This window comes from Runella sp. SP2 (genome assembly GCF_003711225.1).
Taxonomy (GTDB): Bacteria; Bacteroidota; Bacteroidia; order Cytophagales; family Spirosomataceae; genus Runella.
Genome location: NZ_CP031030.1, coordinates 4,147,970 through 4,205,640 on the forward strand (window position 1 = coordinate 4,147,970; position 57,671 = coordinate 4,205,640).

Annotated in this window: 58 protein-coding genes (2 of these 58 running past the window's edge); 31 read left to right on the plus strand and 27 right to left on the minus strand. The window is 44.9% G+C overall.

Annotated features, from left to right (window positions below):
- Positions 1-1,493: the 5' portion of a glutamine--tRNA ligase/YqeY domain fusion protein gene (locus tag DTQ70_RS16480; RefSeq protein WP_122931823.1), read on the minus strand. It extends 190 nt beyond the left edge of the window; only the first 1,493 of its 1,683 coding nucleotides appear in the window; it begins with the start codon at positions 1,491-1,493; its stop codon lies off the left edge, out of view.
- Between the two features lie 401 nt (positions 1,494-1,894).
- Between DTQ70_RS16480 and DTQ70_RS16485 the strand changes: the two genes are divergently transcribed.
- Positions 1,895-2,311: a 6-carboxytetrahydropterin synthase gene (locus DTQ70_RS16485; protein WP_122931824.1), complete on the plus strand. Its 417-nt coding sequence runs from the start codon at positions 1,895-1,897 to the stop codon at positions 2,309-2,311.
- On the plus strand, positions 2,274-2,972 hold the full coding sequence (gene folE, locus DTQ70_RS16490) for a GTP cyclohydrolase I FolE (RefSeq protein ID WP_122931825.1): 699 nt from the start codon (positions 2,274-2,276) through the stop codon (positions 2,970-2,972). The genes DTQ70_RS16485 and folE overlap by 38 nt, the downstream gene beginning before the upstream one ends.
- Before the next feature lie 42 nt (positions 2,973-3,014).
- Here folE and DTQ70_RS16495 read toward each other — a convergent pair whose 3' ends face one another.
- The 4 genes from DTQ70_RS16495 to DTQ70_RS16510 are packed head-to-tail and all read right to left on the minus strand — an operon-like array spanning position 3,015 to position 6,660.
- Positions 3,015-4,520, minus strand: coding sequence for a tetratricopeptide repeat protein (locus DTQ70_RS16495; protein ID WP_122931826.1), 1,506 nt, complete (start codon positions 4,518-4,520; stop codon positions 3,015-3,017).
- Positions 4,517-5,146 carry a Uma2 family endonuclease gene (locus DTQ70_RS16500; RefSeq protein WP_122931827.1) on the minus strand — a complete coding sequence of 210 codons (630 nt, stop codon included), beginning with the start codon at positions 5,144-5,146 and terminating at the stop codon, positions 4,517-4,519. Before DTQ70_RS16500 ends, DTQ70_RS16495 begins: the two co-directional genes overlap by 4 nt.
- Positions 5,147-5,188: 42 nt before the next feature.
- Positions 5,189-5,632, minus strand: a complete 444-nt coding sequence (locus DTQ70_RS16505; protein ID WP_122931828.1) for a GreA/GreB family elongation factor — start codon at positions 5,630-5,632, stop codon at positions 5,189-5,191.
- A gap of 5 nt (positions 5,633-5,637) precedes the next feature.
- The gene (locus DTQ70_RS16510; RefSeq protein WP_122931829.1) at positions 5,638-6,660 is read right to left on the minus strand and encodes an aldo/keto reductase; all 1,023 of its coding nucleotides are present in this window, start codon (positions 6,658-6,660) and stop codon (positions 5,638-5,640) included.
- Positions 6,661-6,751: 91 nt separating this feature from the next.
- On the opposite strand from DTQ70_RS16510, the gene DTQ70_RS16515 reads away from it, so the two are divergent.
- The 3 genes from DTQ70_RS16515 to DTQ70_RS16525 all read left to right on the plus strand — a co-directional run bounded on the left by DTQ70_RS16515 (position 6,752) and on the right by DTQ70_RS16525 (position 9,818).
- Positions 6,752-7,498 (plus strand): SOS response-associated peptidase, encoded by a 747-nt coding sequence (locus tag DTQ70_RS16515; protein WP_122931830.1) that lies wholly within the window; start codon positions 6,752-6,754, stop codon positions 7,496-7,498.
- 140 nt (positions 7,499-7,638) lie between these two features.
- A complete protein-coding gene (locus tag DTQ70_RS16520) occupies positions 7,639-8,556 on the plus strand; it encodes an alpha/beta fold hydrolase (protein WP_122931831.1) in 918 nt (305 codons plus the stop codon).
- A gap of 56 nt (positions 8,557-8,612) precedes the next feature.
- Positions 8,613-9,818 (plus strand): exo-beta-N-acetylmuramidase NamZ domain-containing protein, encoded by a 1,206-nt coding sequence (locus tag DTQ70_RS16525; protein WP_122931832.1) that lies wholly within the window; start codon positions 8,613-8,615, stop codon positions 9,816-9,818.
- Positions 9,819-10,107: 289 nt separating this feature from the next.
- Here the strand turns inward: DTQ70_RS16525 and DTQ70_RS16530 are convergent, their stop codons facing one another.
- The 3 genes from DTQ70_RS16530 to DTQ70_RS16540 all read right to left on the minus strand — a co-directional run bounded on the left by DTQ70_RS16530 (position 10,108) and on the right by DTQ70_RS16540 (position 12,034).
- On the minus strand, positions 10,108-10,911 hold the full coding sequence (locus DTQ70_RS16530; protein ID WP_122931833.1) for an enoyl-ACP reductase: 804 nt from the start codon (positions 10,909-10,911) through the stop codon (positions 10,108-10,110).
- Between the two features lie 170 nt (positions 10,912-11,081).
- On the minus strand, positions 11,082-11,741 hold the full coding sequence (locus tag DTQ70_RS16535; RefSeq protein ID WP_122931834.1) for an ATP-binding cassette domain-containing protein: 660 nt from the start codon (positions 11,739-11,741) through the stop codon (positions 11,082-11,084).
- Positions 11,720-12,034 (minus strand): hypothetical protein, encoded by a 315-nt coding sequence (locus DTQ70_RS16540; RefSeq protein ID WP_122931835.1) that lies wholly within the window; start codon positions 12,032-12,034, stop codon positions 11,720-11,722. Before DTQ70_RS16540 ends, DTQ70_RS16535 begins: the two co-directional genes overlap by 22 nt.
- Before the next feature lie 251 nt (positions 12,035-12,285).
- Here DTQ70_RS16540 and sppA point away from each other — a divergent pair, with 251 nt between their 5' ends.
- A complete protein-coding gene (gene sppA / locus DTQ70_RS16545) occupies positions 12,286-14,043 on the plus strand; it encodes a signal peptide peptidase SppA (RefSeq protein ID WP_122931836.1) in 1,758 nt (585 codons plus the stop codon).
- A 126-nt stretch (positions 14,044-14,169) separates the two neighbouring features.
- Here sppA and DTQ70_RS16550 read toward each other — a convergent pair whose 3' ends face one another.
- A complete protein-coding gene (locus DTQ70_RS16550) occupies positions 14,170-15,447 on the minus strand; it encodes a GWxTD domain-containing protein (protein ID WP_229599955.1) in 1,278 nt (425 codons plus the stop codon).
- Positions 15,448-15,561: 114 nt separating this feature from the next.
- A complete protein-coding gene (gene nuoK, locus DTQ70_RS16555) occupies positions 15,562-15,876 on the minus strand; it encodes an NADH-quinone oxidoreductase subunit NuoK (RefSeq protein WP_122931838.1) in 315 nt (104 codons plus the stop codon).
- A gap of 65 nt (positions 15,877-15,941) precedes the next feature.
- Here nuoK and DTQ70_RS16560 point away from each other — a divergent pair, with 65 nt between their 5' ends.
- Positions 15,942-16,661: a GntR family transcriptional regulator gene (locus DTQ70_RS16560; protein ID WP_122931839.1), complete on the plus strand. Its 720-nt coding sequence runs from the start codon at positions 15,942-15,944 to the stop codon at positions 16,659-16,661.
- 51 nt (positions 16,662-16,712) lie between these two features.
- Positions 16,713-17,735 carry a phytanoyl-CoA dioxygenase family protein gene (locus tag DTQ70_RS16565; protein WP_122931840.1) on the plus strand — a complete coding sequence of 341 codons (1,023 nt, stop codon included), beginning with the start codon at positions 16,713-16,715 and terminating at the stop codon, positions 17,733-17,735.
- Between the two features lie 2 nt (positions 17,736-17,737).
- Here the strand turns inward: DTQ70_RS16565 and DTQ70_RS16570 are convergent, their stop codons facing one another.
- Positions 17,738-19,282 carry a S8 family serine peptidase gene (locus tag DTQ70_RS16570; protein WP_122931841.1) on the minus strand — a complete coding sequence of 515 codons (1,545 nt, stop codon included), beginning with the start codon at positions 19,280-19,282 and terminating at the stop codon, positions 17,738-17,740.
- Between the two features lie 216 nt (positions 19,283-19,498).
- Between DTQ70_RS16570 and DTQ70_RS16575 the strand changes: the two genes are divergently transcribed.
- From DTQ70_RS16575 to DTQ70_RS16650, 15 genes are all read left to right on the plus strand, one after another.
- On the plus strand, positions 19,499-22,501 hold the full coding sequence (locus DTQ70_RS16575) for a two-component regulator propeller domain-containing protein (RefSeq protein WP_122931842.1): 3,003 nt from the start codon (positions 19,499-19,501) through the stop codon (positions 22,499-22,501).
- An 11-nt stretch (positions 22,502-22,512) separates the two neighbouring features.
- Positions 22,513-23,172 carry a response regulator transcription factor gene (locus DTQ70_RS16580; protein WP_122931843.1) on the plus strand — a complete coding sequence of 220 codons (660 nt, stop codon included), beginning with the start codon at positions 22,513-22,515 and terminating at the stop codon, positions 23,170-23,172.
- Positions 23,173-23,318: 146 nt separating this feature from the next.
- Positions 23,319-23,819, plus strand: coding sequence for a hypothetical protein (locus tag DTQ70_RS16585; RefSeq protein WP_122931844.1), 501 nt, complete (start codon positions 23,319-23,321; stop codon positions 23,817-23,819).
- Positions 23,820-23,860: 41 nt separating this feature from the next.
- Entirely contained in the window at positions 23,861-24,592 is a 732-nt protein-coding gene (locus DTQ70_RS16590; protein WP_122931845.1) for a hypothetical protein, read from the plus strand.
- An 80-nt stretch (positions 24,593-24,672) separates the two neighbouring features.
- The gene (locus tag DTQ70_RS16595; protein WP_122931846.1) at positions 24,673-25,290 is read left to right on the plus strand and encodes a hypothetical protein; all 618 of its coding nucleotides are present in this window, start codon (positions 24,673-24,675) and stop codon (positions 25,288-25,290) included.
- Positions 25,291-25,335: 45 nt separating this feature from the next.
- Positions 25,336-26,439: a hypothetical protein gene (locus tag DTQ70_RS16600; RefSeq protein ID WP_122931847.1), complete on the plus strand. Its 1,104-nt coding sequence runs from the start codon at positions 25,336-25,338 to the stop codon at positions 26,437-26,439.
- Positions 26,440-26,461: 22 nt separating this feature from the next.
- Complete coding sequence (locus tag DTQ70_RS16605) at positions 26,462-26,950, plus strand: hypothetical protein (protein ID WP_122931848.1); 489 nt, start codon at positions 26,462-26,464, stop codon at positions 26,948-26,950.
- A 374-nt stretch (positions 26,951-27,324) separates the two neighbouring features.
- Positions 27,325-28,437, plus strand: coding sequence for a hypothetical protein (locus DTQ70_RS16615; protein ID WP_122931850.1), 1,113 nt, complete (start codon positions 27,325-27,327; stop codon positions 28,435-28,437).
- A gap of 79 nt (positions 28,438-28,516) precedes the next feature.
- Positions 28,517-29,902: an aminopeptidase P family protein gene (locus DTQ70_RS16620; RefSeq protein ID WP_122934442.1), complete on the plus strand. Its 1,386-nt coding sequence runs from the start codon at positions 28,517-28,519 to the stop codon at positions 29,900-29,902.
- Positions 29,903-29,998: 96 nt separating this feature from the next.
- Complete coding sequence (locus DTQ70_RS16625) at positions 29,999-31,288, plus strand: aminopeptidase P N-terminal domain-containing protein (protein ID WP_122934443.1); 1,290 nt, start codon at positions 29,999-30,001, stop codon at positions 31,286-31,288.
- Between the two features lie 102 nt (positions 31,289-31,390).
- Positions 31,391-32,023 (plus strand): MgtC/SapB family protein, encoded by a 633-nt coding sequence (locus DTQ70_RS16630; RefSeq protein ID WP_122934444.1) that lies wholly within the window; start codon positions 31,391-31,393, stop codon positions 32,021-32,023.
- 124 nt (positions 32,024-32,147) lie between these two features.
- Entirely contained in the window at positions 32,148-32,795 is a 648-nt protein-coding gene (locus DTQ70_RS16635; protein WP_122931851.1) for an NAD(P)H-binding protein, read from the plus strand.
- A 53-nt stretch (positions 32,796-32,848) separates the two neighbouring features.
- Positions 32,849-33,607 (plus strand): hypothetical protein, encoded by a 759-nt coding sequence (locus DTQ70_RS16640; protein WP_122931852.1) that lies wholly within the window; start codon positions 32,849-32,851, stop codon positions 33,605-33,607.
- Positions 33,604-34,074, plus strand: a complete 471-nt coding sequence (locus DTQ70_RS16645; protein WP_122931853.1) for a hypothetical protein — start codon at positions 33,604-33,606, stop codon at positions 34,072-34,074. The genes DTQ70_RS16640 and DTQ70_RS16645 overlap by 4 nt, the downstream gene beginning before the upstream one ends.
- Positions 34,075-34,085: 11 nt before the next feature.
- Positions 34,086-34,523, plus strand: a complete 438-nt coding sequence (locus DTQ70_RS16650) for a GNAT family N-acetyltransferase (protein WP_122931854.1) — start codon at positions 34,086-34,088, stop codon at positions 34,521-34,523.
- A 9-nt stretch (positions 34,524-34,532) separates the two neighbouring features.
- Here DTQ70_RS16650 and DTQ70_RS16655 read toward each other — a convergent pair whose 3' ends face one another.
- The gene (locus tag DTQ70_RS16655; protein WP_122931855.1) at positions 34,533-34,937 is read right to left on the minus strand and encodes a DUF4174 domain-containing protein; all 405 of its coding nucleotides are present in this window, start codon (positions 34,935-34,937) and stop codon (positions 34,533-34,535) included.
- 24 nt (positions 34,938-34,961) lie between these two features.
- A complete protein-coding gene (locus DTQ70_RS16660) occupies positions 34,962-35,825 on the minus strand; it encodes a glycerophosphodiester phosphodiesterase family protein (RefSeq protein WP_122931856.1) in 864 nt (287 codons plus the stop codon).
- 51 nt (positions 35,826-35,876) lie between these two features.
- Here DTQ70_RS16660 and DTQ70_RS16665 point away from each other — a divergent pair, with 51 nt between their 5' ends.
- Both DTQ70_RS16665 and DTQ70_RS16670 read left to right on the plus strand, forming a co-directional pair.
- Complete coding sequence (locus DTQ70_RS16665; RefSeq protein WP_122931857.1) at positions 35,877-36,608, plus strand: NIPSNAP family protein; 732 nt, start codon at positions 35,877-35,879, stop codon at positions 36,606-36,608.
- Positions 36,609-36,749: 141 nt separating this feature from the next.
- Positions 36,750-37,598 (plus strand): cytochrome c, encoded by an 849-nt coding sequence (locus DTQ70_RS16670; protein WP_122931858.1) that lies wholly within the window; start codon positions 36,750-36,752, stop codon positions 37,596-37,598.
- A 1-nt stretch (position 37,599) separates the two neighbouring features.
- Here DTQ70_RS16670 and DTQ70_RS16675 read toward each other — a convergent pair whose 3' ends face one another.
- Genes DTQ70_RS16675 through DTQ70_RS16685 form a run of 3 tightly spaced genes read right to left on the minus strand, consistent with a single transcriptional unit; the run spans position 37,600 to position 39,906 of the window.
- The gene (locus DTQ70_RS16675; protein ID WP_122931859.1) at positions 37,600-38,451 is read right to left on the minus strand and encodes an alpha-1,2-fucosyltransferase; all 852 of its coding nucleotides are present in this window, start codon (positions 38,449-38,451) and stop codon (positions 37,600-37,602) included.
- A gap of 43 nt (positions 38,452-38,494) precedes the next feature.
- Positions 38,495-39,628, minus strand: a complete 1,134-nt coding sequence (locus DTQ70_RS16680; RefSeq protein WP_122931860.1) for a glycosyltransferase family 4 protein — start codon at positions 39,626-39,628, stop codon at positions 38,495-38,497.
- Complete coding sequence (locus tag DTQ70_RS16685) at positions 39,604-39,906, minus strand: isochorismate lyase (protein WP_122931861.1); 303 nt, start codon at positions 39,904-39,906, stop codon at positions 39,604-39,606. The genes DTQ70_RS16680 and DTQ70_RS16685 overlap by 25 nt, the downstream gene beginning before the upstream one ends.
- Positions 39,907-40,032: 126 nt before the next feature.
- On the opposite strand from DTQ70_RS16685, the gene DTQ70_RS16690 reads away from it, so the two are divergent.
- Entirely contained in the window at positions 40,033-40,953 is a 921-nt protein-coding gene (locus DTQ70_RS16690; protein ID WP_229599956.1) for an NAD(P)/FAD-dependent oxidoreductase, read from the plus strand.
- Between the two features lie 51 nt (positions 40,954-41,004).
- The gene (locus DTQ70_RS16695) at positions 41,005-41,598 is read left to right on the plus strand and encodes an HD family hydrolase (protein WP_122931863.1); all 594 of its coding nucleotides are present in this window, start codon (positions 41,005-41,007) and stop codon (positions 41,596-41,598) included.
- A gap of 62 nt (positions 41,599-41,660) precedes the next feature.
- Here the strand turns inward: DTQ70_RS16695 and DTQ70_RS16700 are convergent, their stop codons facing one another.
- A complete protein-coding gene (locus tag DTQ70_RS16700; protein ID WP_122931864.1) occupies positions 41,661-43,238 on the minus strand; it encodes a pseudouridine synthase in 1,578 nt (525 codons plus the stop codon).
- 202 nt (positions 43,239-43,440) lie between these two features.
- Between DTQ70_RS16700 and DTQ70_RS16705 the strand changes: the two genes are divergently transcribed.
- A complete protein-coding gene (locus tag DTQ70_RS16705; protein WP_122931865.1) occupies positions 43,441-44,817 on the plus strand; it encodes an AMP-binding protein in 1,377 nt (458 codons plus the stop codon).
- 56 nt (positions 44,818-44,873) lie between these two features.
- Here the strand turns inward: DTQ70_RS16705 and DTQ70_RS16710 are convergent, their stop codons facing one another.
- On the minus strand, positions 44,874-45,926 hold the full coding sequence (locus DTQ70_RS16710; RefSeq protein WP_122931866.1) for a DPP IV N-terminal domain-containing protein: 1,053 nt from the start codon (positions 45,924-45,926) through the stop codon (positions 44,874-44,876).
- Between the two features lie 190 nt (positions 45,927-46,116).
- Between DTQ70_RS16710 and DTQ70_RS30735 the strand changes: the two genes are divergently transcribed.
- Positions 46,117-46,284: a hypothetical protein gene (locus DTQ70_RS30735; RefSeq protein ID WP_164490079.1), complete on the plus strand. Its 168-nt coding sequence runs from the start codon at positions 46,117-46,119 to the stop codon at positions 46,282-46,284.
- 291 nt (positions 46,285-46,575) lie between these two features.
- Here the strand turns inward: DTQ70_RS30735 and DTQ70_RS16715 are convergent, their stop codons facing one another.
- The 3 genes from DTQ70_RS16715 to DTQ70_RS16725 all read right to left on the minus strand — a co-directional run bounded on the left by DTQ70_RS16715 (position 46,576) and on the right by DTQ70_RS16725 (position 48,837).
- Positions 46,576-46,779, minus strand: a complete 204-nt coding sequence (locus DTQ70_RS16715; RefSeq protein ID WP_122931867.1) for a helix-turn-helix transcriptional regulator — start codon at positions 46,777-46,779, stop codon at positions 46,576-46,578.
- 1 nt (position 46,780) lies between these two features.
- Positions 46,781-47,275 carry a DUF2975 domain-containing protein gene (locus DTQ70_RS16720; RefSeq protein ID WP_122931868.1) on the minus strand — a complete coding sequence of 165 codons (495 nt, stop codon included), beginning with the start codon at positions 47,273-47,275 and terminating at the stop codon, positions 46,781-46,783.
- A 134-nt stretch (positions 47,276-47,409) separates the two neighbouring features.
- Positions 47,410-48,837, minus strand: a complete 1,428-nt coding sequence (locus DTQ70_RS16725) for a TlpA disulfide reductase family protein (protein ID WP_122931869.1) — start codon at positions 48,835-48,837, stop codon at positions 47,410-47,412.
- A gap of 357 nt (positions 48,838-49,194) precedes the next feature.
- Here DTQ70_RS16725 and pgi point away from each other — a divergent pair, with 357 nt between their 5' ends.
- On the plus strand, positions 49,195-50,838 hold the full coding sequence (gene pgi / locus DTQ70_RS16730) for a glucose-6-phosphate isomerase (RefSeq protein ID WP_122931870.1): 1,644 nt from the start codon (positions 49,195-49,197) through the stop codon (positions 50,836-50,838).
- Positions 50,839-50,942: 104 nt separating this feature from the next.
- Positions 50,943-52,100, plus strand: coding sequence for a helix-turn-helix domain-containing protein (locus tag DTQ70_RS16735; RefSeq protein WP_122931871.1), 1,158 nt, complete (start codon positions 50,943-50,945; stop codon positions 52,098-52,100).
- Positions 52,101-52,158: 58 nt separating this feature from the next.
- Here the strand turns inward: DTQ70_RS16735 and DTQ70_RS16740 are convergent, their stop codons facing one another.
- The 6 genes from DTQ70_RS16740 to DTQ70_RS16765 form a co-directional block, all read right to left on the minus strand.
- Positions 52,159-53,262, minus strand: a complete 1,104-nt coding sequence (locus DTQ70_RS16740) for a mandelate racemase/muconate lactonizing enzyme family protein (RefSeq protein ID WP_122931872.1) — start codon at positions 53,260-53,262, stop codon at positions 52,159-52,161.
- 17 nt (positions 53,263-53,279) lie between these two features.
- The gene (locus DTQ70_RS16745) at positions 53,280-53,894 is read right to left on the minus strand and encodes a Uma2 family endonuclease (protein WP_122934445.1); all 615 of its coding nucleotides are present in this window, start codon (positions 53,892-53,894) and stop codon (positions 53,280-53,282) included.
- A 63-nt stretch (positions 53,895-53,957) separates the two neighbouring features.
- Complete coding sequence (locus tag DTQ70_RS16750; protein ID WP_122931873.1) at positions 53,958-54,620, minus strand: thiamine diphosphokinase; 663 nt, start codon at positions 54,618-54,620, stop codon at positions 53,958-53,960.
- Positions 54,621-54,654: 34 nt separating this feature from the next.
- On the minus strand, positions 54,655-55,755 hold the full coding sequence (locus DTQ70_RS16755; RefSeq protein WP_122931874.1) for a hypothetical protein: 1,101 nt from the start codon (positions 55,753-55,755) through the stop codon (positions 54,655-54,657).
- A gap of 313 nt (positions 55,756-56,068) precedes the next feature.
- The gene (locus DTQ70_RS16760; RefSeq protein WP_122931875.1) at positions 56,069-56,809 is read right to left on the minus strand and encodes a fatty acid desaturase; all 741 of its coding nucleotides are present in this window, start codon (positions 56,807-56,809) and stop codon (positions 56,069-56,071) included.
- Between the two features lie 50 nt (positions 56,810-56,859).
- Positions 56,860-57,671: the 3' portion of an AraC family transcriptional regulator gene (locus tag DTQ70_RS16765; protein ID WP_122931876.1), read on the minus strand. 310 nt of this gene lie beyond the right edge of the window; 812 of the gene's 1,122 nt are visible here — the last part of the coding sequence; its start codon lies beyond the right edge, outside the window; the stop codon is at positions 56,860-56,862.

Below are 57,671 nucleotides of genomic sequence, written 5' to 3' on the forward strand. Positions count from 1 at the left end.
ATGTGGTCCTTGAAATCTCCTTCCGCCGACGCTAAATCCTCTACTTTAAACAAACGATCATATTGGCGAATTTCAATCGGTAACGCCTCCGAAACCGACACCCAATGGAGCGTTCCTTTGACGTTGATGCCTGAGGTATCGTTGCCACTCTTGCTGTTTTCGAGGTACGAACAATGCAATTCAATGATATTTCCCGCTTCGTCCTTGATCGCTTCGTCGCAACGAATGATGTACGCACTCTTCAAACGCACCATTTGTCCTACGGCCAAACGGAAGAATTTTTTCGGCGGATTTTCCATAAAATCTTCCCGTTCGATATAAACCTCGCGGCTAAATGGCACTTCACGCATTCCGCCGTTGGGGTCTTCGGGGTTGTTTTCGCTCAAGCAAAGCTCGACGGTATCTTCGGGGAAGTTGGTAATGACCACTTTGAGCGGATCGAGCACTACCATGCGGCGCTGTGCGATTTTGTTAAGATGCTCGCGAACGCAAAACTCCAGCAAACTCACATCAATAAGGTTGTCGCGTCGAGCGATACCAATGCGGTCGCAGAACTCACGAATTGACTCTGGCGTATAGCCACGACGGCGAAGCCCCGAAATGGTTGGCATCCGTGGGTCGTCCCAGCCCGTCACGTGGCCTTCGTTGACAAGTTGTAACAATTTGCGCTTGCTCATGACGGTATAAGTCAGGTTGAGGCGCGCAAACTCGTATTGTTTTGAGGGAAAAATCTCCAGTTTATCAATGCACCAATCGTACAAGTCGCGGTGAGGAATAAACTCCAACGTACAGATTGAATGCGTAATTTGTTCGATAGAATCCGACTGACCGTGGGCAAAATCGTACATCGGATAGATGCACCATTTGTCGCCTGTACGGTGGTGGTGGGCAAATTTAATCCGATAAATGATTGGGTCGCGCATGATCATATTCGGCGACGCCATGTCGATTTTGGCACGAAGCGTACGAGAGCCTTCAGGAAACTCGCCGTTTTTCATTCGCTCAAACAAATCCAAATTTTCTTCCACGCTACGGTCACGGTACGGGCTGTTGATACCTGGCTCCGTCGGTGTTCCTTTCAAAGAAGCGATTTGCTCTGAGGTAGATTCATCCACGTATGCCAGTCCTTTTTTGATTAAATCAATGGCAAAAGCGTACAAATGATCAAAGTAATCAGAAGCATAAAATTCATTTACCCACTGAAAACCAAGCCATTGAACGTCATTCTTGATTGACTCAACGTATTCGGTATCCTCCGTAACGGGATTGGTATCGTCAAAGCGTAAGTTGGTACCTCCTCCGTATTTCTGGGCCACTCCAAAGTTTAAACAGATGGATTTGGCGTGCCCAATGTGCAAATAGCCATTGGGTTCGGGTGGAAAGCGCGTGAGGACGCGGCCTTCGTGTTTACCCGTACGGATGTCTTCTTCAATGATTTGTTCGATGAAGTTCAGCGATTTCTCTTCGGTGGATTCTTTGGCAATTTCACTCATACTGCTATTAACGTGTTTTTCGACCCTTCGGTTTTCTTATACATATCTTTTCTGTATGTATTAAAAACACAAAACTAACATTAATTCGGGTTGCACACCTGAAAATAACTGGCTTTGCTCACTTTTTTCAACCTATACAAAGTAACTTAAACAACACCCCCTATTTTTAATAAACTCATTTCCAAAAAGTTACTAAAAAAATTGCACATTTTTTAGCCGTTATTCCTAAAACTTCAAAACTATTTCAAACCTACTAATGTTAAGTAATCTGTTGACAAACGATACTTACCTTCGGGCTAATTGGTACCACGCCCAACGGTCGAGAGGGTGTTGCAGACAAACTTTCTGACGACTCCTCGGCACGTACGTAAAACCAACAAAAAACAGATTTTTATCACTATATGAGCAACCCACGAGTGGCGGTGTTTCGGAAGGCACACTTTAATGCCGCACATCGTCTGAACAATCCGACCTGGTCGGACGAACAGAATGCGCGTGTCTTTGGGAAATGCAATTATCCCAATTACCACGGACATAATTACGAGCTGATTGTGCAAGTGACGGGCGAAGTAAATCCCGAAACTGGCTACGTTGTAGATTTGAAATGGTTGAATGATTTAATCGAGGAAACGGTTTTAGTTAAGTTTGACCACAAAAATCTAAATCTGGATACTGAGGAGTTTAAAAACATGAATCCCAGCGCAGAAAACATTTCAATTGTCATTTATAATCTCTTACGTGAGCACTTAGCAGAGTCGCTCGATTTGAAAATACGGCTTTATGAAACAGAACGAAACTTTGTGGAATACCCTGCCTAACCACGCAGATTTGGGTGAACTCAACATCGACGACTGGGGAGATGATCACCTATTTAGTGCTTACAATACGCCTTTGCGCGAGGACGCCTTTGAACTGAGCGACGTAGAAAAAGTGGCCAAAATTGAGGGTCATTTCCGTGCCATCATGGAAACCCTTGGGCTTGACCTCACCGACGACAGCCTCAATGGAACTCCGCATCGCGTAGCAAAAATGTACGTAAAAGAGCTATTTTCAGGCTTGAACCCTGCGAATAAGCCCAAGGCAACGCTCTTTGAAAACAAGTATAAATACAACGAAATGTTGGTGGAAAAAGACATCAGTTTTTACTCCAACTGCGAGCACCACTTTGTTCCTATTTTTGGCAAAGCGCACGTGGCTTACATTTCGAGTGGGAAAGTGATTGGGCTTTCTAAACTGAACCGTATTGTTCAGTATTTTGCCAAGCGCCCGCAAGTACAAGAGCGCCTTACGGTACAAATCGCCAAAGAGTTACAGCAAATTCTTCAAACCGAAGACGTGGCTATCGTGATGGATGCCAAACACTTATGCGTCGCTTCTCGCGGGGTACAAGACGACTCCAGCTCGACCGTGACGGCGTTTTACGGCGGCAAGTTTCAAGAAGACGGCACGAAGAGTGAATTTTTGAAATATTTATCGTAAATCACCTTCCCGAAAGTTTGGAACTTTCGGGAAGGTAGGAAGCTACTCCACTCCCAAAAGGGTCAAAGCAGCGCGGGCTTTATTGTCCACGCTGTTTTTGTATTCATGCTTAGGATAATTAAGTGCTTGTTGAAAGTACTGAATGGCTTTGGACTTTTGTCCTTTGGCTTGATAAATATATCCCAATTGCAAGGCCGACGTAGCCCCAAAATACAAACCCTGCATCTGGCTCAACACCATCGCCCGTTCGTAATTGGGAATAGCCGCCTCGGTATGTTCTTGACGTTGAAAAATACGTCCCAACCGATAACGGTATTCGGCACGGTCTCTACCGTTATCAAACGATGCTTCATTGACGTTTTTGAGCGTTGCCGCCGCTTCCTCCAAATAACCGCCATCAAACGACAAGCGTGCTTTCATCAGAATTTTTTGCTGGGCTGAAATCAATCCTTTGGTATAGTTTTCGGCAAACTTCAACGCTGCTTTGTCCGACTCCACGTAGGTAGCACCAACTTTGCTGATTTTCCTTAAAAATACGTTGGCTTCGACATCCTCACCCGCCAGCCAATGGCTTAAAAACAGTTTCAAATAGGTGTCTTTCAGGAAATTTTGACCTTTGTATTGTCCTAAAAACTCGTTCAACTGGGTTCGGGCAGCGGCGTAGTGGCCTTTTTGAAGCAAAATTTCACCTTCCAAATAATCCAAAAATGGAAACGCGAAGTAAGCACTTCCTTTGGGACGTTGTTTGAGCAAACCAAGCGCTTGTTCACCTCTACCGTCTTTCATCGAAACCGTTGTTCCAAAAAAATGCAGCAACAGGTTATCGGGTTGACTATGTACCAGTTGTAGAAGCTCCGTATTTTGTTTTTCGGCGTAGGTTAAAATGTACGCGTGCAGCAACGTTTGAATCAACTGCGCTTCCAACGAAAACACCTTATCTTGCTGAATCACCCGCTGCACTTCGCGCAGTCCTTGGGGGATATTACCCTTCAAACCCAACAACTTAGCCACCCATTGGTAACTCTGCGGTGCCGAGCCAATTAGGACATGTAACAACCCTAACGACTTATAAGTAGGTACGAAATCGGGATATAGGCGCGCATTTTCGGCCAGTAAACGATAGGCTTTAATAATATCCCAAGAGGCACTCATTTCTTTCCCGAACTTGAGTTTAATAAATGCCCACTGGAGGCGTATTTCGGCTTGCACAAAACGCTGATACGGCGACGAACTCGGCTGGTCGTCGAGCCACGAAAGGCGCTTGTCTTCGTTGGGAGAAAGTTGTTCAAACAGGGTTTTATTATCGCTCACTAGCAACGTCACCATGTCGGTGTAATTTTCGACGTAGATGCCAAAGGCGTTTTTGATTTTGTCGTTAGCAAGGTACTGCCGAGCCGCGGTTACTTTTAGTTTAAAAGCCTCATTGTAGGCTTTTTGTGCATTGGAAGTGAGGGTATAGGGGGAATTTTGGGCGAAAGATGAAAAAATATAGAATGTAGAATGTAGAATGTAACATAAAACTACAAAAGGCAAACCTGTCTTTTTCACAATTTGAACCCGTCTTTTTGGAGTAAATTCGCCAATGAAAACTGGTACTCACCGAGTAAAGTCACATTCTTGTCCCAATCGGAAAGAACCCAATCTTGATTTGGATGGGCAACCAACATTTTTTTCCCACCCGAAAAAAACCAAACGACTTCTTTTGTGCCAAAATCCAAGAGTTTTTTTGTTTTCATCGAATAATAATCTATTTCTGAAATACCAAAACTATTGGTATCAGCTTCAATATCCACTTCAATTACCACAAGCGGTGGGATGTCAAAATACTTGTTTTTTGGAGTTTTTCCCTGTAAGGTGGACTTTTCATAAATGGCAATGTCGGCAGATAAATTGCTTCTCTTTTTGGTATGGAGTCCTACCTCATTACTCCCAACGATGAATTTGTCATCGTCAATGTTTTTAATTAAAAATTTGAGCAGACAAGCTACAATAATAAATTGGGTATCACTTTCCCCCATAATCTCTTCGTGTGTTTTCAATCCATTCATCACCTCTTTATAACCACGATAATACATAGGCTTGCCATCGTATTCTTCATAAATCAACGATTTCGGAATCTCGTGTTTGGCAAACTTTGTACGGAGGCGTTTGCGTTTAGACTGAACCACAACCATAATGTAATCTTTTTTAGTAACCAAAGATAGCAAAAACCTTTCTCAAATGAGAGCTTCAATAAGCCCTTTTTTCTGTTGAAACAAGAACGAATCGCCCGCTTGCTTGCCCATCAACGACGCTCCCAAAGGCGACTGCGGCGACATAGCAATCACTTTTTGGCCTTCTACTACCACCATACCTGCACTGACGGAGACAAAAAACACCCCCACCGACGTCGTAACCAACGCTCCCAACCCCACGCGTTGAAACTCAAAATCGGGGTCGATGCGATCGAGAACGGCGCGTTCTTGCCTAAGTTGATCAAAAAGTTGGGCGTGGCGATCGCGCTCAATTTGGGCCATCGCCCGCCCCGTTTCGTACTTATCGCCCGCCGAGCTTTTGGTTTCTTCGTTGGCCGAGTCTTGGGCGTTTTGCATCGCCTCCTGCGCCGCCTGCACGCGGGTATCAAACTGCGTTTTTAGCAGCGTAAGTAATTGTTGTTTCAACGTAATTAGAGACGGTGATTAATGATATTATCGTACATTCCAGCAAATGCCGATTGCTTTACTCCTTCCGACGAAAGAAAATCGTGCGGAAATCCTAATTCTATTTTACTTATTTCGTTTAAACGCGTCATAATTTCGTCAGGAATCACAAAATCGAGGCATTTGAGCGAATCTTGGAGCTGTTCTACGCGTTTTGCCCCCACAATTGGCATCACATTTGACACCCGTTGACGCACCCAGTTAATCGCTACTTGCGTAGGCGTAACACCCAGTTCGTGCGCTACATCCACTACCTCTTGCGCAATGTCGCTGCTGCGTTCGCTACGTCGAAGGCTGTTTTCGGGCACACGGCCTGTTTCACCGCGCAAATACTTACCCGTGAGCGCTCCTCCACCAATGACTCCCCAAGGCGTCACGGCCATGTCAAGAGCCTGGGCCATCGGAAGTAAGTCACGTTCAGCACCGCGTTGTAAAAGTGAATACTCTACTTGAAGCGCCACAAATTGACTCCAGCCGCGCAACTCCGCCAGCATATTAGAACGCGAAATCACCCACGCAGGTGTGTCCGAAATCCCGACGTAATGTACCTTTCCACTCCGAACCAAATCATCCAATCCGCGCATCACTTCGTCAACGGGCGTCGTAAACTCCCACATGTGTACCCAAAAAACGTCGATATAATCGGTATGGAGGCGTTTGAGGCTTTCATTGACCGAACGAATCATGTTTTTGCGGTGGTTTCCTGCGTAGTTAGGGTCACCATTTCGGTCGTACAAGGTATATTTAGTCGAAACGACAAAATGGTCACGGTCGGCTGAGATAAAATCCCCTAGGAAAGTCTCCGACGTTCCTTCGGTGTAGCGGTTGGCTGTATCAAGGAAATTACCGCCTGCGTTGGCGTAGGCTTCAAAAATCTTTTTGCTTTCATGTTTGTCGGCTCCCCAGCCCCATTCGGTACCAAAAGTCATTGTACCGAGGCACAATTCTGATACGCGAAGGCCAGATTTTCCCAATAATTTGAATTTCATAGAGTCATAGTTTGTTTAATGAGGGTGGGCAAAGAAAACAAATCTTTGCTCAAAACTACACAGAAAAAACCACTTATACCCTTAACAAGCCATGTGTTTTCGCAATTCATTGACCGCTACTGTTGAAGAAATGGAGAAGCATTTTGAGGTACAAAAACAGGCCAAAACCGTTGAATTTGAACCTATTTACCACGCTAATGGCTTCGACTATCCCATCTGGCCAATCATCACCGCCCAAGCTCCGCACTGTTTGCAATTTTTTCATTGGGGATTGGTTCCAAGGTGGGCGCGCAGCCCTCAAGAAGCCCTTGAACTACGCAGCAATACTTTGAATGCTAAAATCGAAACTCTCGACGAAAAGCCCTCGTTTAAGTACGCCCTCCAACACGCTCAACGCTGCCTCATTCCTTCTACTGGCTTTTTTGAATGGCAAACCGTCGGGAAGCAAAAATACCCCTATTTTATCCATCTGAACAACCAACCCCTTTTTGCCATGGCAGGAATATGGGAAACGTGGCATAATCCTGCCCAAACCAATGATGTTTGGCATACATTTAGCATTATTACGACCGATGCTAATCCGCTCATGGCACGCATTCACAACACAAAGCAGCGAATGCCCGTTATTATACCAAAAGAGCTAGAAGCGATTTGGCTTAATACCCAATCGGATGCTTTTGACCTTGAATTGTTTAAAAGACCAATTGACGATGCCACGATGGAAGCGTTTACGATTGGCAAGTCGATAAGCGACCCAAAAAGCCAATCTAACATACCCGAAGTATTGACACGCGTTTCGTACCCTGAACTATCGCATCAGCAATTGAGTTTGTTCTAATTACTTTTGCCTGTGAAGGAGGTTGCTCACAACCTCCCTATTACGCAAAAGCTGACACATACTAAACAATACGCGGTTGTGAGCAACCGCTGACGCATATTAGTCGGTTGTAAGCAACCGACTTCACAAATACTTTAATTATGCTAAGTCGTAAACTTCTTTTCTGGATGGGTTTGGTGCTTCTGACGGGAAGCCTTTCCTCATGTTTTCGGTCGTGGCGAAAAAACGACCGTGACATTCGCGAACACTACGCCAATCGCCCCGTCAAACCTACTTTTTACACCATTCAAAACGACAGTCTCAAGCTTTTTGCAGCTACTACGGGCGCCGACACCCTTCCTCCGCTGTTGCTCATTCACGGAGCACCTGGGGCTTGGTACGGGTACATGAACATGGTCGATGATTCTTTGCTACAAAGTCGTTTTCACATTATTGCCATCGACCGCCTGGGCTACAACCATTCGAGTTTACGTAAAAAGCGCTTTGTAACCTCCATCGAAACCCAAGCCAAAGCGGCGATGTTGACCCTTTCGCTCAACCATTCAAAGCAAAAAGCGGTTCTTTTAGGTCGTTCGTTTGGCGCACCCATTGCGGCGCAAATGGCGATTTTGAACCCCAAAGCGTTTAGTCAGCTGGTGATGCTTGCCCCTGCCATCGACCCCGCCAAAGAAAAATTCTGGTGGTTTTCCAAACCAGCCAAGTGGTGGATTGTCCGTGCATGGCTGCCTCGTCGCCTCAACGTAGCCACCTTTGAGAAATTTGCCCACGCCGCTGAATTGAAAAAACTGCAACCGCAATGGTCCCAACTACAAGTGCCCACGATTGTGGTGCAAGGTGGGAAAGACTGGATTGTGGATCCTAGCAACCTTGATTTTGCGCGTCAACAACTGGCCGATAAGCCCGCCCATTACATCTTTTTGCCCGAAGCTGGCCACCTGATTTCCAATTCGCACCCCGACTTGGTTCGTAAATTGGTTTCAACGCCTTTTACCACAATAGCAGGAACAGCAGCTTCGTCCTCGAGCGCTCAAGGAAGCGGCCAAAGCGAGCATAAATGAGTAAAGTCGTTATCTTTACCCACTTTTAGTCGCGTATTCTTCAAAAACAATCTAGCATGAAACACCTTTTCAAGGCGGTTATCGCCTCATTTTTAGCCATTTTCCTAACCACCTCTTTCGTCGCGCCACCTGCCAAAACCATTATGACGGGTGCCGACCAAACCAGCACTTACCTTCCTTATTTAAAGGGTAAACGGGTAGGGATGTTGGTCAATCAAACTTCCATCATCGGAAAATCTCACTGCGTTGACAGCCTTGTCAAACTCGGCGTGACCATCACTAAAATCTTCGGCCCTGAGCACGGTTTTCGCGGCAATGCCAGCAACGGCGCTAAGGTCAGCGACAGTACAGACCCCAAAACGGGGATTCCTGTCATTTCGCTTTATGGCAAAAATCGTAAACCCTCTAAAGAACACTTGGCCGACGTTGACGTGATGATTTTTGACGTGCAAGACGTAGGAGCCCGCTTTTATACCTACATCAATACCCTGTCGCACGTGATGGAAGCCTGCGCCGAAAATGGCAAAGAACTCGTCATCCTCGACCGCCCCAACCCGCACGGCTTTTGCGTGGATGGCCCTATTTTAGAGCCTCATTTAAAGTCGGGCATTGGGATGTTTCCCATTCCGATTACCCACGGGATGACCATTGGCGAATTTGCCCAAATGATTAACGGCGAAGGCTGGTTGCCCAACAAAATGCAGTGTAAGTTAAAAATCATCAAGGTGGCCAACTACACGCACGCCATGCCGTATGTGTTGCCCGTGCCGCCTTCGCCCAACCTCAACACGCAGCAATCCATCATGCTGTACCCAAGCATCTGTTTGTTTGAGGGCACAATTTTGAGCCAAGGACGCGGCACTTACATGCCTTTTACGGTGCTGGGCGCACCCGCGTTGAAGGGAAAATATAGCTTTACGTTTAAGCCCGTAAGCATCCAAGGCATGAGCGAAACCCCGCTGCACCAAGACCAAGAATGTTATGGACTCGACCTTCGTAAGTTTGACGCCAATACGTTTGTAAAATCTAAAAAACTGAACCTCAAGTGGTTGTTTGAAACCTATGCGGCTTATCCGTACAAAGACAAGTTTTTTGACATGAGCCAAAGCAAACAAATGGGTAACTTCGACAAATTGGCGGGAACGGAAAATCTTAAAAAGCAGATTATTGCAGGTACGAACGAAGAAGAGATTCGTAAAAGCTGGGAGCCTGGCTTGTCGAACTACAAAAAAATGCGGGAGAAGTATTTGTTGTATCCTTAAAAAAGAACTTCCCGAAAGCTTGGAGCTTTCGGGAAGTTTTAAAAATTACCCTTCCAACACTTCGGCTGAAATCCCGACGTTTGAGAAACCACCGTCGTGGAATAGGTTTTGCATCGTTACCATAAACAACTTCCCGAAAGCTTGAAGCTTTCGGGAAGTTTTAAAAATTACCCTTCTAACACTTCGGCTGAAATCCCGACATTTGAGAAACCACCGTCGTGGAAAAGATTTTGCATCGTTACCATAAGGAACTTCCCGAAAGCTTGGAGCTTTCGGGAAGTTCTAAAAATTACCCTTCCAACACTTCGGCTGAAATCCCGACATTTGAGAAACCACCGTCGTGGAATAGGTTTTGCATCGTTACCATCCGTGTGTAATCCGAGAACAAAACAGTGACAAAATCAGCGCATGAATCAGCCGAGGCGTTTCCTAGCGGCGCCATTTTTTCGGCAAAATCATAGAATTTATCAAAACCACCGATACCGTTTCCAGCCGTAGTTTTGGTAGGCGACTGAGAAACTGTATTTACACGTACTTTTTTTAGTTTTCCGTAACGGTATCCGTAGCTACGCGCAATCGACTCCAACATCGCTTTGGCTTCGGCCATATCAGTGTAGAAAGGAAAAGTACGCTGAGCCGCCATGTACGTAAGAGCTACTACGCTTCCCCACTCGTTGATGGCGTCCATTTTTTCGGCTACTTGCAAAAATTTATGAAACGACAACGCCGACACGTCCACACTTTTTAGGAACCACTCATAGTTCAAATCACCGTAAGCACGTCCTTTACGGATGTTGGGTGACATCCCAATGGAGTGAAGCACAAAATCCACTTTTCCACCCAATACGTCCATTGATTTGCCGTAGAGGTTTTCGATATCTTCGAGTGACGTCGCATCGGCTGGGATAATTTCGGCCTCACATGCCTCCGACAATTTTTTAATTTCGCCCATACGCATCGCGATTGGGGCGTTGGTCAACGTGAAAGAAGCACCTTCTGCCTTAGCTTTCAAGGCTACTTTCCACGCAATTGAGTTTTCGTCGAGGGCACCAGAAATGATGCCGCGTTTCCCTTGTAATATTCCGTTTGCCATTTTTTTGAGTTTGCTATTTTCGGTTTAGAATTTACCGTTTAGAGTTTATAAAGTTTATAGTTAGTTGTTTACTGTTCAGGACATTACTTCCACCATAAACCAGAAATCTCCCCACCGTAAACCATCATTAACGGGGCAAAGTAACAAATTTTTGGGCAAATAGTCGTTATCTATCCTGGAAGATACCCCCTATCAACCAGCTCCTGACGGGGGTTCGTGAGCAAATACGTTGTTCCATTCTGAATCAAGTAATTCTGGTCGGCAATATCTAGCACCTCTCGGTACAAATGATCGGTGATTAAAACCCCTTTATTTTGTTTTTGCTCAACAATGTGCTGTTTGAGTACTTCTACATAAATAGGGGCTAAATTGGTAAATGGCTCATCGAGTAGCACAAACGGCACGGGCGAAAGCAACACCATCAATGCTTCAATAAAGCGCCTTTCTCCGCCCGACAATTCCCCCATTCGCTGCGAAATTAGCGTCGGAAGTTTGTTGTACTTCGCTTCATTGAGGTTCACACCATACCAAGCCAGAGCGTCTTTTACCTTCATCGACGACGGGGTGAGAGGATGCTGCGGCAGGTAGCGCGCCACGTTGCGTTGTCGGTAAAGCGATTCGACGTACCTTCCATTGACCCTGACCGACTTGTTCGTTGCCCTCATTGTTCCAAACACAATTTGCAACAAAGAAGATTTCCCACAACCATTGCGCCCCAAAATAGACGTGATTTGGTACCTCGGAATTTTCAAATAAACACTTTGTAGAATTTTACGTTCATCAAACGACAGTTCCACGCTGTCTATCTCTAAAATAGTAATAGGCTCCATCGAATGGCGGTCAATAAAGTAAAAAATAAAACCATGTCAAGTCCAAAAGCACCCACAAAAAGCGCCGTTGTCGAATACCCCAAGTTTTGATAAAAGAGGTAGCCTTGGCGAGAAAATGTCTGCATAAAAAGCCAAACTACGCCGTAAGAGGCCAGTTTAAGCCAAAAAAGAGGCCCAATAATTCCCCACCACTCCTCGTCGATGGGTGCGCCCACGGCCAACCAGCCGCTCCACGCCACCAAGTGCAGAATTATCCAGAAATTTTTGTAAAAGTGCAGCTCAACCGATAGCATTTGTGTAAAGTTTTTGGCAAACTATCCAGATTATTTTTTAGGTGCGAAGCCCGTTAAGAAACTTTAAGACTTTTAACATTTTTTGTGCTACCACGATGTCATTCAAAGCCATACACTCATATTCCCACTTGTACAACCAATCCACCTTTTAACATAAACCCTCCTCCTTCGCAAGTCCAAAACGTATTTTTGTTTGTTAGGTGAATTAAGAATCCTATTTTTGACCATTACATTTTTTCTCTTTTATACTCATGTGGCAGTTTATTAAATACGTTTTCGCAACCATCGTCGGTCTATTTCTTTTTTCCATCCTCGGCTTTTTCCTTTTTGTTGGAATCGTAGCCGCAATAGGTTCATCCGAAGAAAGTACACCGATTGAAACTAATTCAGTGTTAAAGCTCAATCTCAACAATCCTATTCAAGAAGTAGCCGTTGAGAACCCCTTCGCCGAATTTTCGGGCGGGCAAGGCAATGTCCTTGGCTTACTCGACATCCGCTCGGCCCTCACCAATGCCAAGCAAGACCCTAACATTAAAGGCGTCTATCTTGATGTACAATACCCAATGGTAGGCTGGGCTACCGCCGAGGAAATCCGCGATGCGATTCTTGATTTCAAGAAATCGAACAAATTTGTGTATGCCTACGGCGAAGTAATGACCGAAAAAGCGTATTACTTGGCGTCGGTTGCCGACAAAATTTACCTCAATCCCGCAGGTGGAATGGAGTGGAACGGCCTCAGTGCTGAATATGATTTCTACAAAGGCACGCTCGACAAACTCGAAGTGAAACCATTGGTGTTTCGCGTTGGGGAATATAAAAGTGCGGTAGAGCCTTTCTTCCGCGAAAACATGAGCGACGCTAGTCGTCTCCAAAACCAGGTGTTGATTAATAACATTTTCGACCACGCGGTGGATAAAATTTCGCAAGCACGCAAAATCACGCCTACTCAGTTGAAAAACTTGGCTGACTCACTCAGCATCGACTCTCCGCAAGATGCCCTCACGCACAAACTTATCACGCATGTGGGCTACTACGACGAGGTGGAAAGCGCACTTCGCAAAGAACTCAAGTTGGGCGAAGATGATAAAATCAAATTTGTAGGTCTTAGCAAGTATTCAAAAGCCGAAAAAAAGGTCAAAGAAGGTAGCAGCGATAACCGCATTGCGGTGATTATTGGCGAAGGGGCTATCATGTCGGGTAAAAGCAACGATGGCAACATTGGGTCGGAAACAATCGTGGATGAGCTTCGCAAGGCCCGCAAAGACAAAAAAGTGAAAGCCGTTGTGCTTCGTATCAATTCTCCTGGTGGTAGCGCCTTGGCGTCGGATGTAATGTGGCGTGAAGTTCAGTTGACCCGTAAAGAAAAACCTGTGATTGCGTCTATGTCGGACGTGGCGGCTTCGGGTGGCTATTACATGGCAATGGGTTGCGACAAAATCGTCGCACATCCAAACACCATCACGGGTTCTATTGGGGTATTTAGCGTGTTATTTAACTTCCAAAATACCTTCCGCAACAAATTGGGGATTACTTTCGACCGTGTGAATACCAACGCTCACTCTGATTGGCCAAGTGTAACGCGTGAAATGACGCCTTTCGAGAACAACCGTATGCAGCGCAGCACCGAAAACATCTACGCTGTTTTCACTAAAAAAGCGGCTGAAGGTCGTAAAATGCCGTTGGAAAAGCTTAAATCATTGGCATCGGGACGCGTATGGTCGGGTCGCGAGGCCAAAGGAAACGGTCTTATCGACGAGTTTGGTGGCCTAGACAAAGCGATTGAAATTGCGGCAAAATCGGCCAAATTGAAAGAAGGTGACTACCGCGTTCGCTATCCAAAAGAAAAGAATGTGTTTGAGGATGTGATTACGAAGTTTTCTAACGACGCCGAAGAAGCGGTGTTACAACAAAAACTAGGCGACTTCGCTCCTTACCTCAAAACCCTGAAGAAACTTCAACAAATGGAAGGAACACAGGCTCGTTTGCCATTTGATATTACTATTAAGTAGGAATGTCGAGTGCAGAGTGCCGAATGGATTAATTCACTATTTGACACTCTGCACTCGACATCAAAAAAATCGGGTTATGAGCAACCCTCAGCACAGTTATTCGACATTCTGCACTCGACACTTTTTCTAATCTCTTACCGCGCCTGTTCGCCACGCTTCAACCATTGGATACCAAATAGGTTGATACTCAACGTAACGTTGAAGCTCATAATGGTCTTCTACGAATTGATTGGGGCGACGGTTGAACGTGAAGTTTATTTCGGAAAAATTAGCCCGCTGCGAATATACCCACACCTCGCGGTCTTTGCTTCGTTGCACGCGGTCAGGTGAACCCATGATGATATAAATCATGCCTTTGTCTGTTTTCCAACCTTCTTTATAAGTCGTAAAAAGTCGGTTAGCCTCTTCGACGCGGCTATAAAAGGCGCTAATTGTTCGTTTTGCCAAGTCGCTGTTTCCATTCATTAGGTTCAACCAATAACGGTCGAGGGATTTTTTAGGGTCTTTGGGCGCCAACATTTCATTGATTTCGTTGGCCTGACTCATGTACATCACAGGACGAACAAGCTCGGCAGGGCGGGTCATTTTAGGAAAGCGCTTGTTGGTCACCACGATGCCCACGCCGTACGTATCTGTAGTGTCTTCTGTCATGTAATAAAGCCCTTCCTCCTTAAATATAAGCGGTGAGCTTGTCGAAATTTTAAAAGTTGTATCCACACCCAACGTTCGGGCGGCATTCCGTGGATTGGTATTCATCGGCGACTGGGCAGGTTCAAAATCGTGGCGATAACGCATCACATACAGCTCTTTCACCGACTTATTGATGTCTTGAAGCTGAACCGTGTCGTTTAGGTTTACGTAGTTTTGAAGCAACGGCACGCGTCCTGTTCGTTCAAACAGAGCAAACCGTTCGCCAAGCTTCGTATCGCGAAACTTAATGGCTAAGTCATTCAGCACCTTTTTGGTGGTTCCAATTTCAGAAATTTCACCCAACAACACGCCCGAGGCATGATTGGCAGGTCTTTTTACCTCAAATCGAATCATAAAACGGGTATGACTCAACTGCACCACATTTTGTTCGTTCAGCGGAATATTACCATACCCCAACCGTTCTCTTGAAGAAAAATCGGGATACACTACGTAGTTGAGGGTAAATTTTTCGGTAAATTCTCGCCAACGCACAGGAACGTTGTTGGGTTTGGTCAAGTCCACCCGCATAAATACCGTGACACTGGTAGAATCTTTCGCTAAAAATTTGCTTTTGATTCCCAGTATTGTCACTTCATCCATACTTTTATTGGCATCGGTAGCGGCTGCTTGCCGTTTTTTATTTTTATTGCCAAACTGAGCTTGCGCCATCAAGCCACTTCCTAGAAGAATCAACAGGAATACAACGCTTCTCATACGCTTCATCATTTCTTTTTAGGATATTTTTAACAAAGCCCTACGACTACAAACTTTAGTCGATAACTTCTTACTGATTAAAACGATTGTAATCACCAAATCGCGTACAGGACGTTATTTTTTCATCGAACTAATTTTGTCCAAATCAGCGGTTTGATAATACCGATATACCTTTAACAAAATAGCCAATGCCACCGCCGACTCCGCCGCTGCAATCACCATCACAAACAGCGTAAGCATTTGTCCAGAAAGACGCACGGGGTCGTATTGAGAAAAAGCGACCAAATTCAAGTTTACCGCATTGAGAATAAGCTCTATACCAATCAAAACCGCAATGGCGTTTCGTTTGGTAATAATGACTGCTACGCCGATACTAAACAAAGCGGCTGCAACGATAAGATAGTAATGGAGGGGTACGATGGCTTGCATGATGCAATGTTAAGAAAAATATTTAAAAAGAGGTGCTACCTTTGTTGCCTCAATTCATCGTACTTATGACAGAAGCCGCTCCCCGCCTCCCCCAATACCAATTTTTATACGAGACGCTCCGCCAACAGCTGCACAATGGTATATATGAAATTGGTAGCTTATTGCCCTCTGAAAAAGAGCTCCAACAAGCGTATAAGCTTACCCAGCCTACCATTCGACAGGCGTTGTCGATGCTGGCCGAAGAGGGATATATCAAAAAATACCAAGGGAAAGGGAGTGTGGTACTGCCATTGCCTGTGGGCTCAGGGATGTTGTCGATTGAGCCGCATAGCCACCACGATTTAAAAAATGCGCCTGAAATTCAGACCGAAATTCTAACCCGAGGTATGATGTCTAGTTTTCCGCCCGATTTTTTATTTCAACCTGAACAAACGGCCGCCTCTTTTTACTACGTCGAACGTCTCCGAACGGTCAACAAAGAAGTAGTTTTTTACGAAAGAATCGCACTTCCTGCCAGCGAACTCCCTAATTTTTACAGAATTACCCTAGAAAACAAGTCATTGTTTGATACTTTACGAAAACGTTATAACGTAATTGTAAAAGGCGGAGAAGAAAAGGTATGGGCCATGACCGCTCCCAATGAGATAGCCCACCTGATGCGCATCCCGACGGGCAAACCCATTTTGCGTCTCGAAAAGAAAATTGAAACCAACCGTCCGCACCTTACCTTTTTTTCGTCGTTGTTTGCCTGCACCAACAAATACTTATTAAAAGGTCGGTTTTAATCGCTGCATCTTTTTTATATTTGAGATATAAACCTCTATCCACTTTCTACCATGGGTGTACTATCTCAAATTAAGCAAAAAGCGCTTACTGTTAAAGAACAGTTATTTCCCCAAACAGAGTTTGATGCTGCCACGCTTCCTTGGATTGACCGCACGGATGCAAACATTGATACCTTTATCAAGGATTATCAGCCTCCATTCGAGGTATCCTACGACTTAGCGGAAAAGCTAAAGTTTTGGCAGAAAAATGGTTATGTCGTTTTAGAGCAAGCCATTCAAGCAGAATTACTGAACGTTTTTTGGTCGGATGTGGAAGAGTTATTAGAAAATCCTACAAAGTATAAAATTTGGACGCGGATTGACCTTCCCCAATTCGACCCCGTCCGCGAACGCCAAATTGGGGAATTTCCCAAAGAAGCACTAAAAGGGAAGTATGTAAAACTCAACGATTTCCATAATCTATCGGTGGCAGGAAAGAAGTTGATGACTCACCCAGCCATTGTAACGTTTTTGGACGCCATTTTCCAGCAAAAAACCGTGGTGATGCAAAGCCTTACTTTTTTGTACGGAAGCCAGCAGCCTACGCACCAAGACTTCCCGTGGGTAACGGCCAAAATGCCGAGCCATTTGGCAGCAGCTTGGATTCCGCTCGAAGACATCAAAATTGATTCTGGCCCACTTTACTACTACATAGGTTCACACAAAATGCCTAAGTTCAATTTTGGAAACGGCATTGTTTATAACCAGCGCTCTACTCGAACGCCGCTTGAATTTGCAGAATATTTAGACAAAACGTGCGCAGAACTAAACTACCCCAAAGATACGCTGCTCATTAAGCGAGGGGATGTCCTCATTTGGCACGCGGCGTTGGCCCACGGCGGCGATATTATCGGTAATCCTGAACAAACGCGTAAATCGTACGTTTGCCATTATTCAACCGAGGAAGCACTGCCTTTTCACCGCCATCGCCCCGCTCAAAAACCCATCACGGAGCACCATAACGGCGTAGCTATTTACCATAATCCTGATTTTGGAGATCAAGAGAACATCTTGAAAGCAGGCGAAAAACTGTAACATCACTCCCAAATCACCTCAATCACTTCATTTTTGAGGTCAACGGTGGTGCGTGTTTCGCCGTCGCGGCGTTTGAGTGTGAGCTGTCCGTCCCGCACCCGTACAATCTCTTGCGAAAGTACGTGTGTGGGGCTTTTTTTATGGAACAAAGAAACCATATCGCCCGCTTCGGGAATTTTCAGAATATATGTCAAACCCTCCGCTTTGACTTCTTTGGCATAAGTAGCACTGGCTTCGGCCGAGTTTTGAACAAGCCCTAATGCCCGAGATGCCAAAGGCACGCCATAACCCACAAAATTGTTACCATAAGGGTACAAATGCGCCGATTTTTCGATGATTTGAATCAATTGTTTGTTGTTCAGCGCAGGATTAGCCTGCATCAAACAAGCCGCAAAACCCGTAATGACAGGTGCCGCCAAGGAGGTACCGTACAGCGAAAAGCAGGAAACGTTGGGTTTGAGATAAGGTAGATATTCGGGACCAATGCTGCTGTATCCGATTCGGTTCCAAAAACGCTGATTGGTCGCTCCCACCGAAAGAACGCCCTGCGCGTCGGCGGGGGTAGAAATAATGCGCCAACTTGGGTCGTCGCCTTCATTTCCTGCCGATACTACTACTAGCATCCCCTTCTTGTCGGCTGCGATTTGAGCCGCGCGGCTAATCACGCTCGTTTGGCCGTCCATTTGCGAAATCAAGTAATTCTCTTTGGGGTCGGTAAACCCTTGCGCGTACCCCAACGAGGTATTAATGAGGCGCACCCCCAAACTATCCATCCATTCCATCGCCGCCACCCAATTGTCTTCTTCTCCGCGCCATTCGCGCGTTCCGTGGTCGGTGCGAGCGAGGTAAAACTGGGCGTCAATAGCCAAACCACTTTGGGTATTTTCGGTGCGACTTGTGCCCGTGATGGCACTCATTACTTCCGTTCCGTGAAAATCAGAAAATGTCTCTTGGGTTTTGTAAAACGCATCCGAGTGGGTCAAAGGTGGGTTTACATAATCACGTTTGTCCAAAATCGCGTTGTTGTCAAATACATGTTTGAGGTAATGACTCTCTTTTGCTTCAAAAAAACCAGCATCAATCACCCCAATCGTAATGCCTTTGCCCGTCAGGCCCACTTTTTTAAATTCATCTGCCTGAATTTGGGTCATCACAGGCGCCATCGTTGAGCGGCGACGTGCGTTGGTTTTCGCAATGTAAAAACGCCCGTCCATGGGCTGAATTTTTTCTACAAACGAAAGCTGCTTTACGTCCTCCAATTGCTGCGAAGGAATGGAAACCGAAACGGCATTGAGCCAACGAGAAGCTATGACGGGCTGACACTGAAGGCTTTGGAGTTGTTTTAGGTATTCTTTATTAACGGGCAAATCGGTTTCGTCCGACACTGTAAGTCCTTGCAGACGGCGGTTTTCGAGCGTCTTAGCCGACACCGCAGGAGCGTCATGGGGGTTTTTATCTTTAAAAAAGACCCAGTACTTGGTTTGAGCAGATGCGGTAACGACTCCCCACATCCAAAGCAACAACAAACAACCGCCCTTTTGGTGCATAACGAAGATTTAGTCTATAAGTTAAGAAAAACTGCCAGCTCATACGTTGGCAATAATTCAACAAAATAAAGAAATAAGTCTAAATTTTTATACACTACTTCTTAAATTTCACCCAATCTGCGGCAGAAAGTACATTTTTTAGCGACCACCGCGCCTTCTTTTTCGTTTTCACCCGTACATTAGTAGTGTTTTCTGAACCCTTTCTGCTACGCTCTCATGCGCAAAATCCTTTTTTTTGTTTGGTATATTGGACTCAGTCTGCGCCTTTTTGGTCAAACCTATCAAATCGAACGAATAGGCACCGACAAAGGGCTTTCGCAAGGCTCTGTCTATGCCATGCTCAAAGATTCGCGCGGGTTTATGTGGTTTGGAACACAAGACGGCCTCAACCGCTACGACGGCCATCACTTTAAGGTGTATTATTCGGATACCGACCAGCCCAGCGCCCTACACGGAGGCTTCGTCAACTCAATGATTGAAGCGCCCAACGGCGACCTGTGGATAGGCACCGATTACGGACTTAACCTCTACCAACGCCAAACCGATGACTTTCGATTTTTCGCGAGCGCGCCCGAACGCAAAACGCCATCGGCTTGCAGCCCGTTTGCGGTACGGCCTCCTTTTGTATGGTATTGGTCGGAGTCGGAAGGCATCGTAAAGCTTAATTATGACACACAACAAAAAACCGTCCTCCTCGCCGACGTTTCGTACGATTTGGGGCTTCTCTCGGTGTCAAATGCCACCAAGTTTGGAAAAGACGGGCACTTGTGGGTAAGCCTTTCCGAAGGACTCATGCAGTACGATACGAGTAGTCGTCAGGCGCGCTATTTTTTTAGCAAACATCCCAAAAACATCACAGGCAATCCCATCAGTATTTTAAAAATATTGATGACCAAAGAAGGATTGATGTACCTCAGCCATTCCAACGGCGTGACGATTTTTGACCCAAAAACCACTGATTTCAAACACATTACTCAAATTAATGGCATAGAATTAAACGAAATTTACGATTTGGACGAATCGCCCGACGGGGATATTTGGCTTGCTACCAGCTCAAGCGGCCTCTTTAAGTTATCGAAAGATGGCAAAGCCCAGCAGTTTATTCACCACAAAAATGACAATAACAGCCTCAGCAACAACACCATTTCTTCGGTTTATATCTCAAAAGATGGGCTCGTTTGGGCAAATCCCGACCCCCTTGGCATTAATTTGCTCATTGGAACGGGCAAAAAATTCCGAAGTATAAAATACGTGGCCGAAGCGCAAAACTCCCTCAGTGACCCCAACGTTCGGACGATGATTGAAGTGGACAAAAACCATTTGTGGGTAGGGACAGAACAAGGCGGAATCAACATTTGGAACAAACAAACGGGCTTAGTCGAAAAATGCTTTAAATCCGACCCCTCCAATCCTCGTTCATTACCCAGTTCTTCGATTTACCATTTTTTTCGCGACTCCCAACAACAGCTTTGGATTGCTACCTACAACGGCCTAGCCAAATACCTCGGGGGCGGGGCTTTTGAAAGTTATTTTCTGACAAAAAAGGGAAACATGGGCGACAATATCTTTCGGTGCTTGGCCGAATGGGATGCCGCGCACTTGCTCGTTGGTACCGAAAATGGGCTTTTCTTATTTGATAAATCAAAGAAAATTTTCATTCCCATCAAAGGGTTAGAAAACATCAGCATTCTTTGGATTGACCAACCTACCCCAGGCGAACTTTGGCTCACTCGCTTCAACGAAGGATGCTGGAAAGGCACCCTTCGGAACCATGAATGGCTACCACAAGCGACGGTTTTGGTGGGTGGCAATGCCCTCGCACTGCGCAAAGATGCTTATCGTAATTGTTGGTGGATAGCCACTAACAATGGGCTATTAAACTACCAAAACGGGCGCATCGTTCATAAATTTACGACCAAAGATGGCCTGGCCAATGCCTACATTTATGGGCTGTTGCTCGACTCTCAGCACAACCTTTGGCTCAGTACCAACCGTGGACTGAGTAGTTTTAATCCCGATACGCGTCAGTTTCGTAACTACCACGTCAGCGACGGACTGCAAGGTTATGAGTTCAACAACCGCTCGTACATGGCTGACGGCGAGGGAGTTTTCTACTTTGGCGGCACCAATGGATTTACCTATTTCCGCCCCAACGAAATACGAACGAATACCTTTCAACCGCAAATCCAACTCACTCATTTTGAGATAAATTACCAGCCCGCCCAGCTTCCACAGTACATTGGCGAAACCAGCGAACTGATACTCAAGGCCAACCAAAACACGTTTTCGTTGGGTTTCATTGCGATTGATTACCTCAGTAGCGGAAAAAACAACTATCAATACCGACTGGTCAACTTAGAGGACAATTGGAACACCACCCCAGACAACCTAGTCAGATACGTGCAGGTACCTCCTGGGGAGTATATTTTTGAGGTAAAAGCATCAAACGGCGACGGTTTTTGGAGCGACGAAGTACGCCGTCTGAAAATCACCGTACTCCCTGCTTTTTGGCAAACGTGGTGGTTCCGATTACTCAATTTGTTGTTGCTGATTGGTGTTGGTATTGGCTTCTATCGCTGGCGCATCCAGCAACTCAAGCGCCAACAACGCGAACGTTTGGAGCTCATCATCAAAACCCAAGAAGCCGAGCGAAAACAATTGGCTACCGAACTACACGACGATTTGGGAATGCGCCTTTCGACCTTGCAGATGTATTTGTCCGAAATAGATATTTCCCAAAACAATCGGGCCTCCAAATTAACTCCCTTGCTCAACGAAGCCATTGCTGACATCCGTAATTTGTTGCGTGATTTGAACCCCAAACTTCTGTTTGAGGAAGGCTTGCGCGTGGCCGTGGAGGAAGTAAATTCAAAACTCAACGCGGTAGGTTTGATAAAATTTGAGCTTTTGTGGCTAGATTTTCCCGAAAAACTCCCCGAAGTCATCGAAATCAACCTTTTTCGCATCATTCAGGAATTGATAAACAATACCCTAAAACACGCCGAAGCTACGCACATTACGCTGCAATTGCTCCAACGTGACGCGCATTGGGTTATCATTTATGAAGACAACGGACGCGGTTTTGAGCGACAACCGCTATCGTCGGGTTTTGGGTTGCAAAATATTGAAAATCGCGTCCAGTTGCTGAAAGGACAGCTTCATTTTGATACTGCCCCCCAGCGCGGCGTGCATGTTACGATTGAAATCCCCCACCACTAACTTTACGCATTATGACCCGTAAAACGTTGATTGTTGACGACCACAAATTGTTTTTGGAAGGACTGCGCTACGTGCTTTCGCAGATACCCAACGTCGAAATTGTGGGAGAAGCTTCCAACGGAGACACAGCCGTTGAGGTAGCCCAAAACACCCATGCTGATTGGGTATTGATGGACATCAACATGCCCCACTGCGACGGTGTAAAGGCAACGACCCAACTCAAAAAAATCAACCCAAACATCAAGGTAATTGCCGTTACGATGCACGACGATTACAGCAATATCCAACAGATGATTCGGGCAGGTGTGGATGGGTATGTGTTAAAAAACACAGGTTCAAGCGAACTTGCCAATGCGTTTGAGACGATTGAAAAAGGGCAATTTTATTCGTCACCCGCGATTTTGGATACGTTACTAAGACGCAAAACTGCCGCAACAGCCCCTGCGCGTTCGGCCTATCACCTCAACCCCATCGAGTTGTTGACTTCGCGGGAAAAAGAGGTTTTACCTTTATTAGTGGAAGGGCTTACCAGCGCCGAAATTGCCGAGCGACTTTTTGTAAGCGAATCGACAGTCGTGAGCCATCGCAAGAATATTCTTCATAAACTCAACCTCAAAAATACGTCGGCGCTGGTCAAATACGCCCTCGAAAACGGACTGATTCAGCCCTGAGTGCTTACGATTAACTGTGCATACGTACTTTCCCCTATTTTCTCCCCCCCACGGGGGATTTTTTGTTTCTCCCCTTTAGGGATGTTTTTTGGCGCCCTTTCGTATAGCAATTTTGTGCTGTTGATTTACCCAAACAGCATAAAAGAATGAAATGGCAAATCCTGATGCTCACCTTTTTTCTCGTCTTCGACCAAGCTTGGAGCAACCCTCCGCGTAGCTTTCGGGTGACGCTTGAAAAGATTTCATTGGTAGAGTCAGGAAGCATCGGCGGGAGCGACAACCTGTACGGCTCGGTGTGGGTGGGGGCATTTTGTAATGCCAACGACAACCAGACGGGCGCTTCTTTTGACAGCCGCGAGCGCACCCTAAAACTGTTCGAGCGGACTGGTGACAACTACGTCAAAATCAAGGAAAACACCCCTATTATTTTGAACCAATCGTTGGTTTTTGACATGCCAACCTGCGACCAAAAGCAAGCCAATTTTGCCGTTACTGTTTCGCTCAGTAGCCAAAGTTCAGGCCGAAAATACAACACCGAGCAGCACCGAATTTATTTATCCGAAATCAACAGTACGGTTCGCCGCACCATTCATTGCTACGACCGCACCTCTCACCTTCAACTGCATTTTATGATTGCACCTCTATAACCCAGTTTTTCTAATCATTTTAACACTTAAACACTATTCACATGAAAAGTTCATTCAAATTTGTCGGGTTATTTTTCGTTTTGGTATGTTTTGTTTCCAGTGTTTTTGCCCAAAAGCAAATCAATAATTACTATCAGTTTTCTCCCAAAGAAATGGAAGGAATGATGGCTACATTTTCCAAAGATGCAGGCTGGAAAAACCTCTCTGCCACCATGAGTAGCCGAAGTTTTGAGCGCATCAAGCACGAAAAAGCCGCTTGGGGTTTTAAGGGGCAAGCAAAAACATCTGATGGAAAATTACAAGACGTACTGTTTTGTGCGTTCGATTTCTACAATCCAAAAAGCAAAAAAGGCCAAGGCGGCACCATGATTTGGCGCAAAGTAGGCGACGAAGTTTACAAAGCCTATTTGATTTATCCTGAGGGAGTTGAAGATTTAGACAAAGCCTTAGAGCTATCAGAAGAGTTTTATGCCGATGCTTCAGGCAAACTCCAAAAAGCACAAAGCTGGGGCCGTTGTTTTAGAAAATGTGTACGTGGCACTTCAAGAACAGTTGTTGATGCGAAAGGCATACGTTTTGACGTACCCTCAGACTGCGGAACAGGCTGCTTGGCATCCATTGCTGTATGTGGAGGCGCAACGGCTATCTTGGCAGCAGCTACTGCTGCGCCTACAGGAGGACTTTCTTTTCCTGTATTAGCGATTACGTTTGGGGTTTGTGCGGGAGTAAGTTGCGGTGTTTGCATTGGTATATGCGCACTTGGCTGCATATAATCCATTTGTAATCAACCCATTGTAGAGCTTACCAATACACGTAAGCTCTACTTTCTCTTTCGTTCATAGCCCTTATTCACATGAAAACTATCAGCCTCGGCCTCCTCCTAACGACAATGATTAGCTATTTGGCTCCTCCTGCCGAAAACTATACCATTGAACAAGTTACTGTTTGTAAAAATACCAATTCGTGCTTGACCACTTCCCAAAAGAATCGAATCAAAGAAAGCGACAAATACACGGTAGAAGTTGTGTTAAAATCGAACTCTGCCAATTTTTTGGCACAACAGATTCAAGCTGTACAACTCGAAGTGTCTGAAATCTCTTTTACCTGTGCTCGCTCAGCCACAGACATGGACAATTGTCCTTCGGGAAGTTCGCAGGAGTGGTACACCATGTACCAAAATCCCAATCCGCCTTTGAGCAGTGCCGTGACGGTCATCAATGCTACCAAACTTACCAAACAGCTATCAGCTCAGCATCTAACCCTGCGAAACAGCATCAAAAAAATACCCGTAGAGGATGTCTTTGGGCCAAAATTTGACAAACCTATAGCTCCTACCAAGCCCACATCGTACCAAGTTCGGCTTCGAGCTGAGAACATACAATTTCCTGACTGGGTTTGGGGGATTCGCGTCAGTGTTTATGAGCGAGACGGCGGGAGAAATACAAGTACCGAATTTAAAACGAGGTTTTAGGACTTTTTGGCAAACCAACTTTTTCACATTTGAACTTCTACAATCATGCGTTTTTGGTACTTTTTTATCGTAATTTGGGGATACGCTATTTCTGCTTTGGCCCAAAGCGACGAAAGCCCAATTCCGAGCCTCAATGCCTCCAAACCGTTGGAATTTTCTATCCCGACCTCGGCCGCGTTTGACTTACTGGGAGTCACACCCGCTCAAGTTATCAAACCTGGCAATATTCGCGATTTTAAGGTGGACTGGTCGTTCCAAAGCTGGCGACTTAAACCCAATATTGCGATTCAGGCACAGCCGATTTGGGAGATTTTTTACAACCGCCCCAACTTGTTGAAATACCAATCGGCCTCGAAACTGGCCAAAATGCTCTCGACCATTGACATTTCGGCAGGAACGGTGGAAGATGATGACCTCAATCGCCGACTAGCGGGGGCGGTAAAAGTGACACTTTTTCGGAGCCACGACCCCCTCGACGTGCCCGCTCTCTACCGCGGCCCGACGGAGGAGTTTTACGAGCAACAAAGTCAGCTGAAGGGACTCGTTACGCAATTAGAAGACAGCCTAAAGCGCCTTCCCGCAACCAACGAATACCTCGAAACAAAAATGCTGGTGTTGAAGGAATTAGACCTGCTTCAAACCAAAATTCAAACTTTAGAGAAACTTCAAAAAGACCGAATTACGCAATTGACAACGCTCTACCTGAAAGAACATTGGAACGCGTCGTTTGTCGATGTAGCCATCGGCAAATCCTACCTGTATGACAACCTAAAACTGGATAGTTTGAATTTGGTACAAGATGGGCTTTCGGCTTGGATCAACGGCTGTGTAGGCATTGGGCGTAAGTGGCTTCTGACAGGGATGGTTCGTTATACGAGTTTTAGCGGCGTAAAAGCAACAATTAAACAGGAGTATTTTCTGGGAGCGAGTTTGCGCTACGGCAGCCCTAAGTTTAACTTTTTTGCCGAAGTCCTCACCCGCGACGCCCACAATCCATTTTCTTTCAAAAGTATTACCTTGGCCTACGGTGGTGACTGGCGTTTTAGCCGCAACGTCATGTTAAGTTACGGTGTAAGAACCCTCTACGGGCAAAATTTCAGTTTCAAATCACTGGTTCCTGTCGCAAGCATTGCTTGCATGATGCGATAACCAACTTACCCTTTTTTCTCCCATGAAATCTCTTGTTTTGCTTCTTTTATCCGCCATTACTTTTTCGGTATTTGGACAAAAAACGGTCAACAGCACCCTAAAGCTTGAAAATGTAATTTTTGGTAGCTGCTCAATCGCTTCGATACCTTTCAAATATTCCATTAAAAACCTTGGCCCCGAAACCTTCGTTTTTCACGCCTCGCCTTCAACACCCATTGACGACTTGACCTTCAACGTGTATCTATCCCAAAATGAAACCATTGAGACTGGGATACTCGGCGGAGAAAATGATTTACGGGTGGGCTCGGCCGTTCCAGCCCAATATACCCTGAATAATGGCCAGCTCGCCGTAAATAAAATTGCTGTACCCGTCAGAAATCCTCCCTACAGCTCATACCGATTCATGATTGTAGAAGTGGTTTATAGCAGTGGTCCTTCGATGACGGGCAGTACGTTTGTTAGTAAAAAATACCGTGTATCGTCGGGACAGGTTGTTTTTGAGAATCCCTAGCGCGGCGGTTTTGAGAAACGCACAACCCGTGCTAAGCGATGCTCACATCGCGCCACGGGTTTCTCAAAACCCAGTTTCGCAAGCTTGTAAAAATCCTTAACGCGGCGGTTTTGAGAAACCGCCACCACCAATAAGAAACCGCCAACACAACGGCGTGCCAAGCGATGCTCACATCGCGCCACGGGTTTCTCAAAACCCAGTTTCGCAAGCTTGTAAAAATCCTTAACGCGGCGGTTTTGAGAAACCACCAGCACGGACAAGAAACCCCAGCACAATGTGCTATATTCGTCATTAAAAGCCCGTAACTCCTAATTTACATGAACTTCCGCCTTTTCACTTCTTTATTTTTGTTTCACCTCTTATCTTTTATTGCCATGTCACAAACTGCTGCCGATTTTGTGGGCGTTTTTGCCAGTAGCCAAACAGGCATTCAACTTACTATTGCTCAACAAAACGGCACGTTCAAAGGTGAATTTACGGTTCAAAATCAGCGTTATGGCTGTGAAGCTACCTTCGTAAAAGGAGGACTTTCGGGCGTCTATTTTGATACGGGACGAAAAATCGGATTTACCCTTGTGAAGAACTCAGGTGAATACATTCTTACTACCGAAGGGGTTAACATCCCGATGCAACGAACCTCTGCCGCCTCTAAAACAACTCAACCTTCTAGCGCTTCTGCCGCACCTACATCGGGAACTAAAAGCAGCGGTCAACGCGTCAGCAACGCCTTTTTGGGCTTTTCATTCAATGCTCCATCGGGTTGGCAAATGCAGGAAAACAACGGCGGTTATGCCTTCGGACGAGGCGATCAGCAAGTAGCAATTACCGTATCTCCTCACAATTATAGCAGCATTTCAGAACTGAAAAACGATACCCAAAACGTCCAAGATGCGAATTCAAATACGTACCTCAATGCCCGCGTTGACCCTTACAGTGAGACTGGTGCGTGGGTATTTTTTAACGGTACTATCAAAGGACAGCCGTTTACCATTGCTACCATTTCCTTGATTTCACCCAACGGCGGGGGGATAAATATCTCATCTCTTTCACCTGCCTCAATGTACAACGACGCCCTTGCCAATACCCTGAGAAGCATCGCCAACACTGTCACATTTTCGAAACCCCAAACCTCCGCCTTGGCCGAGCAATGGAAAGCCAAACTCAAAGGAAAACAACTACTTTACCTAAAAACTGCCAATGGAATGTCTGACAAGTTTTCGATTGATTTGTGCAGCAATGGGCAGTTTGTCAAAAAAGACAACACAAGTTATTTGTCACAGACCTACAGCGATAATTTCACCTACGCAGGTCGTTCGGGTGATGAAGGCCGCTGGGATATTATGACCCAAGGCGCAACTCCTGTATTAGTTCTGCGAGCCAACGATGGCAAAGTATTTCAATACCCCATCACTTTACGTCAAGCCAGCAACGAACTAGGGCTCAACGGTATGCGCTATTTTGTACGTGCAAGCGAAATTTGTCGTTGAGTATCATTTTTGGGGTAAAAGATAGCGATTCGCCAATGGATTGGTTAATATTGCGCGCCAACAAAACCCCAATTACTTTATGTTTTCCAAAGATACTTACGTCGGACGGCGTCAACAGTTAAAAAAAACAGTCAGCAGCGGAATCTTGCTCTTTTTGGGCAATGAAGAAGCAGGCATGAACTATGCCGATAACACCTATCATTTTCGCCAAGACAGTACTTTTCTATATTATTTTGGGTTAAACAAAGCCAGCCTTGCCGCCCTCATCGACGTAGAATCAGGTGAGGAATGGATAGTGGGCGACGAAATCACCATCGACGACGTCATCTGGGCAGGGCCACAACCTACGCTTCAAGAACAAGCTGAACGTGTAGGGGTGGCGAAAGTTCTTCCCAAGTCACAACTTGAAAGCCTGCTCAAAAGCCACTTAGCCGCAGGTCGAACCGTTCATTATTTACCAACCTATCGCCCTGAGCATACCTTCAAACTTCACGAGTGGACGGGGCAATCCCTCCAAGAAATTGCCCAAGGAGCTTCTACCGAATTTATCAAAGCCATTGTAAATCAACGTTCTTACAAAACCGCCGAAGAGGTTATTGAGCTTAACAAGGCCGTTAACATTACGGCTCAAATGCACCTCAATGCCATTCGCGCCACGAAGTCGGGCAAGTACGAATACGAAATTGCAGGTATCGTCCACGGCGCAGCGCTGCAGGGTGGAGGCGACTTGGCCTACCCTATTATTTTGTCGGTAGATGGACAAACACTGCACAATCATTACCACGGCAATCGTCTTTCGAGCGGTCGCCTTGTGTTAGGAGATTTCGGCGCAGAAACCGCTACGCACTATGCAGGCGACATTACCCGCACCTGGCCTGTTGACAAACAATTTAGCGAGCGTCAAAAAGAAATTTATCAAATAGTCCTCGATGCCAACCTCAACGCCATCGCCGCCCTACAACCAGGCACACCATACCTCGATTGCCACCTAATCGCTTGGAAAACCATCGCTGAAGGACTCAAAGCGCTAGGTTTATTGCAAGGCGACGTTGACGAAATGGTCGCACTGGGCGTACCAGGTTTGTTTATGCCCCACGGGGTTGGCCACATGATGGGCATGGACGTTCATGACATGGAAAACCTTGGCGAACAACACATTGGCTATCGCGATGGCCTCAGTCGCAGTACTTTGCTGGGTCTAAAATCACTTCGTTTGGCCAAAGAACTTGAAGCAGGTTTTGTTTTGACCGTTGAGCCTGGCTTGTACTTTATTCCCGAATTAATCGACTTGTGGGAAAGCCAAGGAAAATTCCGCGATTTTGTTAATTATGACGCCCTTAAAGATTATTACGATTTTGGCGGAGTACGTATCGAAGACAATTACCTTATTACTGCTGATGGAGCTCAGTTGCTGGGTAATCCTATTCCAAAAACAATTTCCGAAATCGAAGCGTTGAGACTCTAGGTTTGGACCTTCCAAGTTTTGGAAATCCTCAGTTTAGCCCTTCCAAGTTCTGAAAACTTGGAAGGTCTGCCTACCAGCAATTTACTTCCAACACCCATGCGCTACACACCCATTGACCCTCAATTATTTATCCAAAATCGGCAACGATTATATCAACTTCTCAAGCCCAAAAGCTTGGTCATTTTGCAGTCCAACGACGTTATGCCTACCAACGCCGACGGCACGATGGGTTTTAAGCAAAACTCCGACTTGTTTTATTTGTCGGGTATCGACCAAGAAGAAACTACTTTATTGCTCTTTCCCGACCATCCCGACCCGAAGTTTCGTGAGATTTTATTTGTGCGGGAAACCAACGAAAATATTGCCATTTGGGAAGGCGAAAAACTGACCATTCCCCAGGCATTTGAGCGCTCAGGTATATCCCGAATTTATTGGACGCACCAATGGGAAAGCGTGCTTCCTCACGTCATTTTTGAAGCAGAAAATGTCTATTTGAATACCAATGAGCACGCCCGCAGCGACTCGCGAGTGCAAACCCGCGACGCTCGCTACATTCAGGAGTTCAAAGAAAAATACCCGCTTCATCACCTTGAACGCTTGGCGCCGTTGATGGCTTTTTTGCGCGCCACAAAATTACCGCAAGAAATCGAATTGCTTCAAAAAGCGATTGACATCACCCGCGATGGCTTTATGAGGGTGTTGAAATTCACCAAACCCGACGTCTGGGAATACGAAATTGAGGCCGAATTTGCCCATGAGTTTCTCCGTCAACGTTCGCGCGGTTTTGCTTATACGCCCATTATTGCTTCGGGCAAAGATTCTTGTGTCTTACATTACGTAGCCAATAACAAACAATGCAAAGACGGTGACGTTTTATTGCTAGACGTCGCTGCCGAGTATGCCAACTACAACGCCGACCTTACCCGAACCATCCCCGTCAATGGCCGTTTTACAGCGCGTCAACGACAGGTGTATGAAGCGGTTTTGCGGGTATTAAAAGCCGCCCGTTCGATGCTCATGGTGGGCAATGTACTGGATGAATATCAAGCTGAAGTGGCTAAAGTAATGGAAAGTGAATTGATTGGTTTAGGACTATTAACGGCCCAAGACATTGCCAATCAGCATCCCGACTGGCCTGCGTATCGGCGCTATTTTATGCACGGTACTTCGCACGCCCTCGGCCTCGACGTGCATGATGTTGGGAATCGTTATCGGCGTTTTGAATCTGGCATGATTTTCACCTGTGAACCAGGTATTTACATCCGTGAAGAAGGCTTGGGTATTCGATTGGAAAACAACATTCTTATTACCGAAAACGGCAACCTCGACCTCATGGCTCACATTCCCATTGAGGCCGACGAAATTGAAGCTTTGATGAATTCTTAATTTGGTTTACAGTTGCGGGTTTCCCGTTAAGGGCTCATTACTAAAAAAATGATTGCCCCCAAAACAAGAAACCGTAAACTCAAAACAGAAAACAGCAAATCCATGGAAACATTTTTGACCGAAGAAGTGCTGAAGCTATTCATTGCCGCAGGCTTGGGGTCAATCATAGGTATAGAGCGTGAGTACCACAGCAAATCGGCGGGGCTTCGTACCATGATTTTAATTGCCGTTGGTTCTACCCTGTTTACCCTCATTTCGATTCGAGTGGGCGGAGACGCGGGGCGCATTGCGGCCAACATCGTAACAGGAATTGGGTTTATTGGTGGGGGAATTATTTTCCGAGAAAACAATCGTGTAGTCGGGATTACAACCGCCGCGACAGTCTGGGCTACGGCAGCACTAGGGATGTGTGTCGGCAGTGGCTACTACGAGTTTGCTACCGTAGCCTCCCTGATTGTGTTGGTGGTGTTGTATGGCTTTGTTCCCATCCAAAACCTTATCAAACGAAGAAACCAGCTTCGTAACTACCGTATTGTGTGCAAGTTCCAACAAAAGACCTTAAAGCATTACGAAGCCCTGTTTCGTGAACTGCAATTGGATGCCAAACGCGGCACTCAAAGCAAAGTTGGAAGCACCATTAGCGGAACTTGGATTGTACAAGGAAGTGAGCGCAACCACGAACGACTCACCAAGCGTCTCCTCAACGATCCTGATGTTATTGAATTTGACTTCTAGCTAAATTACCGTTTAATAAATTCTTTTGGGATATTTTCTTTAGGCAAGCGTTTTTTTTCTTAATTTACCAATGACATACAGACCTATGTAAAAATGCAAAAGGCACTAGCCACTCCCAATAAACATGACATCCGATAAAAGAACCGCCCTAGTGGTAGGAGGAAGTGGACTAGTAGGGAAAGAAGTTATTTCTGAATTGATTGCTTCTGAAAAATATGCTGAAGTAGTCACACTCACTAGGAAACCGTTGGATTTCACCCATCCAAAACTATCATCTATTATTTTTAACTTCGACCACCCCGATGCCTCCGTTGTTTGCGGCGACGATATTTTCTGTTGTTTGGGCACAACCATGAAAAAAGCTGGTTCTAAGGAAGCATTTTACCGCGTTGATTATACCTATCCCATCGAAATAGCCCAGTTGGGGTACCAAAACGGAGCCAAACGTTTTGCTATCGTCACTGCCATGGGCGCTGATAGTAGGTCGATGTTTTACTACAATCGGGTTAAAGGAGATGTAGAAGCAACGCTCAAAAAAATAGGTTTTGACGCATTACTCATTTTTAGACCCTCGTTGCTTGTAGGGAATCGTGGCGAAACGCGCATAGGTGAGCAAATCGGCGAGGGTTTGTCCAAAATTCTCAGGCCGCTCATACCTATCAAATACCGCTCCATCGAAGCCCGTAAAGTAGCCAAAGCCATGGTTACCATCACTGCCAGCAACGTCAAAGGCACACTGGTGTACGAATCGGATGTAATGCAAGAGTTTTAGCGCAATTTTCATCACGGAGGAACCGTTTTGCCTGTAAACATGATTAAGTGAATATGACTAACCTAGGATACATAGAAGTTAAAATACACGATATTCATCCAAGCGATTTTGATATTTCCCATGTAGTGGAATTACTCAAAAACGTTGAGAGTTTGTTGTATCCTAATGAAAGAAAAAAGCGCCCAATTATATCTTATGAAATCAAAGAAGGAAGCGTCCGAAATATTTTTAAAACTGACTTATCACAAGTTATTTTGGTAAATACAACCATTAAGAATATCAATGATACTAAATCTATTGACAATATTGACTTAATACAAGCCAAAGCAATAGAAAATATTCAAGAGTGGGCATCAAAAAACAACCTAGATGTAGAAATTAAATCGTCCATAAAAAATACCAATAAGTTGGAAATAAACAGAAATACAAATTTCCAAAGAAGTGAAAATATATGGATTGATTCAGACCTCTATTTATATGGAAAAATAATAAGTATGGGTGGAAAAACTAACCCTAATCTACATATTTCAACAGAAGAACATGGTACAGTCATTATTCAAACAACAGAAGAAGTCTTAGCCAATCAAGCCGACAATAGACTTTATAAATATTCTGGTGTCCATGTACATGCAAAACAAAATATTAAAAATGGTCAACTTGACAAATCCGACATTAAATTATTAGGCTTTATTGAATACGAACAAAGTCTCGATGATAACTATTTAGACAATCTGATTAATGAAGCAAGCAAGTCGTGGACTGATATAAAAGATACAGACCAGTGGCTCGCTGAAATTCGGGGTTTACGATGAAAAAAGCATTTATTGACACAAATTTTCTTATAAAACTACTTAATATTCAAGACCCTGCACACAAAAATGCGGTAGCTTATTTCAAGTATTTTGTAGAAAATCAAATCATAATTATTGTCTCCTCCATAGCAGTAGGAGAATACTGTGTACAAGGTGAAATCACCCACCTTCCTCTCAAAAATCTTCAAACATTAAACTACAATATTCTACATGCCATTAAGGCTGGAAAGTGTGGATTTATCGCTTTCAATGCACGTAAGAACAAAGAAATTACGGTTGAACGTATAGTGATTACGAATGACGTAAAACTCTTTGCGCAAGCAGAGATTGAAAAAGTAACCTTTTATGTAACAGGTGACACAAAAAGCAAGTCTATTTTTGATTTACTTCGTAAAGAAGCTGGCCTATCTTACCAGTTTATTGACATAAATAAGCCGCTCCAAGAAAGCTTTGGGGTTTTATTTTAACGCAACTTCCCATGTCTTCCATTTCACTTCGTCGAGCCACGCCCCCCGATGTTACGTTTATTTATTCATTTCTCTGCGAATTGGAGGAAGAAACGTTTGATTTTGAACAATTTAACGCCATCTACAATCGTAACCTTCTCAACCCCGACTGCCATTATTTTTTAGCGTTCGACCACGACCGCTGCGTTGGCTACGCAAGTGTTCACGCTCAGTGGCTTCTTCATCATTGCGGCAAAGTGGGCGAAATCCAAGAAATGTTTGTCATCCCAGACTACCGAAGTAAGGGCATTGGACAACTGCTCATTCAGCAACTTTTTGCCGTGGCTCAGCAAGAAAATTTTGAAATTTTGGAAGTGACCGCCAACAAAAAACGCCTTGATACTCACCGCTTTTACGAACGACAAGGGCTTGAGCGCACGCACTTTAAATTTGTCAAAAAAATGAAGTAGGCGTACTCCTCACTTATTCCGCTTCATTTCCTCCCTTCGCATGGGCATGGAGTCGATGAGGCCGAAGATTTGTTCGGGTTTGACGGGCTTGGAACTGATAAGTTTTACTTCCCCATCTTTGCCAATCAACCAAAAACAAAAGTGATTGGGAGTATAACGAAAACGTTCTTTCAAATGTGCCGCATCTTCAGGAGACAGCTCGGCCTCTACGCAATCCACGACGCATAAATCACGCTCCAAAATACCCGCCCCGACCTCGCTCAACCATTTTTTTTGCGCCTTAAAATCCGCATCCGACGATTTTGGGCAATATACCATCACGACTCGGCTTTTCCCCACCATTTTCGACAAACGACTTTCAAGCGGGTCTTGCCCCCAGAAAAGCATACTTAACATTAAAGCGAACACATTCATACCTCTTTCTTTTTTAGAATTACCTTACAAAGAACGTACCACTTTCCAAGCTTCAAGCGGGCGATCCGACGAAAGTATATCGCCACCTTGTTTCACAAACTCTCCGTACAATTGGTCGCCACGCGCTGCCGCCATTTTGTCGAGGTTACCGAGCGTTCCCAAAATACACCGAATCCCTTTTTGGTGTAAAAATTGGCACAATTCACTGTTAGGTTCTCGTGTTCCCACAAACGCAATCATCCGATTATCAGGAATACCCGCTTCTTGGTGACGTTGGTACTCCTCTCGATTACGAATCGTGACTGAAATCATCACTTCGGGGTCCAGACGGTGGACTTTGGCGGCGTCTTGGGCGTTGTAAGTAATGATGGCTGCGTAGGAGTGCGCACGGTATTTTTTCACCAAAGCAGCTACTTTTTCAAAGGGCACACTCCGCTTTACGTCAAGCGTAAACATTACTTTGTCTTTGCCCCACGTCAGTACCGTTTCTAAGGTTGGAATTTTGTAAGGTGTTAATGTTCCTTTGTTGTCTTCCAATTGCAGCGTTTTACAATACTCCCAATTCACCTCCCGCACCTTGCCTGAGCCCGTAGTGGTTCGCTCAAGGGCATCGTCGTGCATCATCATCAGCACACTGTCTTTGGTCATCGAAATATCGCACTCAATAATCACGGGCATTTGTTTGGCCAGCCATTCAAACGACTCAATACAGTTTTCGGGATAGCCCGCGTAATCGCCACCGCCACGGTGGGCACTAATAAGGGGTTTGCTTTGAGCGCTGTATTGAAAACTTTCGCGCTTGACGCTCTTCAAATAAGTCGCAGGAGTGCAGCTGCTTGCCCATACCACTCCCACAAAAAATGCAATAAAACTTCCTTTTTTAAACATAGAACTACGCTTGATGTGTCTTTTGAAGGTACAAATTAACCAATAAACAAAATGTTTAAACAATTTCTAACCATTATGCTTTTATTTGCTGCGGTGCTCACAGCATCGGCACAAGATACGCGCTTGTTCGAAACCCGAATTTATTACACCGAACCTGGCCGTTTAGAAGCCCTTTTAGCCCGTTTTCGGAACCACACTACCAAAATCTTTGAAAAACACGGCATGACCAACATCGGCTATTGGGTTCCGTTGCACGAAGAAAACAAGCTCATTTATGTCCTCGCCTACCCCGACCGTGCCGCGCGCGATGCCGCTTGGAAAGCATTTGGTGCCGACCCTGAGTGGGTGAAAGTGCGGACAGAATCGGAAGTAAGTGGAAAAATTGTGTCGAAAGTGGAAAGCATTTTTATGGATGCCACCGATTTTTCACCCAAAATTAAGTCTTCAAAAAGCAAAAAAGACCGCGTTTTCGAGCTTCGTACGTACACTACCAACCCTGGCAAATTGCCTGATTTGTTGGCACGTTTCCGCAATCATACGCTTAAATTGTTCAAAAAACACGGCATGACTAACGTCGCCTACTGGACGGTCAATGGCAAAGATGATACGCTTATCTACATCTTAGCACATCCAAGTGAGGAAGCTGGCAAAAAAGCATTTGATGCCTTCCGCGCTGACCCTGATTGGGTAAAAGCACGTGATGCCTCGGAGGTCAACGGAAAACTTGCGAACAAAGTTGAGTCGGTTTACATGAAAGCTACAGACTTTTCAACGATTAAGTAAGACTCGCAACCTTTCCAAGTTTCGTTAATCAACAAATCCAAAACTTGGAAAGGATTAAACGTGCCTTCGGTTTCTCAAAACCGAAGACGAGGTTTCTCAAAACCTCGCGACAAAAATGCGTACATCAACCCCTCTTCTGCTATGAAAATTTGGCTCTCTTTTACTTTCATTGCTCTTTCATTTGCGGCTTGCAACAGTTCACAACAATCAGACAATCAAGCCAAAAGCGACACTACAAACACCGATACCGCTGCGGTAGCAAAGGTGGATTCGATGGGCATCTATTTATCGGACTTAAAAGCTAAATTCCCTACTCCCGAGACTATTGTTGTGGCTGACGACCCCGTTTTTCACCAAAAGAAAACCTACAAAGCCATTCCGTTACAGACGATTTTGGACACATTTTTACCCGCCTACAAGAACCTCAACCGCAGCGAAACGCAGATTGTGTTTGAGTGCGAAGATGGCTATAATCCTTCGATGGCTTTGGAAAAAGTACTGAGTATAAAGGCATTTTTGGCCGTGGCTGATGTGGACGCCCCCCAAGGACAAGATTGGATAAACCCGACCAAAGAAGGTCGAGAAATGAAGATTGCGCCTTTTTATATCGTTTATACTGACGTGCCAGGCAGTGATGTCAGCTACAAATGGCCTTATAATTTGGTAAAAATTAGCCTTTCGGCCGCCTCAAAAGAATTAGCCGTATTGTTTCCCAAAGACGACGATACCCAAGTAAAGGGTTTTGAGCTCTTTAAAGTCAATTGCCTCACTTGCCATTCGCTCAACAAAGTAGGCGGTAAAATGGGACCTGAGCTGAATTACCCCAAAAGTGTAACGGAGTATTGGAAAGTCGAACACATCAAGCAGTTTGTAAAAGCACCTTCGTCGTACCGCAACGAATGCAAAATGCCAGCCGTCACTCATTTGAACGACAAAGAGTTAGACGCCATTGTGAATTATTTACAATACATGGCAAAACATAAAATATAACCTACACTCGTTCCCAATCATCGGGAAGTAAGTCTTTGGTATTGAATCGCTCCGTCGCAAACCATTGCTGCGGGGCGATTATTTTTTTGTCAGGAAAAGCCGCCAACCACGCCCCCCACCAACTGAACGTGCTATTCGCAATGATGTGATGTTGGCACTGTGAGATAAGCACCAAGTCTTCTGCGGCCGAGTTTCCTTCCACAAAATGGGTCGGAACAGGAAAATGTAGATGAGTTTTGGCCCAAACAAGGTCATCCGAAAAAACAAAAAAAGTGGGTTGTTGAAGTTGGGGCAAAAGAACAGAGGTGGCTTTTTGGTAATAATTTAATCCACAAGGCCGTAAAAAACGGTTGGCCATTGAGAGCAGCGTATAATCACCACGACGAACATGTACGCTCACCGCTTCACTGGTTTGAATCAAGTTTTGCCACATTTGAAAACGCGTAAGAACAGGGATTTGTAGCTTTAATTCCTGTTTTACGAGAGAAGCAATGGGCTTAAAATAGCGCTCAGATTGCCAATAACCATCAAAATATAAGTCACCGCGCAAACGAAGCATGAGCGGGGAAAAATGAAAATGAGGTTCCCGCTGGTAAAAGGGAGAAATAGCTCCCAAGCGCCCCAACATTGAAAAAGAAGCCCCCGCAAGCTCACTGATTTCGCGGTTAGTAGCCACTGATGCGTTGATTGAAAAAGCGTCTAACGCATACGTACGGGCTGTCCAAAACCGTGAAGCCTGTAACTGCGATATATCTAGCTTGAGTTCGGTTTGGTTTAAAAAAGCCAAATGCCGTCCCAATGCGTATTGAAACAACTGATTACCCAAACCACCGCTTAATTTTACGATAATCATAGCCGTACTTATTTTAGGCTTTGACTAGCTCAATGACATTTCGTCACACTTGATTATCAAGCAAACTGCATACTAATTGATGATATTTTAGCGCAATTATATCCCAATGGTGCGTGTTTTTTATCACGTCTTTGCCCTCTTTCCCTAAACGTTTTCTCAACGCATCATCCTCTAAAAGTAGTCGTAGTTGGGATTGAAACGTTGTTTTGTCTTGAAAGCACATTCCACCCGCAAGCGACGAAACGACACCCACCTCTCGGCTCAAAAACGGCAGCCCCACGGCCATCGCATCGAGTAGCATAAGCGGCTGGACTTCGGTATGAGTAGCCGTAACAAACACGTCGGCAGTACAGTAGGCAGCATGGATTTGGGCTTCGGTTTGTTGGTCAAACAAAAAAATGGTTTGGTTTAACTCCTTACCCGCAAGCCGTTTGAGGCGATTTGAAAATTCATTAAAATTACTTCCAATCAGAACCAAAACTGCATCGGGCAGCTGCATTTCTCGGAACCATTTCACCAGTTCCCGCTGCCCTTTGGTGGATGTGTAATTAGAAACACATAACAGCATTTGCGCCATTGGAAGCCCATTTTCGAGTCGAAAATCTCGCGTGGAAGGCGTTCCAAAAGCAGGTCGAGCACCGTTAGGAATCACCGAATACGAAGAAATTTTATTCTTTTTTACCCAAACCACGTCCGACATCCGCTGGGATTCGGGGACATCAGACAGGAATACGTAATGGTCGAAACTCCGCATTTTTTTGTCAAAATGCCAAGCTTGACTTCGTTGGCGAAGCCACCAAACCAACCCTCGAATCCCACCCAAACGAACGTTGAAATTAGTACCATGACTTACCAAAACAACTTTTGCGGGTAAAGGAAACAGTTCTATCACCCAGTCAGAAGCCCAATTATTCCAGCCGTGAACAAAAATCACGCCTGCCCCCAGCAACTTTAAAAGTAACTGATAATCAGCTTTTTGCTCAACATACACAACCTCAAACGGGAAATTCTCCCCCTTTTTTCCACGAGTGATTACCGTCACTTGATGTCCCCATTGGTGCAGCCCTAGGGCATGACGATAGGCCACTTCGGCTACTCCGTGCGTTTCGGGGTAAAAGCCAAAAGCAACAATGAGAATTTTGTAGGGTTGCGCTAGGTGGTTTGCTGGTTTTTCCAATGGTTCATTTCCTCTTGAATGAAATAGTTCACCAAATCGGTGTACATTTTTTCGATGGCATCTGGGTCAATACCCTCTTCTTCCGCCCACGTTCTTCGCTGAACAAGCATGGCCTTGAAACGTTCGGGTGCCTTCACACTCGTCTCAGAAGTTTTAAATTTTGAGGCTGCTTTAACATACCCAAACCGTTGGCCAATCAATCGAATAATTTCACGGTCTAAAGCATCAATTTCGGTGCGAATTTCGACCATATTTTCACATTCAGCAGGTAGTTTCATCACAAATACAAGGTATTGATTTAAGCCACAAAGAAGCGCAAAAGCATTGAAAAGGCAAACAACTCCTACCTAAAGCAAGTTATTTTTATGAATCCTATTGAATCACCTCTTTAATCCCAACTCCCCTTGAAAATAATCATCTTAGGCGCAGGCATGACGGGCCTCTCAGCCGCCCGAGTTTTGACTCAAAATGGCCACGAAGTAACGCTACTCGACAAAGGGCGCGGCGTAGGCGGTCGGATGTCAACCCGTAAAATTGAACTTGCCAAAGCTGACCACGGCGCGCAGTATTTTTCGGCTAAATCGCCCGAATTTCGTCTTTTTATTGATGAACTTATTACCGAAAAAATCATTTCGGAATGGCAAGTTCCTCAGCGCGAAAATGTGCGTTATATCGGGACAGCAGGGATGAACACCATTCCAAAATTCATGGCTGCTTCGTTGAATATTCAACTAAACGAAAAAGCCATCCATCTTCATTCTCAATCGGTTGAAACTGAATCGGGCAACCAATACCCTTTCGATGCGCTTATCTCAACGATCCCCATTCCACAAGCTACTGAGCTTTTTCAACGTTCACAAACAGTACTTTCGGAGGCTGACCAACGCGTTTTGGCTTCCATCGAATATGACCCTTGCATTGCCGTTTTGGCTACGTTGAACACGCCTACCACGATTGAAGGCGGTGGATTACTTTTGGAAAACCAACCCGTCGCGTGGACAGCCGATAACTTCCAAAAAGGCATTTCTTCCGTTCCTTCGGTCACATTACACGCCTCTGTCAACTACAGTCAGGCACACTTTGAAGATAATTTGCAAGAAGTAGGTAAAGATTTACTGGCCTCCGTCAGCGACTGGATTGCGCCTGAATCCATCGAACAAGTTCAAGTACATCGCTGGCGCTACAGCCTCGCCCGTCAGCGCCACCCCCATTCTTTTTACAAACTCGAACACGCTCCCGTTTACTTGGCGGGCGACGCGTTTGGGATTGGCAACGTCGAAGGAGCGTTTTTGTCGGGGCTTGAAGTGGGAAAGCAGTTTGACTAGGGAAATCGCAAAAGCCGCTATCTTTGTATTCCATCCATTCCCACTCACTAAATGATTTCTGACCAGTTATTACAGCAAATTGAGTTCATCAAGGAGATTGACAAACTCAAATACATCCAACGCAAAACGAAGCTACTCAACAGCGACCGAAACGAAAACGATACCGAACACAGTTGGCATTTGGCCCTGATGGCCATCGTTTTAGCCGAACACGCCAACGAACCTGTTGATGTGCTGAAGGTGGTTAAAATGGTGCTAATTCACGACATTGTTGAGATTGACGCAGGCGATACCTTTATCTATGACACCCAGAAAAATCACTCAAATACCGACGAAGAAAGGCTCGCTGCTCAACGGATTTTTGGGCTACTTCCCCAAGCGCAAGCCAACGAATTGATTGCGATTTGGGAAGAATTTGAGGCAGGCGAAACCAAAGAAGCCAAATTTGCCCGTTCCATGGATCGTTTAGAGCCTCTCCTCCAAAATACCTCCAACAACGGAGGAACTTGGGCAGAATTTGGCGTTCCTTATGAAAAAGTCTATCAAAAGAAATCGGTCATTAAAGAGGGTTCTACCACCATCTGGAACTACGCCGAAAACGTACTCAATGAAAACGTTGAGAAAGGAATTTTGAAGAAAGCGTGACCTACTTCATCAAAAAAGGGCTGCGTTTCCGCAGCCCTTTTTTGTTAGTTTTTATTCTCGTCTTACACTAAGTATTTCAAACGCACTACTTCTTTTTCGTTCAAGAAGCGCCATTTGCCACGTGGGAGGTCTTTTTTGTTTAGCCCTGCATAGACTGTCCTATCAAGCTTAATCACCTCATAACCAAGACTTTCAAACACACGACGAACAATACGATTGCGGCCACTGTGAATCTCAATGCCTACGACCATCGCATCGGGCGTAACAAGTGCTAAATCGTCGGGTTTGATGAATCCATCTTCTAACTCCAAACCTTCTTTGATTTTTTCAAAATCTTCGGTCGTGATGGGTTTGTCTAACTCAACTTGGTAAATCTTATTGATTTCGTTCGAAGGGTGCATCAGTTTTTCAGCCAATTCTCCGTCGTTTGTCAACAACAACAAGCCCGTTGTGTTACGGTCCAAACGGCCCACAGGATACACACGCTCCTGGCACGCTCCCGAAATCAGTTCCATCACCGTATGGCGACCTTCTGGATCGTCAGTCGTTGTAATGTAGTCTTTTGGTTTATTCACCAAAATATAGACCATTTTCTCAGGATTCAAGATACGGTTACCGTACTTTACAATATCGCCAGGGTTTACTTTGTGCCCTAGCTCATTGATTACCTTGCCGTTGACCGTAATTTGCCCTGTTTCAATCAATCCATCCGCTTCACGACGAGAACACAATCCCGCATTTGCGATGTATTTGTTAAGGCGAATCAAGTCATCTTTTGGCGCTGGCGCGTCTTTCTTTATGTATTTTTCTTCTGCTTTGCGAAGGTCATAACGAGGTGCTTCGGTGTACTCCCCTACCCGACGGCGCAACCCATCTTCGGCACGGCTACGTTTTTCAGGCTTATCACCTTCTTCTGAAGCCCGCCCACGTTTCTCGAATGGCTTGTCAAAACTACGTTCGCCGCGTTTCTCAAACGGTTTGTCAAAACTACGTTCACCACGCTTCTCAAATGGCTTATCAAAACTGCGTTCGCCGCGTTTTTCAAATGGCTTGTCAAAACTGCGTTCGCCACGTTCTTCTCGCTTTTCAAATGGTTTTTTGAAGGCTGGTTTGTCACCGCGTTTTTCAAATGGTTTATCAAAACTACGTTCACCACGTTTCTCAAATGGCTTGTCAAAGCTACGTTCGCCGCGCTCTTCTCGCTTTTCAAATGGTTTTTTGAAGGCTGGTTTGTCGAAGCTACGTTCACCGCGTTTCTCAAACGGTTTGTCAAAACTACGTTCAGCACGTTTCTCAAATGGCTTGTCAAAGCTACGTTCGCCGCGCTTCTCAAACGGTTTATCAAAATTACGTTCACCGCGTTTCTCAAATGGCTTATCAAAACTACGTTCGCCGCGTTTTTCAAATGGCTTATCAAACGGCTTTTTGAAGGCTGGTTTGTCGCCGCGCTTTTCAAACGGTTTGTCAAAGCTGCGTTCGCGACGAGGGATTTCACTAGACTTTTTGTCGGAAGATTTTTCTAAACGAGGTCTTGCGCGTCTAGGTTCTGAAGCGTTGTCAAAATTATCTGACGATTGATTCGACTTTACGAATTTACTGTAAAACGGCGTTTTCCCAGCGCCTTTATTGTCTTTTTTCATTGGATTTGCAGTATCACTACTGTAAAAAGTGAATTATGTAACTAAAAATTTGGCGGCGAACAACCGCCCCAAATACCCTGATAATCAGGCGAACAAAGGTACAAAAAATAAAGCCATGATGTTTTTTTTAAGAAACATATCTCAAAAAAATGATTTTGGTCGTTTAAACATCTAGCCATCCAACCTATTAACTTTTTGTGCCGTGATACTAGATCGTGTACCACTCAAACCCCTTTGGGCTCCTTCGCGCTCGGTTGTGGAGCAGTCCAACCTGAAAAAATTTCAGAACTGGTTATTTGTTAAGAAAGGACTGTATTTCCGTGATTACCACGACCTTTGGGATTGGTCAGTGACCGACATCGAGGATTTTTGGGAATCTATCTGGTCATTCTGTGATGTCAAAACCCATAGTTTGTATTGGGACGTTGTAGTGCCTGACAAAAAAAACTGGGCCAGAACCAAGTGGTTTACAGGCGCAACCATCAACTATGCCGAGCACATTTTTCGCCACAAAAACGCTAATAAACCCGCGTTTTTATACCAAAATGAAGGCGAACCATTGCGGGAATTTTCGTGGAAAGAACTCGAAAAACACGTTGCTACCGTTGCTACCTCCCTCCGACATATGGGCGTATCCGAGGGCGACAACGTCATGGGAATTTTGCCCAATATCCCTCAAGCGGTCATTGCTTTTTTAGCCGTTCATGCGATTGGAGCCGTTTGGTCGATTTCATCTCCTAGCACCGATGTAAAAACACTCAGCGAACGGGCCAAGGTTCTTGCGCCCAAAGTAGTGTTCGTGCATCATTCCGTGCGGCAATTACCCTCGCTCAAACACGGTACCATTACCGTTGCCGTACCCAGTAACGACGAAGCATCACCTTGGCACACAACTGACACGTGGAGTAGTTTACTAAAAATGCCTTCGCCTCCGCTCGAATTTACGTACGTTTCTTTCGAGCATCCGCTTTGGGCTTCGTTTTCAACCAACGTGCCCGTCTTTCATACTACTGGCGGAATACTTTTGGAACACCTCAAGCTGTTGACCATCCATCAAAATTTCAAAGGAAGTGATCGTATTTTGTGGCATACGCCTTCAGATACAACCACATGGCAGTTGTCGGTCAGTACGTTATTAACAGGCGCGACTCCCGTTTTTTACCAAGGAGATGGACTTCAAAAAGGGCATTTGTGGGAAAGCATCGACCGAAATAAAATCAACCACTTTGGCTGTTCTACGGCTTTTTTAGCAACACTCAAAACGTCATTACCCAACTTTAAATTTAACAGCCTACAGAGTATCACTACGTACGACGCGCCTCTATTGGCCGAAGAATTTGAATGGGTATATCAGCACGTGAAGAAAGATGTGTGGTTGGTAGGGTTGAGTACCCATCCTTACCTTGGTAGTAGTTTGGTAGGCGGTTCACCTACCTTGCCTGTGTTTGCTGGCGAAACACAATGTATACTTTTAGGCTGTAAATCAGCCACTTTTCCAGACAAAAGCCAGTTAGTTAGACAACCTTGGAGCAACGACCTACTGGCACAGCCGCTTCCATCAATTCCGTTTGCCAAGTAAGTTTTTTTACGCAAAGGCGCAGAGTCTAATACGCTACGCCTTTGCGTGCATTTGTTTTAATCTACCCAGTCGGCGATGTACAAATTGGTATCGCGAGAGCCTGGGGCATTATTACGGTTAGAACTAAAAATCAACTTCTTCCCATCGTACGAAAACATCGGGAAAGCGTTAAAAATACTGTTGTTGGTCACCCGTTCCAAGCCCGTTCCGTCGAGGTTGATAAGGTATAATTGGAAGTCGTAGCCCCGTTGAGAATGGTGGTTCGACGAGAAAATAATTTTATCACCCTTCGGCGTAAAGTAAGGTGCCCAATTGGCTTTGCCAAGTTTTGTGATTTGGCGCAAGTCCGAACCGTCCACGTTGCACGTATAAATTTCCATGTCGGTCGGTGCTACCAACCCCATCGAAAGCAGTTTTTTGTATTCAGCGATTTCTTCGTCTGTTTTTGGGCGCGACGAGCGGAAAACGAGTTTTTTACCATCGGGTGAGAAAAATGCTCCACCATCGTACCCAAGCTGATTTGTGATTTGTTTCACGTTCTTTCCGTCGATGTCCATGATGTACAAATCAAGGTCGCCGTTGCGGGTCGAAGTAAAAACAATTTTATCACCTTTGGGCGAAATCGTTGCTTCGGCATCATAACCTTTTTCGGTAGTCAATTGCTTCACCACTTTCCCTTTCAAATCCGACACAAAAATATCGTAGGTGTCATACACCGCCCAAAGGTATTTGTTGAGATACGGTTTGATGGGAGGCGGGCAAGAATCGTTGGCCAAGTGCGTACTTCCAAACAAAATGTGTTTGCCATCGGGCATGAAGTACGAACAAGTCGTGCGGCCTTTTCCCGTGCTTATAAACTGCGGACGCTCATCAGGATTTTTCAACCCTTTGGTCACATCCAAGTAAAAAATCTGGTCGCACTGCAAGCCCCATTTAGGGTTATTTGACTGAAAACTAACGTATTTACTATCAAAACTAAAATACGCTTCGGCGTTATCGCCTCCGAAAGTGAGCTGTTTTACGTTGGTGAGGTGCTTTTCGTCGCCCGTTTGTGCCAGTGCAGCCGTAGCGATAAGAAGTAGCGATGTTAGCAAGTAGTTGATTCTCATATTACTTTCTGTTGATTTAGTAACCGCAAAGAACGGAATAGATGCCCCATGTTCGCAATCTTTTTTACGGCTTTTTGGGGACAGAAAGGCATTTTTTGGCAGAAGAGTGAAAATAATCGGGAAAATTTGTTTGTAATTAATCTAAATAAACTACTTTTGCGTAAGTATTTGAAACCTTAGAACATTTCCAATGACCATCGTTGAAGTTTCGACTTGCGCACTTTCAAGCACTGAAGAAAAGTTTTTCCAGCCCAACGCCTTCATGGGTTGTGCTTTTGCCTGCGACCTAAAGAAATGCTGCAAAGCGTATAAGAAGAAGGGCAAACACTGCAAAAAATGCCCCAAACGCGACGATTAGTGAAGTAATACTGATTAATCATTATACTAATAAAACGCGAACTTTTCAAGAAATGTGCCTTTTGGCACTACCTATTTGTAGTTATAGGAACCTATTTTCTTATTTTAGTGTGCCGTAGGTACACAACATCGCTTACAAGTGGTGTACCTATGGCACACTAGATCGGATAAACACTCATTGTTCTACAAATGTTAAGCCTCTATGAGGCACAAAACCAAGTACTTATCTTGAAAAGTTCGCGTTAAAAAAGAGTGCTTCTTTGGAATTTTCTTACCAAAGAAGCACTCTTTTTTATGGTACGTACTCTAATATATCTCCAGGCTGACAATCAAGGGCTTTGCAGATAGCTGCCAGCGTGTCAAACCGAACACCTTTTGCCTTCCCTGTTTTCAAAATTGACAAGTTGACGTTCGTCACCCCTACCTGTTGGGCCAATTCATTGAGTGACATTTTTCGTTTGGCCATCATCACATCCAGATTTACTACAATCGTCATTTTAGATAAATGATTCGTTTTCTGATTTGACAACAATGGCTTTTTGGACAAAATCAGTCACTAACAACATACACAATCCCAAGAAAATCGGAATAGGCTCGTGTACTAGAAAGTGGGCAAAAAAAGCCCGCACTGCTACTGGCCAAGCTACCGACGAAGGAATCCTCCCTGTATATAAACCTTCGATGGATTGTAGCTGCCTGAAAGCATATTCAAATGAGCCAACAATGGCGATTCCAATGACCAAATAAGCGACCCAACGTAGGAAAAGCGTGGCTTTTTCCGTAAAAAACTGATGCTGTAAATACAATTGTCGAAGGCGGAAAATACACCAACCTACGGTGAAAGAACAGGCTATTTTTCCCATTTTGAAGAGCCATACCCCTGCTCCATTCCCTCCCGCGTTCACTCCTTTGAGTGCTGGCATAAAATAAGATGCAAAGTCAATCACCACAAACGCCATGATTAACCAAAGAAGAATTTTTTGTGTTTTCATTTTTCTGTATCGTTAAAGTTTAAGCAAATGTAGAGTAAATTTAAAATAAAACAATAAATATTTATTATTTTATTTTAAAAAAACTTAACACTAACTAACTTCTATATACTATTTCTTCTCTCGAAAAACACATTTTACTTCTTATACAAAGCCTCTTCCAATATTTTTATCAAATCCTTTCCTTCGTTTTTGCTCGGTGCTGGCGGCTGAATGGCGTGGAAGGTGTGATTTCTGCCAATAACAAAAGACGACGGAATGGCACCTGGATCATAGGTATTTGCTACGCTTTCTTCAGCTGTGATGTCATCCCGCAAGTGAGTACCTTCAATTTGGTATTTAGTAATGGCTTTGTGCCAGTCACTCTCTTTCTTATCCAACGAAATGTACAGAAACACCAAATCAGGTTGGTCTTTGAAGTGCTTTTTTATCTTTTTTGCTGGTGTCATTTCGGCAATACACGGCCCGCACCAACTCGCCCAAAAGTCGAGATAAATCACTTTCCCCTTAAAATCAGCCAGCTGCACCGTACGACCTGCAGTATCTCGAAGTGAAAAGGACAAAGCAGGTTTGCCAATGGCAAAGATTTCTTTCTCAATCAACCTTTGATTGATTTCGGTTCGAAATACGCTATTGGGATACCTATTTTCAAAACTCTTCACCTTCTTATTTATTTCGTCGTTCATCCCTTTGTATCCAATTTCTTGCAAGAGAAAATCGGCCGTCAACATTTCCACAAAAGCGGGAGTAAACTTTGCTTGGTTTACCTCAAAATAGGCTTCCGTTTCCCCGTAAGGAATATTGGCGGTTGGGTACTTGAGCATAAATAAATAGAGCAAGTGATGCCCATAATTGGAAGCCTTCAACGAAAAATTGTCCTGAGAAGGCGAAACCTCAGTAAAATGAGCCCGATACGCCTTAGGAATGAGTGCGTCTGTAGTTTCAATCTTTTTAGCCTGTGCTTCTTGGTAAAGTGCTCGAACAACGGTACCAAATATATCTGATTTAATACCCGCTTGAGCCATTGTAAAAAAAGCGGTCGATACTTGTTCTTTGTACGAGTCAAGGATCTTGAGTTTTTGTTTTTCAATCTCCAACAAATAACGGAAAAACGCTTCTTTCGACTTAGCTAATCTAGCCTTGGCAGTGGTTTCCCACTGGAGCTTTTTTGTTGTTTCAATATAGTCCTCTTTATGGTAGTTAAATTTGGGGGCAGCACTTCCCGAATAACGGACTGTTTGCCAAAAATCCAACGCATCAAACTCCATAAAAATAGCGTCATTGGGCTCTATAATGCACCATGCCAATCTACCCTCGTCATCGTTTGACGCACCAGTATTGAAAATCAGTTTAAAATAAGCGACATCTGTCAGAGTAGTGGTAAATTCAAACTCATTACTTTCATTTAAAACCAACTGTTTTTGAATACCTTGCTGGGCAAAAGGATAGAGTTGAAGCTCTAAAAAACGCGACACAGGATTCTTGATTTTGCCTCGAATTGAGACATTTTGCGAAAAAGTCGCGAGGCTACTAGCCAGAAAAAAGCAGAAGAGGAAAGTTCGCATAGCTGTTGTTTAGGAAGGGTTTGTAACTCAACAAATATAAAGAAAAACTATATATCAACTTTATAATGTTGGGCTTCTCCGAAGCCAAATTTTTCATTGAATGGCTCTTTTTGCTACAAACGTTATGTCTCTCCGAGACTTTTTCATGGAATCATCCATTTTCGTACAATTCTACAAACGTCATGTCTCTACAAACGTTATGTCTCTCCGAGACTTTTATCCCTTGATTCGTAGGCTGCCTTTATAAATTCCCACAACTTGTCCCAAATTCTGCCTTTTTACGCCCTAAAACCCTCATTTCTTTGAGAAAGTGGGCGTATTCCCTACTTTTGCGTGTTCATAAAACTATTTAGACAGATGTTACAAGCCATTCCTTTTGACCAGACGGCTGCCTACCGCAAACTCAAAACTCACCACAAGAGTATCAGCAAGAAACATTTAAAAGAATTGTTTGCCGAAGACCCTAACCGCTTCAAAAAATTCTCGTTGCGCTTGGGTGACATCGTCGTTGACTACTCTAAAAACCGCATCAATGGCCGTACGTTGGCGTATTTGTGCGACTTAGCCCGCGAATGCCAGCTTTCGGACGCGATTGAAAAAATGTTTACGGGCGACAAAATCAACGCCACCGAAAATCGCGCGGTGTTGCACGTAGCCCTGCGTAACCGTTCCAACACGCCTATCGAGGTGGATGGCAAAGATGTCATGCCTGATGTCAACGAGGTGTTGGAAAAAATGAAAGGCTTTTCGGAAAAAGTGCGCGGCGGCGAGTGGAAAGGCTTTACGGGTAAGAAAATCACTGACATTGTAAATATTGGTATCGGAGGCTCTGACCTCGGCCCCGTCATGGTGACCGAAGCGCTCAAGTCGTACGGTAAAAAAGGGTTGAGCGTACATTTTGTGTCGAACGTGGACGGTACGCACATTGCTGAAGCAGTCGCAAAACTCAATCCTGAAACAACGTTGTTTATGATTGCTTCCAAAACGTTTACAACCCAAGAAACGATGGCCAACGCCCACTCGGCACGTCGTTGGTTTTTGGAAACTGCGAAAGACAGCGCCCACGTCGCCAAGCACTTCGTAGCCATTTCAACCAACCGTACTGAAGTAGAAAAATTCGGCATTGACCCCGAAAATATGTTTGGTTTTTGGGATTGGGTAGGTGGACGCTACTCGTTGTGGTCGGCCATCGGCTTGTCGATTTCCTGCTACATTGGCTTCCAAAACTTTGAGCAGCTCCTTTCAGGGGCGCACGACATGGATAATCACTTCCGTTCGGCGCGCTTTGAGAAAAATATACCTGTTGTCTTGGCCCTGTTGGGGATTTGGTACAACAACTTTTTCGGCGCAGACACGCACGTTATTTTACCGTATGACCAATACTTACACCGTTTTGCTGCTTATTTCCAACAAGGAGACATGGAGTCGAACGGAAAATACGTAAGCCGCAACGGCGAGGCAGTTGACTACCAAACGGGCCCTATTATTTGGGGAGAACCTGGCACCAACGGACAACACGCATTTTATCAGTTGATTCACCAAGGAACCAAGCTGATTCCTGCTGATTTTATTGCACCAGCGTTGAGCCACAATCCAATCGGCGAACACCATAAAATGTTGTTATCGAATTTCTTTGCCCAAACAGAGGCGTTAATGAACGGTAAAACGTTGGACGAAGTGGTGGCAGAATTGAGCGGAAAATCGCCAGAAGAAATTGCCAAAATTGCTCCGTTCAAAGTGTTTGAAGGAAACCGCCCGACCAACTCTTTCTTGGTAAAGAAAATTACGCCACGCGTATTGGGAAGCTTGATTGCGATGTACGAGCACAAAATCTTCGTTCAAGGGGTCATCTGGAACATTTTCAGTTTCGACCAATGGGGCGTAGAGTTGGGTAAGCAACTCGCCAACAAGATTTACCCAGAACTTCAAAACGACTGGCCTATCGAGTCGCACGATAGCAGTACCAATGGCTTGATTAACCAATATAAGCGTTGGAGATAAACTAGCAAGAAGCAAATAGGCAAGAGGCAAAAGGCAACTTTTAAAGTACCGTTTTTGCCTTTTGCTTCTTGCCTATTTGCCTTTCAAAATACTGTTTTTCAACAATGCCCCTCCGCATCGACTTTTTTGCGATTGTTATTCTCCTTGGTGTCGTTCAGGGCATTTTGCTGGGGGGACTTTTTCTGACAGGTCTGCGGGCTAAGTCAGTGGCTAATCGCATGATGGGATGGGTGATGTTGGCTTTTTCTGCGGCTATTTTAGAAGTCTTTTTGTGCTATTCCAACTACCAATTTCAAACCCTTTGGGCCGATAATTTTGCCGAACCTACCAATTTTTTATTAGCCCTCTTACCCTTCTTCTTTGTGTATGCTCGGCTTCACGGGCGGCTTCCTCGTCACTACGGCTGGCACCTTCTACCGTTTGCCTTTTGGTGTCTCTACTCCTTTTTTTGGCAACACCAACCGCTTGATTATAAGTACAATTCGTACCTTGATGCTTGGCATCCCGAATTACCATTTCGAGCCGTTACACTGTGGCATTCCGAAGACCCGCTACACATTCGCGAATACGTCAACGATTTTACGTTGGTCAGTATATTGTCGTATTTGGGGCTTAGTTTCAGAGAAATCGTGCTGGCTTTCCGCCAACATCAGCTGCCTTTTTTCACCTTGAAAAGCGTAGCTCCTTTTACCCAACTTCGGAACCTTACGCTGCTGTCTTGCCTTTTTCCAATGTTATTTATTGGGGTTAAACTGACATTTGAAGAAGATTTGGGCGATTATTTGCTGGGAAGCTTGGTCACGTTTTATGTTTATGTAACCAGCTACCTTGTGATGAGTCATTCGGTATTGTTTCAAGTTGAAAACCTCGAAAATGAACCAAAGAAAAAGTACGAAAAATCATCGCTTTCGGAAGACCACGGGGAGTTGATTTTGCAAAAACTACAACAGCTACTCGAAACCGAAAAACCTTATCTTGACAACGATTTTACTTTACCCAAACTAGCACAGCGTCTGTCGGTTTCACCACATCATTTATCCCAAGTCCTCAACGACCGACTCCAGCAAAGTTTTTTTGATTGGCTCGCCTACCACCGCGTCCAAGAAGCCAAACGTTTGCTTTCTAATCCTGCCTTTTCCCACCTCAAAATCGACGAAATTGCTGAGCGCGTGGGCTATAATTCCACTTCTGCTTTTCACACGGCTTTCAAGCGTTTTGCGGGCAAAACCCCTGCTCAGTTTCGGAATCAAGAGAAATTATAACCAGAAAATGAAGGTTTTGATTCGTGCAGAGGGTTGCTCACAACCCGAATTTTTTGAATCACACCGTAAACGACTCCATTTTTTGCAGATACGCCGCATCCACATCGGCGCCGTGACCAGGTGCGTCAGGAATCATCACTTGGTAATGATTTTGGTAAACAATGCCACCCAACACAGGGTCTTGGGCGTGTTCAAAAGGAGAGTCTAAATCATAAAAAACGACATTATGCAGCGCCGATGCAAAATGGGCATTGGCCGAAATCCCCAAACGCGACTCCGACATGCACCCAATCATGCAACGTATGCCTGCCCCTTCGGCGATGGCATTGATTTTGACGGCATTACGCAAACCTCCACTTTTAGACAGCTTGATATTAAAATAATCAACCGCCTCTTGCGCCACCAATTTGACCGCATCTTGGGGAGAAAACAACGATTCATCGGCACAAATAGGTACCCGAGCATGCTGACGAAGACGCGCCATGTGCGCATAATCCCAATGTTTTACGGGCTGTTCACAATACTCTACGTTCCAGTCGGCAATGGTATTCAGCACTTTGAGCGCACTCACATAATCCCAGCCTTGATTGGCATCGGTACGAATGGGAATTTCGTCGCCAATCGCCGTACGAATCGCCGCAATGCGTTTAATATCATCGGTTGCGTTTGTGCCCAATTTCACTTTGATGGCATCAGCACCACGTTCTTTGATTTTCACGGCATCGGCTGCCATGGCCTCGGGCGAAGAGATATAAATCGTTTCATCGGTTGCAATTGGACGATTACTTCCTCCCAAAAATTGATACAAAGGCATATTGGCATACTTTGCGGCAAGGTCGTACAGCGCCATGTCGAAGGCACTTTTTGCCGTAGGGTTGGCGGCCAAATAGCGTTCCATTGCTCCGATACAGCCTTCTAAATCAAGGGGGTTTTTACCAATTAATAGTTTTGCCAAATCATAAGCTGCCGCGTAAACGGTGGCCTGCGTTTCTCCCACAATCATCCAAAACGGAGCGCCTTCACCCGTTCCATATACCCCATCCGACGTGTGAATTTTGACCAAAATATTGCGAGCTTCCTCAATCGTTCCAATCGCAATTGTAACAGGAGCTTGAAGGGGAATATTAAACTTAAAAACCTCGATGTGGGTAATGATGGGCATGTCTGTAAAGGAAGAAATTAGCTTAGGGTTACGCCTTTTTTTGTCAAATAAGCTCCTACGTTAAACGATTGCTGGTGCATCAATTCAATATCACGGTTCCAGTCAAAGGTTTCAATGCGTTCAGCCGTTGCAACCATGACTACCTGAGCTTCCGTCAATATCCAAAAGACTTTTTGAACCCCAAATGCGAGCAATTTTTGGGTCTTTTTGTAAATGTATCCCGTCTCTGTCATGTCTTCAACATCCGCATCAATGTCTATCTCAAAAACAATGGTCGGCGGCACGTTGGCATATTTTCTGGAGATTTTATCTGGTGTCAACACCGATTGTTCAAAAATGGCAATATCGTTGGCTAAATTGTTTTTATGGTCAATGTGCAATCCAGCTTCACTTGTTAACACCGTGTAGCTATCTTCATCAATAAACTTTCCAATGAAAACCGTCAAATAGAACACAATCAATGCCTGCAAGCTACTCGAACCCATAATTTCAGCAATGGTTTTGTTTCCCGATAACACTTCCCGATACTCCTTATAATACACAGGCTTACCGTCCATGATTTCGTAAATCAGGGCTTCAGGAACATTCCTTGGGGTTTTTCGCACTTTCCGTGGCGTGTCTAAAGCGGTCATGGTAAACATTTATTTTCTCAAAAGTAACAACAATAAACAGTAAACTCAAAACTCGGAACACCATTAATCCCAGCATTCCATAATCAACAAATCGCCCGATTGGGCCGAGATTTTCACAAACCCATCCACTGCCGACTCATTGCTATTTCCATTGCGATATCCCAGCACAAGCGACTCATTTTCAAGATTATACTTCAAACCTTCCGTGGTAATTCCCGACACCGTTCCAACGGGAATGAGCGAAATAGGCGTTTCGGCGGCGTACCATTTTTCAAATGTGCCTACCAACGGAAAAATTTTGGAATAATCGTCCAGCATCACGCATTTGATTTGGTTTTTGTACCGAACAATATTCGTCATGTTGGTCAAGCTATGGTCGGCGCGGCGACCCGTTGCCCACACGATGTTCACGGCGGGGAAACCGCGTTCTATCAAAAACTCAATGCCTTTTTCGAGGTCTGTTTTGTCTTGATCGGGCGTATGAATAATCTCAAGCGGGTACTGACGGGCGTGTATTTCTTCAAAATCAACGTTTTGGTCAAAATCTCCCAAAAGCACATCCACTTTTATCCCTAAATCAAGCACTCGATGAATGGCGTGGTCGAGTACCACCACAAACGGCGACCATTCGAGCAGTTGCCCCATTAATTCAAAGCTACAACCTTCACCGTTGGCAATGAGCAGAGCAGGTTCTTGTTTTTCTCGGACAACGTGGTGCGAAGACATGTTTAGTACGCAGCGGGTAGCAGACAGCGATCCGCTATTTTGGGATTGAATGAATAATTGACAACACAAAGAAAAGCACAAAATACCATTTGGTGCGTTCAAACAACACTTTTTGTAACGAAACCCATTCCAAAACCGCAACTGTAAACAACAACGAAGCAGGCGCCAACCGACGAAAATACAGACTTTCGATAGAGGTATCAGTTAGGTAAATAGCAATGGTGAAAAGTAAATAACCCACGCCTACCTGAAAAAATGAGCTTTTTGTCATGCCGTAGGCATCGATTCCATGCCCTTTCACCCACTTCCAAAACTCTCTCATCATCAGACTAACCACTATCACTTGTCCCAAAGCCACTCCATAAATCAGCCACTTCACTGAATCGACCAAAGCGGTATTTTTCAATCCCCAATCCCGTACCGCAAAAAATAAAAGCTCCTCTCCTAGCCCGCGTATGCCTCGCCCTACTCGGCTCAGCCACGGTTCATCGGGCCAAAAACCGTGCCCGCCCGTAAAAGTTTTAGTTTGATAAAAGTTGAAAAGCAGATACCCAGCAACAAAAAGTAGGTAATACAAAGCAGCCCTAAACTTGCGCTGAATCAATAAAACAAACGCCAAAAAAACGGCAGCGTATCTACTCAAAAACGCGCCGATTGCCCAAAAAGCCCCTCCTACTTTTGTTGGCATCGCCTCAATGCTTTGCGCCGCAAAACCCACCACAAAAAACAAAAACAGGGTTTCAGACCATGTATTAGCATATACTTGCACCAACGACGAAGCCGAAAAAGCCAAAGAAACAAACCACGCTTTCTCCCGAAAATGACTGTATATTAACCAAAAACAACCTGCAAGAGCCAATAAATTGACAATTTTTGAAGATATTTCTACCGAAAAACCCGTCAGCCACGCAAGTCCCGCAATCGACGCTGAATAGCCCACGGGCCAAATCGCACAAAAGGTATCTCGCCCTTCAAAGACGATGTAGTAGCCTTTTCCATCGTGTAAGCTTTGGGCAGCGTGCAAGTAATGGTACGAATCGGGAGTGAGGAAATAGGTAGTGTCCGCACGGAGTTTGAGGATTACCACCGTTGTAATCAACAACCATTGACCCACTACTGCTATTTTATTCCCCATTTAGTCGATTTTTAACTTTTTTTCTCGCGGTTGGGAGCAACCGCGCATGTCGGTTTTGAGAAACCGACAGCACACAAGCAAACGACAGCACGCTCCCGTGTCGGAGGTTGCTCACAACCGACGCACAAGGTTTCTCAAAACCTTGTTAAATGCAAGTAACAAAGTCTCTTTCTCGCGGTTGTAAGCAATCGCACCTGTCGGTTTTGAGAAACCGACAGCACACAAGCAACCGACAGCACGCTCCCGTGTCGGAGGTTGCTCACAACCGACGCACAAAGTTTCTCAAAACCTTGTTAAATGCAAGTAACAAAGTCTAATTCTCAGGGTTTCTCCCCTCCCCCGCTACTCGCTCACGCGCTTCTGGCAAACGCCACCACGGTAAGTACGGATAGGCGTGGTGTTCTAAGTGATAGCCAAAAAAATAGCAACTCAAAAACGCCCAAACGTGATTCAACTTCTGACTACGGGCATTGTAAGGCGCATTTTCGTGCTCGCCACGGTGGGGCAAATACGTCCCAAAATAAAACAACTGGAACGTACTCAACACCGCAGGAATCATCCAAAACACCACCAAGTTTTCCCACGGAAACCACAGCTTCAACACATTGTACGTCACCGCCATGAGGATGATTTGAACCACCGAAATATACTCTTTGGCAAAGGCCAAAAACCACAAAAAGAAGTTGGGATGACCGTCGTGGTAATCGGGGTCGTCGTGGGTAGCCGCGTGGCGATGATGTAGGTGGTGCTTCGACGAAAGTGTTTTGTAATTATTAAACGCAAAAAGTGACGCGCAAACAAACCCTATCCAATAATTAAGCCGCTTATTTTCAGGCACAACAACCCCGTGAATAGAGTCGTGCGCTGTGATGAATAAACCCGTGTAAAGGTGCATTTGGAGCAATACAAAAACATACACCAATGGGTCTGTAGGGTGAAATGGGTAGTGTAACAAAAACGCTAAACTAACAAACCACATTCCCAGTACTACGAAGGCAATCCAAAGTCCTCTGGTACCGATGGGGCTGGGTTTGATGGCGGGAAGTGATGACATACGCTTCTAATGGTATTTTTGGTACAACACCGTGCTCAGCGCTTTTGTTTCTACTCAAACTCCTTCGGTGACTTTCCCGTAAATTTCTTGAAGGCACGATTAAAGGTGGATTTTGAATTAAAACCACACTCCAACGCTATTCCCAATAGCGACAAGTGGCTGTTTTCGGGGTTTTTAAGTTGGCGTTTTACCTCTTCTACGCGGTAGTAATTGACAAAATCGTTGAAGTTTTTTTCAAAATTCTGATTGATAGCCGCCGAAAGCACCGACGTATTGGTTTTAAGCCGTTGGGCTACGTCACTTAGCGATAGGTCGGGTTGAAGATAAAGACGCTGTTCATCAAATACTTGCTCAATTTTAGGCTTCCATTCTGAATAATTTGGTGCAGATATATCCGAGTTTTTGACAATTTCGCTCTCTTCTGGCTCAGAAACTACCTCGGCTTTGGTGTACGACAAGCGCGCGGGCTGATGTTGTGAATACCCCATGATGCCTACGTAGCAAATAATCGCTACCGTAAACAGATGCCACCACCAATCTTGTTCAAAAGGCAAATTCCCCAAGGCACGGTCGGCAATAGACCAACCAAATTTGAACACCTCCCCCGCAATGATGAGGTAAATAAAATTGCGGAGCCATACAAAGCTAACCGTCTCGGTATCAGAAAACTGCGTTTCAACCCAGCGACGATACTCTTTATAAAGACGTAGCGATTGATAAAAATAGTAAATGTAAGACCCCCAAATAGCAATGCTTTCTAACCAACCCAGCCAGTACGACAACTCCGAACTGCGGAAAGCGCTCACCACTTTTGGCCCCTGAACAAAGACGACAATATTGACCAAAAAGTAAATGGCATACA

Coding starts and splice junctions, on each gene's coding strand:
- DTQ70_RS16485 (WP_122931824.1), top strand. CDS start 1,895: ATGAGCAACCCACGAGTGGCGGTGTTTCGGAAGGCACACTTTAATGCC.
- folE (WP_122931825.1), top strand. CDS start 2,274: ATGAAACAGAACGAAACTTTGTGGAATACCCTGCCTAACCACGCAGAT.
- DTQ70_RS16500 (WP_122931827.1), bottom strand. CDS start 5,146: ATGGTTGTGGTTCAGTCTAAACGCAAACGCCTCCGTACAAAGTTTGCC.
- DTQ70_RS16510 (WP_122931829.1), bottom strand. CDS start 6,660: ATGAAATTCAAATTATTGGGAAAATCTGGCCTTCGCGTATCAGAATTG.
- DTQ70_RS16515 (WP_122931830.1), top strand. CDS start 6,752: ATGTGTTTTCGCAATTCATTGACCGCTACTGTTGAAGAAATGGAGAAG.
- DTQ70_RS16520 (WP_122931831.1), top strand. CDS start 7,639: ATGCTAAGTCGTAAACTTCTTTTCTGGATGGGTTTGGTGCTTCTGACG.
- DTQ70_RS16525 (WP_122931832.1), top strand. CDS start 8,613: ATGAAACACCTTTTCAAGGCGGTTATCGCCTCATTTTTAGCCATTTTC.
- DTQ70_RS16530 (WP_122931833.1), bottom strand. CDS start 10,911: ATGGCAAACGGAATATTACAAGGGAAACGCGGCATCATTTCTGGTGCC.
- DTQ70_RS16535 (WP_122931834.1), bottom strand. CDS start 11,741: ATGGAGCCTATTACTATTTTAGAGATAGACAGCGTGGAACTGTCGTTT.
- DTQ70_RS16540 (WP_122931835.1), bottom strand. CDS start 12,034: ATGCTATCGGTTGAGCTGCACTTTTACAAAAATTTCTGGATAATTCTG.
- sppA (WP_122931836.1), top strand. CDS start 12,286: ATGTGGCAGTTTATTAAATACGTTTTCGCAACCATCGTCGGTCTATTT.
- DTQ70_RS16550 (WP_229599955.1), bottom strand. CDS start 15,447: ATGAGAAGCGTTGTATTCCTGTTGATTCTTCTAGGAAGTGGCTTGATG.
- nuoK (WP_122931838.1), bottom strand. CDS start 15,876: ATGCAAGCCATCGTACCCCTCCATTACTATCTTATCGTTGCAGCCGCT.
- DTQ70_RS16560 (WP_122931839.1), top strand. CDS start 15,942: ATGACAGAAGCCGCTCCCCGCCTCCCCCAATACCAATTTTTATACGAG.
- DTQ70_RS16565 (WP_122931840.1), top strand. CDS start 16,713: ATGGGTGTACTATCTCAAATTAAGCAAAAAGCGCTTACTGTTAAAGAA.
- DTQ70_RS16570 (WP_122931841.1), bottom strand. CDS start 19,282: ATGCACCAAAAGGGCGGTTGTTTGTTGTTGCTTTGGATGTGGGGAGTC.
- DTQ70_RS16575 (WP_122931842.1), top strand. CDS start 19,499: ATGCGCAAAATCCTTTTTTTTGTTTGGTATATTGGACTCAGTCTGCGC.
- DTQ70_RS16580 (WP_122931843.1), top strand. CDS start 22,513: ATGACCCGTAAAACGTTGATTGTTGACGACCACAAATTGTTTTTGGAA.
- DTQ70_RS16585 (WP_122931844.1), top strand. CDS start 23,319: ATGAAATGGCAAATCCTGATGCTCACCTTTTTTCTCGTCTTCGACCAA.
- DTQ70_RS16590 (WP_122931845.1), top strand. CDS start 23,861: ATGAAAAGTTCATTCAAATTTGTCGGGTTATTTTTCGTTTTGGTATGT.
- DTQ70_RS16595 (WP_122931846.1), top strand. CDS start 24,673: ATGAAAACTATCAGCCTCGGCCTCCTCCTAACGACAATGATTAGCTAT.
- DTQ70_RS16600 (WP_122931847.1), top strand. CDS start 25,336: ATGCGTTTTTGGTACTTTTTTATCGTAATTTGGGGATACGCTATTTCT.
- DTQ70_RS16605 (WP_122931848.1), top strand. CDS start 26,462: ATGAAATCTCTTGTTTTGCTTCTTTTATCCGCCATTACTTTTTCGGTA.
- DTQ70_RS16615 (WP_122931850.1), top strand. CDS start 27,325: ATGTCACAAACTGCTGCCGATTTTGTGGGCGTTTTTGCCAGTAGCCAA.
- DTQ70_RS16620 (WP_122934442.1), top strand. CDS start 28,517: ATGTTTTCCAAAGATACTTACGTCGGACGGCGTCAACAGTTAAAAAAA.
- DTQ70_RS16625 (WP_122934443.1), top strand. CDS start 29,999: ATGCGCTACACACCCATTGACCCTCAATTATTTATCCAAAATCGGCAA.
- DTQ70_RS16630 (WP_122934444.1), top strand. CDS start 31,391: ATGGAAACATTTTTGACCGAAGAAGTGCTGAAGCTATTCATTGCCGCA.
- DTQ70_RS16635 (WP_122931851.1), top strand. CDS start 32,148: ATGACATCCGATAAAAGAACCGCCCTAGTGGTAGGAGGAAGTGGACTA.
- DTQ70_RS16640 (WP_122931852.1), top strand. CDS start 32,849: ATGACTAACCTAGGATACATAGAAGTTAAAATACACGATATTCATCCA.
- DTQ70_RS16645 (WP_122931853.1), top strand. CDS start 33,604: ATGAAAAAAGCATTTATTGACACAAATTTTCTTATAAAACTACTTAAT.
- DTQ70_RS16650 (WP_122931854.1), top strand. CDS start 34,086: ATGTCTTCCATTTCACTTCGTCGAGCCACGCCCCCCGATGTTACGTTT.
- DTQ70_RS16655 (WP_122931855.1), bottom strand. CDS start 34,937: ATGAATGTGTTCGCTTTAATGTTAAGTATGCTTTTCTGGGGGCAAGAC.
- DTQ70_RS16660 (WP_122931856.1), bottom strand. CDS start 35,825: ATGTTTAAAAAAGGAAGTTTTATTGCATTTTTTGTGGGAGTGGTATGG.
- DTQ70_RS16665 (WP_122931857.1), top strand. CDS start 35,877: ATGTTTAAACAATTTCTAACCATTATGCTTTTATTTGCTGCGGTGCTC.
- DTQ70_RS16670 (WP_122931858.1), top strand. CDS start 36,750: ATGAAAATTTGGCTCTCTTTTACTTTCATTGCTCTTTCATTTGCGGCT.
- DTQ70_RS16675 (WP_122931859.1), bottom strand. CDS start 38,451: ATGATTATCGTAAAATTAAGCGGTGGTTTGGGTAATCAGTTGTTTCAA.
- DTQ70_RS16685 (WP_122931861.1), bottom strand. CDS start 39,906: ATGAAACTACCTGCTGAATGTGAAAATATGGTCGAAATTCGCACCGAA.
- DTQ70_RS16695 (WP_122931863.1), top strand. CDS start 41,005: ATGATTTCTGACCAGTTATTACAGCAAATTGAGTTCATCAAGGAGATT.
- DTQ70_RS16700 (WP_122931864.1), bottom strand. CDS start 43,238: ATGAAAAAAGACAATAAAGGCGCTGGGAAAACGCCGTTTTACAGTAAA.
- DTQ70_RS16710 (WP_122931866.1), bottom strand. CDS start 45,926: ATGAGAATCAACTACTTGCTAACATCGCTACTTCTTATCGCTACGGCT.
- DTQ70_RS30735 (WP_164490079.1), top strand. CDS start 46,117: ATGACCATCGTTGAAGTTTCGACTTGCGCACTTTCAAGCACTGAAGAA.
- DTQ70_RS16715 (WP_122931867.1), bottom strand. CDS start 46,779: ATGACGATTGTAGTAAATCTGGATGTGATGATGGCCAAACGAAAAATG.
- DTQ70_RS16720 (WP_122931868.1), bottom strand. CDS start 47,275: ATGAAAACACAAAAAATTCTTCTTTGGTTAATCATGGCGTTTGTGGTG.
- DTQ70_RS16725 (WP_122931869.1), bottom strand. CDS start 48,837: ATGCGAACTTTCCTCTTCTGCTTTTTTCTGGCTAGTAGCCTCGCGACT.
- pgi (WP_122931870.1), top strand. CDS start 49,195: ATGTTACAAGCCATTCCTTTTGACCAGACGGCTGCCTACCGCAAACTC.
- DTQ70_RS16735 (WP_122931871.1), top strand. CDS start 50,943: ATGCCCCTCCGCATCGACTTTTTTGCGATTGTTATTCTCCTTGGTGTC.
- DTQ70_RS16740 (WP_122931872.1), bottom strand. CDS start 53,262: ATGCCCATCATTACCCACATCGAGGTTTTTAAGTTTAATATTCCCCTT.
- DTQ70_RS16745 (WP_122934445.1), bottom strand. CDS start 53,894: ATGACCGCTTTAGACACGCCACGGAAAGTGCGAAAAACCCCAAGGAAT.
- DTQ70_RS16750 (WP_122931873.1), bottom strand. CDS start 54,620: ATGTCTTCGCACCACGTTGTCCGAGAAAAACAAGAACCTGCTCTGCTC.
- DTQ70_RS16755 (WP_122931874.1), bottom strand. CDS start 55,755: ATGGGGAATAAAATAGCAGTAGTGGGTCAATGGTTGTTGATTACAACG.
- DTQ70_RS16760 (WP_122931875.1), bottom strand. CDS start 56,809: ATGTCATCACTTCCCGCCATCAAACCCAGCCCCATCGGTACCAGAGGA.